The organism is Amycolatopsis bullii (assembly GCF_014654205.1).
Taxonomy (GTDB): Bacteria; Actinomycetota; Actinomycetes; order Mycobacteriales; family Pseudonocardiaceae; genus Amycolatopsis; species Amycolatopsis plumensis.
Genome location: NZ_BNAW01000010.1, coordinates 1 through 55,106 on the forward strand (window position 1 = coordinate 1; position 55,106 = coordinate 55,106).

A 55,106-nucleotide genomic window follows, 5' to 3' on the forward strand; every position below is an offset into this window, starting at 1 on the left:
GTTGCTCAACTGCCCCGCGAGAGCAGCAGCACCGGTGGCGGGCGCCAAAGCGGGGATCGGGCTGCCATCGAGGTTACGGCCCGGGTTGAGCAAGCGGGCGCGCTTCACCAACCGTTCAGCAGCAGCCTTGGGAATATCGGCGAGATGTTCCAACAACCGAGCGACAGAGCGATACCCGAACAGCTCCATCACCCCGCGCTGCTCGATCTCCACCAGCAACGCCCCAAGCCCCGCCTCAGCAGACCGCATGCACGCGACGAACTCCCCGACGCGGTCGGCAAAAGCCACCGCCTCGGAGGAACACACAGTCGCGTCGCTGGTCATACCTCCAAGCTACCGACCATCGAACACGAGTTCATCACTCGACCGGGTATGTCCACATGCGACTGTCCGCACCCCGGAACAGCGCCTCACTCCCCCAGCCGCCCCCGCAAATGGGCCCGCTCGGGCTCGGTTCCGGCCAGCGACAACGCCTCCCGGTACGCCGCAGCCGCCTCCTCGTGCCGCCCGAGCCGGCTGAGCAAGTCACCCCGAGCCGCCGCGAACGGGCTGTACCCGCGCAACTTCGGCTCCCCCGCCAAGCCGTCCAGCAACGCCAGCCCTGCCGCCGGTCCGTCGCGCATCGCCACCGCCACCGCGCGGTTCAGCTCCACCACCGGTGACGGCGCCAGCCCCAGCAGCACGTCGTAGAGCGCCACGATCTGCGGCCAGTCCGTGCCCGCCACGTCCGCCGCCTCGTCGTGCAGGGCCGCGATCGCCGCCTGGACTCCGTACCAGCCCGGGGGTCCGCCGGTCAGGGCCACCGTCACCAGCTTCGTCCCCTCGGAGATCAGCGCCTGGTCCCAGCGGCCGCGGTCCTGGTCGTCCAGCAGCACCAGGTCGCCGGCCGGGCCGGTGCGGGCGTCGCGGCGGGCGTGCACCAGCAGCAGCAAGGCCAGCAGGCCCGCGACCTCCCGCTCCCCCGGCAGCAACCGCCGGAGGATGCGAGCCAGGCGGATGGCCTCCTCCGCCAGGTCGAGCCGCTGCAGGTCCGGGCCCGAACTGGCCGCGTACCCCTCGGTGAAGATCGAGTAGACGACCTGCAGCACACCCGGCAGCCGCCCGGGCAGCTCGTCCGCGTCCGGCACGCGGAAGGGGATCCGGAGCGTGCGGATCCGGTTCTTCGCCCGCACGATCCGCTTGCCCATTGTCGCGCTCGGGACCAGGAACGCCCGCGCCACCTCCGGCGTCGTCAGCCCGGCGAGGCAGCGCAACGTCAGCGCCGTGCGGTCCTCGGCCGGCAGCGCCGGGTGGGCGCACGTGAAGAACAGCTGCAACCGCTCGTCCGGCAGGTCGCCGTCCGACAGGGGCGGGGCGGGCGCCGCGCGGTCGGCCTCGACCTGCAGCACCGCGAGCCGGGCCGCGTAGGCCTGGTCGCGGCGGAGCCGGTCGACGGCCTTGCGCCGGGCCGTCGTCATCAGCCAGGCGCCCGGCTTCGGCGGCACGCCCTCGGCCGGCCAGTGCACCAGCGCCGCCTCGATCGCCTCCGACGTCACCTCCTCGGCGAGGTCGAGGTCGCCGAACCGGCGGACGAGCGCGGCGAGCAGCAGCCCGCGCTCCTCCCGGAACACCGCCTCGACCGAGGCGTCCACCCGCCCCGCCACCCCGTCAGCCTTCGTAGCCGGCGAGCGGCCGCACCACGATCGATCCGCCGTCGCGGGCCCCCGGGCAGCGGGCCGCCCAGTCGAGCGCGACGTCGAGGTCCGGCACGTCGACGACGAAGTAGCCGCCGAGCACCTCCCGGGATTCGGCGAACGGGCCGTCGGTGACGAGCCGCTCGCCGCGCTCGTCGACCCGGACCGAGGCGGCCGTGGTGAAGTCGGCGACCGAGTCGCCGCCGACGTACACCCCGGCTTCCTTGAGGGACTTGTCGAACAGCATCCAGTCCTCGGGCGTGCTGCAGCCGGTGGGCGCGCCGTCGGCGTCGAGAGCGGCGTTGATCAGCATCAGGTACTTCATGGTTCCTCCTGGCTCGGTTGCCGTACGCCAGCACTACGAACGACGGCCGGCCCGTTGGACAGGCTCGGGGCGGAAATCAGCGGAAGGCGCCCGCGTGCGCCTCGGCCCACTCGCCGAACGTCCGCGCCGGGCGCCCGGTCACCTCCGGCACCGTCGGGTGCACGGTCGCCTCGTCCAGGGTCCCGTCGACGTAGAAGTTCCAGAACGCGTCGACGTACTCACGCGGCATGCCCGCCTCGAGCTCCGCCCGCGTCTCGTCGTTCGACAGTCCCACGAACCGCAGATCGCGCCCCAGCACCGAACCCAGCACCGAAACCTGCTCCACCGGCCGCATCGCCACCGGCCCGGTCAGCTCGTGCACCAGCCCTTCGTGCCCACCGGCCAGCGCGAGCGCCCCCACCGCCGCGATGTCGGCCGGGTCGATGCAGGCCACCGGGACGTCCGGGAACTGGACGCGGACCGTGTCGCCCGCGCGCAGCTGCGGCAGCCAGCGCAGGGCGTTCGACATGAACGCGCGCGGCCTCAGGAACGTCCAGTCCAGGCCCGATTCCCGCAGCGCGCGCTCGGACAGCGTCATGTACCGGGAGACGGCGTTGTCCAGGTCCTCCAGCGCCGCCGAGCCCCCGGACAACAGCACGACCCGCCGTACCCCGGCCTCCCGCAGCAGGCCGGACACGTCCTCGTAGCCGGACAGCAGGAAAACGCCCTCGACACCCTTCAAGGCGTCGGTGAGGCTTTCGGGCGAGTTGAGATCGCCCACCGCGGCCTCGACCCCGTCCGGCAGCCGGACGTCCGGACGGCGCACCAGCGCCCGGACCGGGGCGCCCGCCGCCGCGAGTGCCGAAACCACTTCCGCGCCGACATTGCCGGTGGCGCCGGTGACCAGGAACATCGTTCGAACCCCCAGGAGAACAGTCCCGGTCAGCCTAGCGCCACCGGACGACGTCAGTCCTGCGTCGGCAGCTCGTCGAACTCCACGACCTGGCGGATCTCCACCTCGATCTCCTGGTCGAACAGCTCGACGTACCGCTTGGCGAACTCGACGGCCTCCGCCCGGTCCGCCGCGTTGATCAGCGCGAACCCGCCGATGACCTCCTTGGCCTCGGCGAACGGCCCGTCGGTCACGCGGATCGCGGCGCCGCGCGCCTTGCGGACCAGCGAGCCCTTCTCCGTCGGGTGGACGCCCTCCGCGGTGATCAGGATGCCCTTCTCCGCCGCCTCCTGGATGAACCCGCCCATCTTCGCGATGAACTCCTGGCTCGGGTTCCACGACCGGGGGTCGTGCTCGTCGACCCGGTGCATCATGAGAAACCGCATGGTCTGCTCCCTCTGTTCGTCGGCCGGGGTCCGGTGCGTTCTCCCGGACGCGGTGACCGGCCTTCACCCCCGCGTCGAACGCACCGGTCCGGTGTTCGACATTTCCCCGGGGCGATTTTCGGGCAGAGTACCTGTGACCTGCATCACCACGGAGAGGGTGTTCGATGTCCGTCCTGCTCGCGATCGGAACGCGCAAGGGTCTGTGGCTGGCCACCAGCACGGATGACCGGGTCACCTGGGAAGTGACCGGCCCGCACCACCCGATGACCGAGGTGTACGCGGTCGGCATCGACACGCGCCGAGCCACCCCGCGGCTGCTGGCCGGGGTCACCAGCGAGCACTACGGGCCGAGCGTGGCCACCAGCGACGACCTGGGCGCGACCTGGGCCGAACCCGACCACGCCCCGATCGCGTTCCCGGCCGACACCGGCGAGTCACTGGCGAGGGCCTGGCAGCTCGTGCCGGGCCCGGCGAGCGAGCCGGACGTCGTCTACGCCGGCACCGAGCCGTCCGCCCTGTTCCGCTCCACCGACGGCGGCCGCACCTACGAGTTCGTCCGCGGCCTGTGGGACCACCCGCACCGCGAACACTGGACGCCCGGGGGCGGTGGCAAGGCCATCCACACCGTGCTCCCGCACCCCACCGACCCCCGGCGCGTCACCGTGGCCATGTCCACCGGCGGCGTCTACCGCACCGAGGACGGCGGCGAGTCCTGGGAGGCCAGCAACACCGGCATCAAGGCGGTCCACGTGCCCGACCCGTACCCCGAATACGGCCACTGCGTGCACAAGGTCGCCCGGCACCCCGCGGAGCCGGACAGGCTGTTCGCGCAGGTGCACCACGGCGTCTACCGCAGCGACGACGCGGGCGCGACCTGGCAGTCGATCGCCGACGGCCTGCCCAGCGACTTCGGCTTCCCGATGGTCGTCCACCCGAACCGGCCCGAGGTGATCTACACCTTCCCGCTGGCCGCCGACGCGATGCGGTTCCCGCCGGAGGGCCACTGCCGCGTGTACCGCAGCGAGGACGCCGGGAAGTCGTGGGAGGCGCTGGGCCCCGGCCTGCCGGACGGGTACTGGGCCGGCGTCATGCGGGACGCGATGTGCACCGACGACGCCGACCCGGCCGGGGTGTACTTCGGCTCGCGGACCGGCGACGTCTACGCCAGCCGCGACGACGGCGACAGCTGGCAGCTCGTCGCGGCGCACCTGCCCGACGTGCTGAGCGTCCGCGCCGCGAGGGTGTGACCGTGCGGATCACCGTGCTGCTGCCCGGGACGCTGCGGGAGAAAGCCGGCGGCGAAGCCCGGCTGGACGTCGAGGTCGCCGAGCCGGCCACGCTGGGTGCCCTGCTCGACGCGCTCGCCGAGCGGTACCCGGCGCTGGAACGGCGGTTGCGCGACGAGCAGGCGGGGCTGCGCCGGTACGTCAACTTCTACGTCGACGGCGAGGAGTGCCGCCGCCGCGACGGCCCCGCGACGGTGCTGCGCGAGGACGCCGAGGTGCAGATCATCCCGTCGGTCGCGGGAGGCTGAGCTCGTCGAACAGCGCCGCCGCCCGGTCGGCCGTCGCGGCCGCCCGGCGTCCGGTGCTGAGCAGCGCCAGGACCAGGACGCCGGCCCCGAGCCCGGCGACCAGCCACCACACGCCGTGGCCCAGGCTCGAGAGCGCGACCCCCAGGGTGGTGCCGGTCTGCCGTCCGGCGGAGGCCAGCGACGCGGCCACCCCGGCCATCGACGCCGGCATCCCCGAGACGGCGGTGTTGGTGATCGGCGGGTTCACCGTGCCGAGGAACACGCCGAACAGCAGGAAGGTGGCGAGCACGACGGGCAGCGGCGTCGCCGGGCCGAGGAACGCCGAGGCGGCGCCGCCCGCGGCGAGCGCGGCACCGGCGACGACCAGCGGCCCGCGCGGCCCGCGCGTGCCGACGAACCGCCCGGTCCGCGGCGACAGCAGCAGCACGAGCACGCCGACCGGGAGCAGGCACAGGCCCGCCGTCAGCGGGGTCATGCCCCGGACGTCCTGGAGGTACTGCGTCGTCACGAAGAGGAAGGCGCCGAACCCGCAGAGCGCGAACAGCGCCATGACGATCGCCGCGCTGAAGGACACGCTGCGGAACAGGCGCAGTTCGAGCAACGGGTCGGCGCGGCGCGGCTCGTAGGCCACGATGCCCAGCACGCCGAGCCCGGCGAGGGCGAGCAGGCCGAGGATCCACGGTGACGTCCAGCCCAGCCGGTGCGACTCGATGAGGGCGGCGACGACGCTGCCGAGCACCAGCAGCACGAGCACCTGCCCCACCGGGTCGAAGCGGCGGGCCCGCGGCGCCCGCGACTCGGGCACGAACAGCGTCGTGGCGACGAGCGCGGCGACGATGACCGGGACGTTCACCCAGAAGACGGCCCGCCAGCCGAAGCCGTCGACGAGCACGCCGCCGAGGATCGGCCCGAGCGCCAGGGCCAGGCCGGACATCGAGCCGAACACGCCGATGGCGCGGGCGCGCTCGGCCGGCGCGGGGAAGGTGGTGGCGACGATGGCCATCGCGACCGGGTTCAGCATGGTGCCGCCGACGGCCTGCAGCGCCCGGGCGGCGATCAGCCAGCCGATGCCCGGCGCCAGGCTGCACAGCAGCGAGCCGAGGCCGAACAGCGCGAGCCCGCACCGGAAGACCCGCTTGCGGCCGAACCGGTCGGCGGCGGACCCGGCGAGCACCAGGAAGGCGGCCAGCACCAGCGTGTAGGCGTCGACGGTCCACTGCAGGCCGGAGACGGAAGCGCCCAGGTCACGGCGGATCGCGGGCAGGGCGACGGTGACGATCGAGATGTCCATCACCACGACGACGATGCTGGCGCAGCAGATCGCGAGCACGAGGCCGGGACGGTTGGTTGTCATGCTTTCGACGCTAGGATTTAGAGCGTGCTCGAAGTCAACCCGATCCCCGCGGAGGGGCTGACCATCGCGGACGCGGCCCGCCGCACCGGGGTCAGCGCGCACACGCTGCGCTACTACGAACGCGCGGGCCTGGTGGTGACCCGCGTCGACCGCACCAGCGGCGGACGGCGGCGCTACCGGCAGCTGGACCTCGACTGGATCAAGATCTGCACCAAGCTCCGCGCGACGGGCATGCCGATCAAGACGATCCGTCGCTACGCGGACCTGGTCGCCGCCGGCCGCGGCAACGAGGCGGAACGCCTGGCGCTGCTGGAAGAGCACCGCGCCGACGTGCTGGCGAGGCTGGCGGAGCTGGAGGAGAACCTGAAGCTGATCGACCGGAAGATCGGGGTCTACCGGGGCCGGCTCGAGGCCGGCGACGCGGACGGGCTGTGGGCGCCGGCCGAGCCGCACTGACCCCGGCCGCGGCTACCATTCGGCGGCCCCCACCGCTCCCGGCAGGAGATCCATGACGCAGCCAGCGCTCGCCGACGCACCCGGACCGGACGTCACCGCGCCGATCCCGCGGGTCGCCTCCCCGGCCGGGCGCGCGACCCGGCGGCTGCCGGACCTCGCGTGGTGGCTCTTCGCCGCCCTGCCCGCCGGGCTGGCGCTGCTGGCCGCCGTGCGGGCGCCGCGGATGGCCGTGCTGCTCGACTACTGGCACGTCTTCGCCAAGATCACCGACGACGGCGGCCACCTCCTGCTCGGGCAGGTCTTCACCTACCACCTCGACCAGCCGTTCGTCGTGCCGTCGCTGCTCTTCTACGCCGACGCGGCGTGGTTCGGCGGCGACAACCGCGTCCTGACCGTCCTGACGGTCGTCCTGCTCGGGGTCGCCGTGCTGGCACTGCGCACGATGCTGCCCGAACACCCCGCCCGCGGCCCGCTGACGGCCGCCGTCTCGTGGCTGCTGTTCTCCTCCCACGCCACCGAACTCTGGGAGCAGGGCACCAACGGCATCAGCTGGGTCCCCGCGGTGACGGCGTGCACGATCGCCGTCGCCTGCGCTCACCGCGGCCGCCTGGCCGGCGCGTCCGCGGCCGCCGTCGTGGGGTGCCTCTGCTTCGGCGCCGCCCTGCCGATCTGGTTCGTGCTCGCCTGCGTGGCCTGGCTGCGCCGGGAATCCCGGCTGCGGGTCGCGCTGCCGGCCGCGGCCGGTGTGGTGGTCCTCGGCGCGTGGTGGCTCACCAAGCCCGCCGGGTCGCAGTCGGGCGCTTCGGCGGCCTTCGACCCAGACGGACGCCTCTCCGTCGTCGCCGCCGCCGTCGGCGGGCTGTGGTCGGTCGACGTCGCCGTCGTCGCGGTGATCGGCGGCGGGCTCACGATCGCCGGGCTCGGCCTGCTGCTGCGCCGGACGGTCACCACCCGGCCGTCGGCCGACGCGGGCTGGGCCGGGCTGGCGCTCTACGCCTTCGCGCTGGCGTCGATGCTCGCACTCGGCCGCACGACGGCGAACGTGCCCGGTGGCAACGTCGGGCTCATCAGCCGGTACGTCCTGGTCGCGGCGCTGGCGACGAGCGCGCTGACGGTGCTGGCCGTCCTGCACCGTCCACAGTGGCCACACCGGTACGTCGTCGCGGCCGTCGTCACCCTGGCGCTGGTGACGCACGCGATCGGCGGTGGCAAGGCCGACCAGGTCCGCCGCAGCTACGCCCCGCTCAGCCTGTCCGCGATCGCGCTGCGCGTCGACGCGCCCGCGGCGCTGGAGGCCCTGCACATCCAGCGCGCCGCCGGTCCCGCCGCCCGCGCGCTGCAGGCGTACCCGTTCAGCAGCGCGTTCACCTTGGGCTGCCACGGTCCCGAGCTCGGCAGCCACGTCGACCTCGGCACGGCCCGGCCGGTGCGCGGAGCACTCGACGCCCCGGCCACCGACCCCGGCGCGATCGTCACCGGCTGGGTGACCCTCGACGGCGGCCGGCCGGACTGCATCCTCGTCACCGACCCGGCCGGCACGGTGACCGGCGGCGGCATTGCGGGCCTGCCGCTCACCGCCGGCCAGGCCGCGGCACCGGGCGCGACGGCCTGGCAGGCGACGGCGGGCCCGACGACCGGGCCGCTGACCGTGCTGGCCGTCCGCGACGGGCACCTGTACCGGATCGGCTGACGCCTACCCCAGGCCGCTGTAGGCCGCGGCGACCATGGTCATGCCGCGGCCGTCGCCGACGACGGCGTCGAGCATCTGATTCATCGCGTAGGCGACGGTGAGGCCGGCGTCGAGGTCGTTGAACACGAGGGAACCGCCCATGCCGCCCCAGAAGCACGTGCGGCCGCTGATGCCGTAGCCCAGGCCGTACCGCATCGGGACGCCCAGGCCGTGGTCGAGGCCGTGGTACTGCTCCTCCAGGGCCCGCTCGCACCCGGCCCGCGACAGCAACCCCGCGCCGCCGGACGTGAGGACCGACTGGACGGCCGCCACCGACCGGGCGTTGCCGTAGCCGGCGCCCGACGGGATCTCCGCGCGCCGCCACGCCGCGGTGTTCGTGTCCTCGGGCACGAACACCGGGTTCGGGGCGGCGTCGAAGAGCTCGGTGGGCGGCGGCACGGTCAGCCCGCCGGGCGGCGCGAGGGACGGCGCGACGCGGTCGTGAAGGCGGTCGGGCAGTCCGATGTGGAAATCGGCGCCCAGCGGCCCGGCGACTTCCGCCGCGAAGAACGCCCCGATGGTCCGGCCGGTGATCCGGCGGACGACCTCACCGAGCAGAAACCCTTGCGTGAGCGCGTGGTAGCAGCCGATTTCCCCGGGCGTCCACCGCGGTTCCTGCGCGGCGAGCAGCGCGGTGACCTTGGGCGAGTCGGCCAGATCGTCGAAGGTGATCGGCGTGTCCCAGACCGGAAGTCCCGCGGTGTGCGACAGGACGTGCCGCACTCGCACGTCCGCGGCGCCGAACTCGGGCCAGTACCGGACGAGCGGCGCGTCGAGGTCGAGGTCGCCCCGATCGGCGAGGACCAAAGCGCACAGGGCGAGCATCGTCTTGGTGCTGGAAAAGACGTTGGTGATCGTGTTTTCTTCCCAGGCCACGGTTTTCGCCGCGTCGGCGTACCCGCCCCACAGATCGGCCACGCACTCGCCGTCGACGACGACCGCGACCGAAGCGCCGACGTCATCCTTGGCCAACGACGCCGCGAGCGCGTCGCGCACTTCTCCGAACCGCTTGTCGCACCTTCCGTGCACCATGGGAGCCGACTGAACTCCGTCCACCCCCGTTTGCGCCACCAAATTACCGGGACGGGAATTTCCCACGGAATTTCCTTTATCAACTTGTAGTGCGCCGCCGGAGCGCGCCGGTGCCACGATGAATGCTCCGGATGGAGGCGCCGATGGCGACCGAAGTGGCGACGTTCTGCCCGCTGTGCGTGTCCCGGTGCGGGGCCACCGCGACCGTCGAGGACGGGCGCCTGCTGGCCCTGCGCCCGCTGCCCGGCCACCCCACCGGGCAGGCCCTCTGCGTCAAGGGCAAGGCCGCGCCGGAGATTGTCGCGCACCCCGGCCGGCTGCTGCACCCGCTGCGGCGGACCGCTCCGAAGGGCGCGGCCGACCCCGGCTGGGAGCGCATCGGCTGGGACGAGGCGCTGGCCACCGTCGCGGCCCGGCTGACGGCGATCGCCGCCGAGTCCGGGCCGGAGGCGGTCGTGTTCGGCAGCGCCTCGCCGTCGACGTCGGCCATGTCCGACTCGGTCGACTGGCTGACGCGGCTGCGGCGGGCCTTCGGCAGCCCGAACCTCGTCAGCTACATGGAGCTGTGCGGCTGGGGCCGCTACCTGGCCACCACCTACACCTGGGGCGAGCCGGTGCCCGGCGCCTACCTGCCCGACCTCGAGCACGCCGGCTGCATCCTCTACTGGGGCTACAACCCGTCGGTGTCCCGGCTCGCGCACGCCACCGCGACCACGGCCGCGCTGCGGCGGGGCGCGAAGCTCGTCGTGGTGGATCCGCGCCGGGCCGGTCTGGCGAGCAAGGCCGACCACTGGCTGCGGGTCCGGCCCGGCACGGACGCCGCGCTGGCGCTGGCGATCACGCACGAAATGATCGAAAACGGCTGGTACGACCGAGATTTCGTGGACCGGTGGACCAATGCGTCGTGGGCGGTCCGCACCGACACCGGCGAGCTGCTGTCGCCCGGCGCACCGGTGCCCGACGGGGTGGCGACGCGCCGGGTCTGGGACCTCATCGCCGAAGAGTGCGCCCGGTTCGCCCCGGGCGTCGCCGAGCGGATCACCGGCGTGCCCGCGGACCGGATCACCGCCGTGGCCCGGCTGCTGTGGGAGGCGCGGCCGGTGGCGTTCTACACCTGGAGCGGGCTCGAGCAGCACAGCAACGCGACGCAGACCGTGCGGGCCATCAGCCAGCTGTACGCGCTCACCGGCTGCCTCGACGTGCCGGGCGGGAACGTCCTGTTCACCCCCGTCCGGGCGAACCCGGTCGACGGGGCGGCGCTGCTGCCGCCCGGGCAGCGGGCCAAGGCCATCGGCGCCGCCGAGCGGCCGCTCGGCCCGGCGCGGTTCGAGTTCGTCACCGGAGAGGACTTCTACCGGGCGGCACTCGACGGCGTCCCGTACCGGGCCAGGGCGCTGGTCAACTTCGGCGCCAACCTGGTGCTGGCGCACGGCGACAGCGCGCGCGGCCGGGACGCGCTCGGCGCGCTGGACTTCTTCGTGCACACGGACCTGTTCCTGAACCCGACCGCCGAGCAGGCCGACATCGTGCTGCCCGCGACGAGCCCGTGGGAGGCCGAGGCGTTGCGGATCGGCTTCGAGACCGGCCAGGACGCGCAAGCCACCGTCCAGCTGCGGCGTCCCCTGGTCGCCCCGCGCGGCGAAGCCCGCCCGGACCTGCGGATCATCTTCGACCTCGCGCTCGCGCTCGGGCTGGGTGCGCACTTCTTCGACGGCGACATCGAGGCGGCCTGGCGCCACCAGCTCGCGCCCGCCGGGCTCACCCTCGAGCAGCTGCGGGCCGCGCCGGAGGGCATCCGCCTGCCGCTGCGGACGGTCCACCGCAAGTACGAACGGCACGGCTTCCGGACGCCGTCCGGCGTGGTCGAGCTGTACTCCGAGGCACTGCTCAGGGCGGGATACCCTCCGCTGCCCAGCTACGACGAGCCGTCGCTCAGCCCGCTTTCCCGGCCGGACCTCGCGGCCCGCTACCCGCTGATCCTCACCTGCGCCAAGTCGCTGTTCTTCTGCGAGACCCAGCACCGCGCGATCACGAGCCTGCGCAAGTCCGCCCCCGATCCGCAGGTCGAGCTGCACCCCGACGCAGCGGCGGCGCGCGGCATCACCGCCGGCGACTGGGTGCGGCTGGAGACACCCCGGGGCAGCGTCCGCGCACGGGCGAAGTTCAACGTCAACCTCGACCCGGGCGTGGTGTGCGGCCAGCACGGCTGGTGGCAACCGGCGGCCGGGCTCGGCGAGCCGGGCTACCCGGTCGCGGGCGAGGGCAGCGCCAACCTCAACCTCGTGCTGGGCCAGGGTCCGAGCGACCCGGTCAGCGGCAGTTCACCCCTGCGCGCGTCGCTGTGTGAAATCACACGGGAAGCTCCGAGTCTCCGGGCGGCCGATGATCGTCCGGGACGGCGTCGTCTACCGTAAGGGCGGAACGGGGCCGGGTCGCTACCGGCCGTGGTCGTCCGACGGACATCGATGGCAAGGCGGCTGGTGAAGGAACGCGAGTTGCGGCGCCGCTGCAGGCGGCTGCTGAACGAACTGGGTATCCGGCCACCCCTCGACGTCCTCGAGCTGTGCCGCAGCGTCGGCGACCAGCGCGGCCGCCCGATCCGGCTGATCCCGCACCGGATCCCGGTGCCGGGGCCGTTCGGCGCCTGGATCGCCACCGCGCAGGCCGACTACATCGTCTACCAGCAGGACACGAGCAAGGCCCACCAGCGCCACATCATCCTGCACGAACTGGGACACATGCTGGCCGGGCACGGCGCCACCGCGGAGAACCCCGACCTGGTGGACCGGCTGGCGCCCGGCCTGGAACCGGAGGCGGTCCCGCGCGCCCTGCTGCGCACCTCCTACGACACCGACCACGAACGGGAGGCCGAGACGGTGGCGACGATCATCCTGGAGTGGGCGTCGGTCCTCGACCGGGTCGCCCCGCCGTCGTCCGACGAAGGTGCCGCGCGGCGGATCGACGCCGCACTGGACGAACGGCTGGGCTGGCTGTGAACAGCAAGATCACGCTCATCGTGGTCCAGGGGGTGATCCTGTTCCCCGCGCTGCTGTGGAAGAGCTACCAGCTCTCCCGCGCCCCGCGCGACGTGGCGCGCTGGATGGTCACCGCCTGCCTGGCCTGCTTCGCGGCCGCCTACCCGCTGGGCCTGCTGGCGGGCGACGTCAACCAGCCGTACCCCGGGCGGATCGTTCCGCTGCTGTTCCAGCACATCTTCCTCTGCGGGCTGGTCTTCTCCCTGGCGTGCTTCTTCCTGTTCTCGGCCCTGCCTGCCGACCGGGCCCGACGGCGGGCCCGGCTCGAAGCGGTCCCGCTGGGCGCGGCGATCCTGGTGATGGCGGCCGTCACGGTGCTCATGCCCGACGTCCCGCCGGCGCAGTACCCCCGCGCCGGGGTCTCGGTGTTCTACCTCGCGGCCGACCTGTACCTCACCTACGGCATCGCGAGTGCCTGCTTCTTCGCGCGCCGCTACGCACGCGGGGCGGCGCCCCGGCTGGCCCGCGGGCTGACGGTGGCGTCGCTGGGGTTCGCGTTCGGAGCGGTGGGCGGGGCGACCCTGATCGCGGTGGTGCTGGTGCACTGGGCGGGCGCGGCGATCCCCTCGCTGCTGGTGCAGGCGACGGTGTTCCTGGTGTTCCCGAGCGCGATCCTGCTCGTGGTCGGCCTGTCCTACCCCGGCGTCGCCACCCGCCTGGCGGCGGCCCGCGTGTGGTGGCAGCACCTGCGCACGTACCACCGTCTCCGTCCACTGTGGACGACGCTGCACGAGGCCTTCCCGGAGGACGCGCTGAGCCGCACCCCGCCGGGCCGGTGGGACGCGCTGAGCTTGCTGGGCGTCCACCGCCGGTACTACCGGCGGGTGATCGAATGCCGCGACGGGCTGGTCCGGATCAGCCCGTACGTCGCCCGCCTCGAAGGTCCCCTGCCGGATCGGCTGACGGAGGCGCTGCGCGTGCACGCCCGCCGCGAGCCGGTCCCCGAGGAACCGACGCCGATCGCGGTCCCGGAGAGCGGCAGCCTCGACGACGACGCCCGCGAGCTGGTCGCGTTGTCCGAATCCCTGGCGGGCTGACCGGTCAGCCGCAGGGCACGGAGAGCTGGACGCCGTTGGCGGTGTAGGTGTTGATCGCCGTACCGTTGCACGGGTACTGCACCACGCCCTTGCCGCTCGCCACCACCTGCGCGGTCCCGTCGACCACCCGTGAAATCGAGACGGGCAACGGGATGATGGGTCCGAGCGGGAAGTAGGAGTACTGGTTGACCGCGGTCAGCGTGGTCCCGTTGAAGGTGAAGCTCTGGATCGGGCCACTGACGGCCTGCGCGGGAGCAGCTCCGGCACTGGTCAGCGCAAGGACTCCGACGGCGATCACGGCGTACCGAGACATCCGATGCGTCATGGCTACCGTTCTAACACCGCGAACGGGCACTGTCTGCCACCATTTACGCACGCTCGGCGGCCGTTCGGCGGCGTCCGGGTGGCGCAGCGCTCCTTATTCCAGCGGGACGAAATCACCGCCCTTCCGCGCCTTCGCCAGGTCGGCGTGCGTGGAAGCGCTGGTCGTGGCGCGGCCCTGTACCACGCGGACATGGGAACCGTTCAGCGGAAAGACGAGTACGAATTTCGTCCCGTCGTTCCCGCGCAGCACGACGCCTTTCCTCAGGTCGTCGAGGAATTCGATGATGTCCCGTTCGATTTCCTCGGCGAACTCGCGCTGGTCGTCCCGCGACAGGTCGTACAGGTCGGTGTCGATGTCGTAGGTGGCGCACTTGCCGGTCACCGGGTCGCGCGCCTCGAACTCCAGGCCGAGCCAGCGCTGCGGCTCCACCGTCACGACGGCCTGCCAGGTCGATCCGTTCAGCCGCCACCTCGACAAGGCGTCGACCTCGTCGGTGACCACCACCGTCCAGGCGGTGGTCGCCCGCAATTCGCCGAGGAATTCGAGGAGCCGGTGCCCAGCTCCGGAAGTCACGGGCTAACTCAGCGGTCGAGCCAAGGAGCGAGCAGCTTCTCCAGATCAGCGTCCGAAAGAGCCCGCGGCCCACCATGAAACTCATGCCACCGCGCAGCATCACAAGCCGCCGTGTACTCGACCTCGAACGCCCGCATCAGGACGTACATGAACGTCACCGAGCTGAACCGCTCACCCAGCAGCGTCCGCGCCTCGCGGGCGACCTCGGTCGCGCCGGTGAAGTCGGACAGCTTCAACGATTCCGCAGCCGGGTCCAGCAGGCTGGGCGCATACATCACGACGATTTCTCCATAACCGAAACGAAAACTCAGCCTTCGGCAGCCAGCTGCCCACAGGCGGCGGCGATCTCCTGGCCGCGGGTGTCCCGCACCGTGCACGCTACTCCGCCGGCGTTCACCAGCCGCACGAACTCCCGCTCCACCGGCTTCGGCGACGCATCCCACTTCGAACCCGGCGTCGGGTTCAGCGGAATCACGTTCACGTGCACCAGCTGACCCAAGTGCTTACGCAGCCGCTTGGCCAGCAGCTCCGCCCGCCACGGCTGGTCGTTGATGTCCCGGATCAACGCGTACTCGATCGACACCCGCCGACCCGACGTGTCCGCGTAGTACCGGGCCGCTGACAGCACCTCGTCCACCGACCACCGGTTGTTCACCGGCACCAGCGTGTCGCGCAGCTCGTCGTCCGGCGTGTGCAGCGACACCGCCAACCGCACCTGCATCTTCTCGTCCGCCAGCTTCCGGATCGCCGGCGCCAAACCCACCGTCGACACCGTCACCGACCGCTGGCCGATCCCCAGACCACCCGGCGCGGGATCGGTGATCCGGCGCACCGCGGCCACCACGCGCTTGTAGTTGGCCAGCGGCTCGCCCATCCCCATGAAGACGATGTTCGACAGCCGGCCCGGGCCGCCCGGCATCGTGCCGTCGCGCATGACCGCCGCCGCCGAACGGACCTGGTCGACGATCTCCGCCGTCGACAGGTTGCGGTCGAGGCCGCCCTGGCCGGTCGCGCAGAACGGGCACGCCATGCCGCAGCCCGCCTGGCTCGAGATGCACAGGGTCGCGCGGTCCGGGTAACGCATCAGAACGCTCTCCAGGAGCGTGCCGTCGTGGGCGCGCCACAGCGTCTTGCGCGTCGCGCCGTCGTCCGCCGCCAGGGCGCGGACCTCGGTCAGCAGCGTCGGCATCAACGACTCGACCAGCCTGTCCCGCGAAGCCGCCGGGATGTCGGTCATCTCCGATGGGTCCACCGTCAGGCGGGAGAAGTAGTGGTTCGACAGCTGCTTCGCGCGGAACGGCTTCTCCCCCAGCTCGGCGACGGCGGCCGCGCGCTCGGACACCGAAAGATCGGCGAGGTGGCGCGGCGGCAGGCCGCGCTTGGGTGCGTCGAAGACGAGGGGAAGGGCAGTCATAACCGGACCAGTGTCCCACGCGCCCACCCGGGCCGCCCGTGGCGCCCCCACCAGGTGTACGCCAGGTCACCAGCCCCGGTCGGTGGGACCGTGTCACCCACAGGGATGATCCACCGTGAAGCGCGGCGTCCGACGAAAGAGGTGAGCGCGTGTCCTTCCGGCACCTTGTCCTGGTGGTCGCGATCGCCCTGGGCGTCGCCGGCTGCAGCACCCCGGCCCCGGCCCCGCCGCCCGCGCCGAGCGGGCCGCACGCCACCGTCGGGTCCCTGCGCCTGCCCCTGCCGCCGGGGGCGGCCTACACCGAGCACAGCCCGGACGGCCTGCTGGACGGCTGCATCTCCGAAGGCACCGCGGTCTGCGAAGCGCGGGTCCTCGACCTGCGCAAGGCGGACCCGGAGGCGCCGATCAACCTGCCGAGCACGAAACGGCCCTTCGGCTGGTACACCGGCACGGACCTGCCAACGTGCATCACGCCCGCATCGCCGCCCGGGAAGGCCGCTCCGGCCACCGGCAGCACCCTCGTCGACTCCGGCTTCGCGCCGATCGGGCCCAAGAAGGCCGAGTACGGCCGCTGGAAGGTCACCTGCGAGAACTCGGCGCAGAACAACCAGGTCCGGATGTGGTGGCTGCCGACGAGCCGGATCCTGGTCGTCCAGTACGGGTCCTTCCCCGGCTGGGACGCCAAGATGGACAACCTGCTCGCCGGCGCCACCTTCAGCTGACGGCGTCGAGCGCGGCCCGGATGATCGCGTCCGTGTCGATGCCGTGGTAGCGGTAGACGTCCTCCAGCGACCCCGACTGCCCGAAGCCGGTGACGCCGAGCGCGACCGACGGCACCCGGTTGATCCCGGCCAGGAACGCCAGCGTGTGCGGGTGGCCGTCGAGCACCGTGACCAGCGGCTTCGCCCGCGAGGCCGGGAAGACCTGGTCCAGGATCCACGTCTCACCGCGACCCCGGCCGGACCGGGCCTGGAGCGCCTCGAACAGCAGGCCCGGGCTGGTCACGCACACGACGTCGGCCTCGACGCCGACCTGGGCGAGCCGCTCGGCCGCGGCCAGGGTGTCCGGCACCAGCGCGCCCATCGCCGCCAGCGTCACGGCGGGGGAAGCAGCGCGCCGCAGCAGGTACGCGCCCGCCACGACCTGGCGGCGACGGCGTTCGCGGGCGGCCGGGTCCGTCGGCACCGCGGCCAGGGTCTGGTCGACCGGACGGGTCGAGAGCCGGAAGTACGACGACGTCCCGCCCGGCTTGCCGAGCCGGCCAAGCGCGGCCAGCAGCGTCCACTCGGTGTCGATCGCGAACGCCGGTTCGTAGCTGACGCAGCCGGGCTGCTCGATCCCGATGGACGGCGTGGTGATCGACTGGTGCGCGCCACCCTCGGGAGCGAGCGTGACACCCGAAGGCGTCCCGATCAGGATCGACTGCCCGCCCGCGTAGATGCCGAACGACCACGGCTCCAGCGCGCGCTCGACGAACGGGTCGTACATGACGCCGATGGGCAGCAGCGGCTCGCCCCACCGGCTCCAGGTCGCCCCCAGCTCGCCCAGCAGGCCGACCAGGTTCGTCTCGGCGATGCCCAGCTCGACGTGCTGGCCCGTCGGCTTCTCCCGCCAGTGCATGATCGTCTCGGGGTCGTCCTCGAACCAGTCGCGGCGCTCGGTGGCCGACCAGACGCCGACCTTGTTGACCCAGCCGCCGAGGTTGGTCGTCGAACTGACGTCGGGGCTGACGGTTACCACGCGCTTCGCCGCTTCGGGCGCTTCGCGGGTCAGGTCGAGCAGCACGCGGCCGAGCGCCGCCTGCGTCGTCGCGGTCCCGGACGGCGTACGCCCGATGTCGACGGGCAGGTGCAGCGAAGGCGCCGAAGGAACGTCCGGACGGCGAAGGCGCGAAGCAACTTCGGCGCACAACGCAGCTTCAGGCGACCCGGGAGCGAAGCCTTCCCACGGCGAAGCGAGATCCGTGCCCAGCGAAGCGGCCAGCTCTTCCATCTGCGCCACGGTCAGCAGCGAAGAGTGGTTCTGCGGATGCCCCTGCGTCGGCAGGCCGCGGCCCTTGACCGTGTAGCAGAAGATCACCGTCGGCCGATCATCGGCAATCGACGCGAAGACCTCGTCCAGCGAACCGAGGTCGTGGCCGCCGAGGTTGCGGATCGCGGCCAGCAGCGTCTCGTCGTCCAGCGACGCCACCAGCTCCGAGAGGGCGGCGTTTCCCGCGGGCAGCCGGTGGCGCACCTGGGCGGCGTCGCAACGCAGCAGGCGCTGGTACTCCGGGTTGGGCATCCCGTCGATGCGGGCGCGCAGCTCGGCCCCGCCGGGCCGGGTGAACAGCTCCTCGAGCAGCCGCCCGTACTTCAGCGTCAGGACCTGCCAGCCGGCCGCGTCGAACATGCCCTGCAGCCGCCCGGCCGCGATGTTCGGGACGACCCGGTCGAGGGACTGGCGGTTGAGGTCGACGATCCAGACGATCTCGCCCAGTTCGGCGACGGCCGGGTCGAGGATGGCCTCCCAGATCGCGCCCTCGTCCAGCTCGGCGTCGCCGACCAGCGAATACTGGCGGCCGGTGCCCGCCTCCGAGCCGCGGGTCGTCAGGTAACGGCGAGCCAGCGCGCCCCAGATCGGCGCGGTCGCGCCGATGCCGACGGAACCGGTCGAGTAGTCGACGGGGTCGGGGTCCTTGGCGCGGCTCGGGTAGCTCTGCAGGCCGCCGAACTCGCGCAGGGTCGGCAGGTAGGCCTCGTCCAGCTCGCCGAGCAGGTAGTTGATCGCGTGGAGCACCGGGGACGCGTGCGGCTTCACCGAGACGCGGTCCTCGGGGCGCAGGTGCCGGAACCACAGCGACGTCATGATCGACACCAGCGACGCGCACGACGCCTGGTGCCCACCGACCTTGAGCCCGGCGGGATTCGGCCGGACCCGGTTGGCCTGGTGCACGATCGCGGTGGCGAGCCACAGGACCCGCTGCTCGATCGCGGTGAGCGCCGGGGCGGTCGCGGGGGCCTGGGTCATCGTCGACACCTTTCGTGCAGGAAGCGCACACCAGGACAGCACTGGTGGACGCATCGCACAACCGATGCCGCAGGAGGTGCGCAGAATGCGCATCGAACGCCGAGGGCTCAGGCCTCCGGCTGCGCAGAATGCACGCGTTCCAGCAGGGGCGCCAGCCGGTACGGGACGAGCTCACGCATGACGAGCGAGATGTTCGTCCGCTCCACCCCGGGCGAGGCGAGGATGTGCCCGGCGATCCGGTACAGGTCGTCGGCGTCGACGGCGACCACCTGCACCATCAGGTCGCTCGCCCCGGTCAGCCCGCACACCTCGGTCACCTCGGGGATCGCGGCGAGGGCGGTGCCGACCTCGGCGAGGCGCCGCTGGTCGACCTGCGCGTTGACGAAGGCCCGCATCGGATAGCCCAGCCGCGCCGGATCTATGCGGCGTTCGAACGACCGCAGGACGCCGCGCTGCTCGAGCCGCGCGAGCCGGGCCTGCACCGTGTTGCGGGACAGGCCCAGCCGCTCGGCCAGCGCGACCGCCGTGGCCCGGGGGTCCTCCCCCAGCGCTTCCAGCAGGCGCGCGTCGATCTCGTCGATGGTTTCCGGCACCCGCCGATCTTCCCAGGTGACGGGCGTCACCGGAGACCGGTTGCCAGCCGACCGTTTCCGATATATCGTGAACGTGTCGCAACAGTTCGAGAAAGGAACATGACATGCGTAGGCAACGACACCCCTTCGCTCACGAACGTGGGCGCGCACCTTTCGGGCCCTTCGGCGGTTTCGGCGAGTTCCCCCCGGGTTTCGGCCCCGGTGGACGCGGCCGCGGCCACGGCCCGCACCGGCGGGGTCACGGCGGACGGCGCAGCCGCCGCGGTGACGTCCGCGCCGCGATCCTGGCGCTGCTCGCCGAGCAGCCCCGGCACGGCTACGAGATCATCCGCGAGATCGGCGAGCGCTCCGGCGGCTTCTGGCGGCCCAGCCCCGGCTCGGTCTACCCGACGCTGCAGCTGCTGGCCGACGAAGGCCTGGTGATCAGCAAGGACGAGCACAGCAAGAAGCTGTTCGAGCTCACCGACGCCGGCCGCGCCGCGGCGGAGCAGCAGGACAGCACCCCGCCGTGGGAGCAGATCGCGCAGGACGTCGACCCGGTCGAGGTCGGGCTCGCGAAGGCGGGCAAGAACCTCGCCGCCGCCGTCGTGCAGATCATGCGCGCGGGCACCGAGAGCCAGCAGGCCCGCGCGGCCGAGGTTCTCAACGACGCCCGGCGTTCGCTCTACGGCATCCTCGGCGAGGACGAAGACGAGTCCTCTTCGCCGGAGACGGCGGAGTGACCAGGCAGGACGAGGCCGGTGGGCTTGACCCGCGTGTGGACGCGGTAGCTCACCGGCAGCGTCAGGTCCTGGCCGCGATTCCCGTTACGCTGCAAGGACTCCGCGATCGCCTGTTCGGCGACCGGCCGGCTGAACTCGATCTTCAGCACGGCTTCCAGGTCCGCGGCGGTCGCAAACCGCCATTCGGTGGCGACGCGGCGGCAGCCGAACCCGGCCCGGGCGAAGAACCGTTCCACCGCGCCCGGGTCGTAGTGCGGTAGGTCGGCGCGCATCCAGCGTCCGTAGGGCTCGCTGGTCACGTCGAGGTCGACGATCAGGATCGCGCCGCCCGGCCGCAGCACCCGTTCCGCCTCCGCCAGCCCGGGCTCACACCCGGGCCCGAAGAAGTAGGCCGTGCGCGCGTGCACGACGTCGACGCTCGCGCTGCGGACCGGCAGCCGCTGGGCCCGGCCCATCCGGACGTCCACGTTCGACAGTCCTTCGACACGCTTCAGCGCGCTTCGCACCAACGGCTCGTGCGGCTCGACCCCGAGCACCGATCGCGCGTCACGGGCGAAGCGCGGCAAGTGAAACCCGTCACCGCAGCCGACGTCCAGCACGTCCAGGCCGGTCCAGTCGTGCTCCTCGCGCAGCACACGCCAGATCTCGCCGCCGCTGTCCTGCGCGCGGTTCTCCAGCTCGTAATCGGCCTGGTAGTACCAGATGTTGGGGCTCGGCACGACCTCCGCGCGCCGGGACGACCACCGCACCCCAACTGCTCCTTCCGGGTCCTCGTCGCCGGGCCGTGCTCGCACGGTGGCGAATTCTTGGCGGAAAACTCACGGATGACGCCTAGAATCCGGTGGGTATCGGGAGGAGCACCCATGGCCATCGACCCGTCCAGTACCCCGTCCCCGGTCCCGGCCGGAATTCCGTGCTGGATCGAGCTGGCCTGTCGCGAGCAGGCCGTGGCGGAGCGATTCTACGGTGCCCTCTTCGGCTGGGAGTACACCACTCAACGGGATCCGGCGACGTCCGACGGCCGCTACGCCATCGGCGCGCTCAACGGCCTCCCGGTCGGCGGGCTCTACCGCGCGGCCCAGGGCGCGCCGCTGGGGTGGATGCCGCACATCTCCGTGCCGCACACCGCGAGCGCGGCCGAGTGGGTGGAGCACCTCGGCGGGCGGATCACCCTCGGGCCCGTGGCGATCCCGGACCGCGGCACGATCATGCACGCCATCGACGCCTGCGGTGCACCGGTGGTGTTCTGGGAGGTGCCGCCCAACTGGGAGTTCGTCACCGGGATCCCGAACACCTTCAGCGGCGCCGACCTCAACACCCACGACGGCGTCGCGGCGGATCACTTCTACACCAAGCTGTTCACCTACGGGAGCCATCAGATCGGCGACGGCGAGATGCTCGACTACGTCGAATGGCTCATCGAGCACGAGCCGGTGCTGTACCGGTACGTGATGGGCTCGGAGTACAGCCTGGACACCCCGCCGCACTGGCTCGTGTACTTCGACATCGACCCGGCCCGCGGGGTCGACGCGGTCGCGGGCGAGGCGCTCATGCACGGCGGCACGGTCGTGATCCAGCCCTACGACACCCCGTTCGGCCGGATGGCGATCCTCGCCGACCCCGAGGGGGCGGTGTTCGCGGTGATCGACCACTCGCGCGTCACCGAAGGCTGGGGCCGCGCCGAGGTCGACGACCCCTACGACGACTAGACCGGCACGAACGCCGAAAGCAGCAGCCAGGACACGACGGCGGAGGGCAGCAGCGAGTCGAGCCGGTCCATGATCCCGCCGTGCCCGGGCAGCAGCGTTCCCATGTCCTTGACGCCGAGGTCGCGCTTGATCAGCGATTCGACGAGGTCGCCCAGGGTCGCGGTCAGCACGATGGCGACACCGAAGATCACGCCCTGCCAGACGTGGCCGTCGAGCAGCAGGCTGAGGGTCAGCGCCCCGGCCACGACGCCGCCGATCACCGAGCCCGCGAAGCCTTCCCAGGTCTTCTTCGGGCTGATGGTGGGCGCCATCGGGTGCTTGCCGCCGAGCACGCCGGCGATGTAGCCCCCGGTGTCCGAGGCGACGACGCCGATCAGGAAGGTGAGGACCCGGCCGACGCCGTCCTCCGGCGGCACGAGCATCGCGGCGAAGGCACCGAAGAGCGGCAGGTAGGCAGCGGCGAAGGTGGACGCACTGATGTCGCGCAGGTAGCCCTTCGCGCCGCCGGGCAGCCGCCACAGCAGGCAGGCGAGCACGGTGAGGACGAACGCGGTGAGCGCGCCTTCTCGCCCGAACGGCCAGGCGAGCCAGATCATCGCCTGCCCGCCGACGAGCACCGGGATCATCGCGACCCGGATGTCGGCGACCCGGCGCAGCACCCCGGCGAATTCGAAGGTGCCGACCGCGATCGCGATCGCGATGATCCCGATGAACAGGTAGCGAACGGTGAGCAGGGAAACGATGATCGCGGCACCGAGCAGCAGAGCGACGCCGATGGCCGCGGGCAGGTTCCGCCCGGCCTTGGAGGCCTTCTTGACGGCCTCCGGCGGCGCGGGCGTGTCCGACGCACCCGATTCGGCGTCGCCGGCTCCGGCGGCCGCCGCGGGCGTTTCCGCCGCGGCGGTCCCGGCGGCCGACAGCCGGGCTGCTTCGCCCGTCCCGGAGGTCTCCGGCACGACCGGCGTCCCCGCGACCCGGCCGGTTCCCGAGGTCGCCGAAGTTCCCGGCGTCCCGGCCGGTTCTTCTCCGGTGGCGTCCACCCGGTCCTCGCGTTCCTCGCTCACCTGTGCCATCAGACCTCGAGCAGCTCGGCTTCCTTGTGCTTGACCAGCTCGTCGACCTTGTGCACGTAGGTGTCGGTCAGGTTCTGCAGTTCCTTCTCCGCGCGCGCCACGTCGTCCTCACCGGCTTCGCCGTCCTTGGCGATGCGGTCGAGCTCGTCCTTGGCCTTGCGGCGGATGCTGCGGATCGAGACCCGGGCGTCCTCGCCCTTGCCCTTGGCGACCTTCACCATCTCCTTGCGCCGCTCCTCGGTGAGCTGCGGGATGACGATGCGGATGACCTGGCCGTCGTTGCTCGGGTTGACCCCCAGGTCCGACTCCCGGATCGCCTTCTCGATCGCGCCGAGCTGCGACTGGTCGTACGGCTTGATGAGCGCCATGCGGGCTTCCGGCACGTTCACGCTGGCCAGCTGGTTCAGCGGGGTCGGCGAGCCGTAGTACTCGACGACGATCCGCGAGAACATCGCCGACGAAGCCCGGCCGGTGCGAACCGACTGCAGCTCGTCCTTGGCGACGGACACCGCTTTTTCCATCTTCTCCTCGGCATCGAGGAGGGTCTCGTCGATCACGGTCACTCCCGTAGTTGTGATGGGTGGCGCTTGCTGATCCCAGCAGGTCTAGGCCGGCACCCCGGCAGTGGGGGTGCTGACCAACGTGCCGATTCTTTCACCACTCACCGCGCGGGCGATGTTCCCCTCGGTGAGCAGGTTGAACACGATGATCGGCATGTTGTTGTCCATGCAGAGGCTGAACGCCGTCGCGTCGGCGACCTTGAGGTCCCGCTCCAGCACCTCGCGGTGGGTGATCTCGCGGAACATCTCGGCGGTGGGGTCAGCCTTCGGGTCCGCGGTGTAGACGCCGTCGACGGCCTTCGCCATCAGCACGGCTTCGCAGCCCAGCTCGAGCGCCCGCTGCGCGGCCGCGGTGTCGGTGGAGAAGTACGGCATGCCGACCCCGGCGCCGAAGATCACGACGCGGCCCTTCTCCAGGTGCCGCTCGGCGCGGCGCGGGATGTAAGGCTCGGCGACCTGGCCCATCGTGATGGCGGTCTGCACGCGGGTGGGCAGGCCCTCCTTCTCGAGGAAGTCCTGCAGCGCCAGGCAGTTCATCACGGTGCCCAGCATCGCCATGTAGTCGGCGCGGTCGCGGTCCATGCCGCGCTGCGACAGTTCCGCGCCCCGGAAGTAGTTGCCGCCGCCGATCACGACCGCGACCTGGACACCGGTGCGGGCGACGTCGGCGATCTGCTGCGCGACCGAGTGGACGACGTCCGGATCGACACCGATCGAACCACCGCCGAACATCTCGCCGCCCAGTTTCAGCAGCACCCGCCGGTAGCCACCTTCGACCCGGTCACCCATCTATGTCGCCTCCTAGGCCTCTCGACCTGTTTTTGTCATATCCAGACCTGACAGTGCCCCGTCCCCGATTGGACGGAGACGGGGCACTGGGTGAAACCTACGCCCGGACCTGGCCTCAGGCCTGGCCGACCTCGAAGCGCGCGAACTTGGTCAGCGTCACGCCGGCCTCGTCGAGCAGGGCCTTGACGGTCTTCTTGTTGTCCTTGACCGACGGCTGCTCGAGCAGGACGTTGTCCTTGTAGTAGGCGTTGACCTTGCCCTCGATGATCTTCGGCATGGCCTGCTCCGGCTTGCCTTCTTCGCGGGCGGTCTGCTCGGCGATGCGGCGCTCGTTCTCGACGATCTCGGCCGGCACCTCGTCGCGGGTCAGGTACTTGGCGCGCAGCGCGGCGACCTGCATGGCCGCACCGCGGGCGGCCTCGGCGTCGTCACCGGTGAACTCGACGAGCACACCGACGGCCGGCGGCAGGTCGGAGCCGCGGCGGTGCAGGTAGGTCGCGGTCTGGCCCTCGAAGGCCACGACGCGGCGCAGCTCGAGCTTCTCGCCGATGCGGGCCGACAGCTCCTGGACGACCTCGTTGACGGTCTTGCCGTCGAGCTCGGCACCCTTGAGCGCCTCGACGTCGGAGGTCTTCAGGGTCTTCGCGACCTCGACGATCTTCGCGGCGAGCGCCTGGAAGTCGGCGTTCTTCGCGACGAAGTCGGTCTCGGAGTCGAGCTCGATGAGGACGCCGCCGTCGCCGGTGACCAGGCCCTCGGCGGTGGCGCGCTCGGCGCGCTTGCCGACGTCCTTGGCGCCCTTGATGCGGAGGAACTCGACGGCCTTGTCGAAGTCGCCGCCGTTCTCCTCGAGGGCCTTCTTGCAGTCCATCATGCCGGCGCCGGTCATCTCGCGCAGGCGCTTCACGTCAGCGGCGGTGTAGTTCGCCATTCTGGTAAATCCGTCCTTTGCAGGAAATCTGTGGGTTGCTACACCCGTGCGGCCGGGCCCCGGGGGCGCGGCCCCACGGGCGGTGGAGCATCAGGAGGAGGCGGTCGCCTGCTCGGGAGCGGCCTCGGCCGGGGCAGCCTCGACGGCAGCGGCGGCTTCGGTCGCGTCGGCGGCGGCGGTCTCGGAGCCGGCGAGCAGCTCCTTCTCCCACTCGGCCAGCGGCTCGTCGGAGGCGACGCCCGGCTCCGGCTTCGCGTCGGCGGACGCACCGTTGCGGCTGGAGCGCGCCATCAGACCGGCGGCCGCGGCCTCGGCGACGACCTTGGTCAGCAGCGCGGCCGAGCGGATCGCGTCGTCGTTGCCCGGGATCGGGTAGTCGACCTCGTCCGGGTCGCAGTTGGTGTCCAGGATCGCGACGACCGGGATGTTCAGCTTCCGAGCCTCGCCGACGGCGATGTGCTCCTTCTTCGTGTCGACGATCCACACCGCGCTCGGGACCTTCGACATGTCGCGGATGCCGCCGAGGGTCTTCTCGAGCTTGTCCTTCTCGCGGGTCAGCGTCAGGATCTCGCGCTTGGTGAGGCCGGCGAAGCCGCCGGTCTGCTCCTGCGACTCGAGCTCCTTCAGGCGGAGGAGGCGCTTGTGCACGGTCTGGAAGTTGGTCAGCATGCCGCCGAGCCAGCGCTGGTTGACGTAGGGCATGCCCACGCGCGCGGCCTCGTTGGCGATGGCTTCCTGAGCCTGCTTCTTGGTGCCGACGAACATGATGGTGCCGCCGTGCGCGACGGTTTCCTTGATGAACTCGTACGCACGGTCGATGTAGGTCAGCGTCTGCTGCAGGTCGATGATGTAGATGCCGTTGCGCTCGGTGAAGATGTAGCGCTTCATCTTCGGGTTCCACCGGCGGGTCTGGTGCCCGAAGTGCACGCCGCTGTCGAGCAGCTGCTTCATGGTGACGACGGCCATTGCCGGAATCACACCTCTTCTGTGTAGTGCGCGCTTCGCTTCCGCGGGCGCGCTGCTCGGTTTGTCGCTCCCGGCCGGGTGGCCGTTCGCCCTGGTGCCCGTGCCGGTGTCCGGACCCCGGAGTTGGTCGAAAACCTCCGAGGACCGCCGGACCCCGTGCGCTCCCCCGGCTGTGTCCAGAAGGGGAACGCGCACGTGCACGCGAAGTCAGCCCGCTGAAACGGACTGCGCAGAAGATTCTACCCCCTCCCACCACCCCCTCCCCCACCGGCGGCCGCTGGGCGACGCAGTTGTCCACATCGGGTCCGGTTATCCACAGATTCGGCGCGAGCTCCCCACGACGGCCTGCGGTACCGCACGCTGGAGTCATGGAGTCGATCATGCGGGTCCGCCGGTGGGTGCCGGTGTGGGTGTTGGGCGCGTTGGCGCTGGTCATGGCGGTTTTCGGAGGGGAGTTCATGGGTGGAGACGCAGGAGTGCGAGCGCCCGGCGCGGCGGGTTGGCGGGGTGAAGCGCAGGCATCGGCGGGGCTGGGGACAGGTGCGGCCCGGACGGGCGAATTCCCGCGACCACGGGCATCGCCCGGCTTGCGAACGGGCGGCCTGGCACCACCGCCACCGGGCTCCTTGCTCGCCGGATCAGCGGCAACCGGCGAGCCGCGGGCAGACCCGCTGGCTCCACCTGCAGCAGCCCCCGCCTGGTGGCCGACCGAGGTGATGGCATCCGAGCCCCGGGCAGGTCGGCTCGCGGTCACCGCGCGTCCACCCTCGGCTGAGGGCGCAGCTTCCCTCGCGGCCGCCCAGGCACCGGCCGTGTCGTGGGCGATGGCACTCATGGCCGCCCCAGCGTGGCCACCCTCGGTCGCGGCCGAAGCCGAGACCAGCCGTCTTCTCGCGCGGCAATCGCGGCTTGCCTGGCCGTTATCACCCGTTCCGGTGATCACCAAGTACTTCGACGCCCCCGAAACGCCCTTCGGCCCCGGCCACCGCGGAGTCGACCTGGCCGCCGTACCCGGGCAGGACGTGCTGGCCGCCGATGCTGGTGTCGTCGTCTTCGCCGGTTCGGTCGGCGGGCGGCCCGTACTTTCCGTCGACCACGACGGTGGGCTGCGGACCACCTACGAGCCTGTGGTCCCGAAAGTGGCCGTGGGCGAGCAGGTCTTCCGAGGCCAGGTGCTCGGCACCGTCGTCGCCGGGCATCCCGGCTGCTCGGTGGCGGCCTGCCTGCACTGGGGCGTGCGGCGGGGTGAGGAGTACGTCGATCCCCTCGCACTGACCGGCGAGGTGGGCGAATACCGGCTCAAGCCGTGGGGAGGTGGTCGGTGATCAGGCGCCGGTCTGCTCGACCAGCTTGGCGCGCAGCCGCATGACCGCACGCGTGTGCAGCTGGCTCACCCGCGACTCCGTGACGCCCAGGACCTTGCCGATCTCGGCGAGGGTCAGGCTTTCGAAGTAGTAGAGGCTGACCACGATCTTGTCCCGCTCGGTGAGCTGCGCGATCGCCTGGGCGAGCTGGCGGCGGTTGTCCTGGTCGACGAGCACCGCCACCGGGTCGACGGCGTCGTCGTCGGGCAGCGTGTCGACCAGCGAGCCGCTGTCCTTGCCCGCGGCCACCAGGTCCTCCAGCGCGACGACGCTGGTCAGCTGCAGCTGGCCGTAGAAGTCGCGCAGGTCGTCGAGGCCGATGCCGAGTTCGGCGGCGAGTTCCGCGTCGGTCGGGGTGCGGTGCAGGCGGGCGCCGAGGCGCTCCATCGCGCGCTCGGCCTCCTTGGCCTTGCTGCGGACCGCGCGCGGCACCCAGTCCTGCGAACGGAGGTCGTCGAGGATCGCGCCGCGGATGCGCTGCATCGCGTACGTCTCGAAGCGCAGGCCGCGCTCGGGGTCGAACTTCTCGATCGCGTCGACGAGCCCGAAAATGCCCGACTGCACGAGGTCGCCGACGTCGATGTGGGTGGGCAGCCCGGTGCCGACCCGACCGGCGACGTACTTGACGAGCGGGGCGTAGTGCAGCACGAGCCGATCGCGCGACGCCTGGTCCGGGCTGTCGGCGAACTGCTGCCACAGAGCGGCGATCCCGGCGTCGACGTCGTAGCCGGCCCGGGCTTCCGCGGGCGCGGCAGCCTCACCGTGAGTGGTCACTCCGGCGGCTTCGGTCACGTGCGGGCCTGCGGTCATCGCACAGTCGTTCTCGGCATGCGGCTCAGTGTTGTCTCCGTGCTCGTGCGGATGCGCGTGCGCCGCCGGTCCTGCTGGTGACGACCCCGGCGAGCCTCCCCGGACCGCCTCAGGCCCTGGGGTGCGCTCGGTCATGGATCGCTTTCAACCGATCGACGGTCACATGAGTGTAGAGCTGCGTCGTGGCAAGCGTAGCGTGACCAAGCAGTTCCTGAACGCTCCTGAGATCGGCACCCCCTTCGAGCAGATGCGTCGCGGCGGAATGCCGCAGGCCGTGAGGCCCCATGTCGAGTGCTCCGGGCACGGCCGTGACGGCGTCGTGCACGACGCGCCGCACCGCGCGCGGATCGACGCGTTTGCCCCGGACACCCACGAAAAGCGCGCGCTCGGCGCTCTCACCACCGCTTTCGGCGATGATCTTCGGCCGCCCCTCGTCGATCCAGTCCGCGAGCGCCTCCGCCGCCGGAACGCCGAACGGGACGACGCGTTCCTTGCCGCCCTTCCCCAGCACCGTCACGACACGACGGGAGAAGTCGGCCCCGCTGACGTCCAGCCCGCACAACTCGGACACGCGGATGCCGGTGGCGTAGAGCAGCTCGACGATCGCGCGATCACGCAGGGCGACCGGATCGCGTTGCGCCGCGCCGGCGGCCGACGCCTGCATGACCTCTCCCGCCTGCCCGGCGCGCAGCACCCCGGGCAGGGTCCGGTGCGCCCGCGGCGCCGCGAGCCGGCCACCCGGGTCCGTGGCCAGGACACCGGTGCGGTGAGCCCACGCGGTGAACGTCCGGGCCGACGCGGCCCGCCGGGCGAGCGTCGTCCGGCTCGCCCCGCCGGACTGCTGGGCGGCGAGCCACGCCCGCAGCCGGGCGAGGTCCAGCTCCGCGACCTCGCTGCCACCGTCCACCACGAAGCCCAGCAGCGACACCGCATCACCGACGTACGCCCGGACGGTGTGCGCGGACAGCCCGCGTTCGAGCCCGAGGTGCCGTTCGTAGGCGGTGACGACGGCCCGCACGGGCTCGGGCAACGCGGCCCGGAGCGCGCGCAGGTCGGGACGGCGGGCCCGGCCGGAGCGTGGTGGCGGCATGGATGTCACGCTGCGCGAACAACCGCCTTCGGTCAAGGATCGCCACGCGGACCCACCGGACCGGCCGAACGCCGACGACGGTTTCGCCCGGATTTCGTCGTGGTCACGCGCTTTCCTTCCGTCGTCGCCAGCCGGACTCCCCGCGGACGGCGAATCCGTCGATTTCCAGTGCGGGCAGCAGCGCCCGCACCCGCCGCAACGGGAGGCCGGATTCGGCCGCGACCTCGACGTCGGACCGGTCGGCGCGCACGGCCAGTGCTTCGAAGGCGCGCAACGCGTCGGGCCCCAGCCGGTCGGTACGCCGTTTCGGCCGGTCCGAGACGGTGTCCTCGGCGACGCCGAACCGACCGACGGTCTCGAGGACTTCGTCGACGGTCGAGACCAGCGTCGCTTTGGCGTCGCGGATCAGGTCGTGACAACCGATCGACATCCCCGACGACACCGGCCCGGGCAGGGCCATCACCACCTTGCCGAAGGCACCGGCGGTGCCGGCGGTGTTGCGGGCACCGCTGCGCCGTCCCGCCTCGACCACCAGGGTGCCCTCGGTGAGGGCGGCGATGAGCCGGTTGCGGACGAGGAAGCGGTGCCGCGCCGGCGTGGTACCCGGCGGGTATTCGCTGACGACGGCGCCGCCGGAGCGGACGATCCGGTTCAGCAATCCGACGTGCCCCGCCGGATAGCCGCCATCGACAGCGCACCCCAGCACCGCAACGGTGACGCCCTCCGCGGCGAGCGCGCCTCGGTGCGCCGCCCCGTCGATGCCGTAGGCGGCACCCGAGAAAACGGGCACACCCCGGCTCGCCAGCCCGTAGGCGAGCTCGGCGGCGTGGTGTTCGCCGTATTCAGTCGCGGCACGGGCGCCGACGATGGCCACAGCCCGATCGGCAGCGGTGCCGAGCGCAACATCTCCGGCAACCCACAACGCCAAAGGCTGCACGGCTTCGGCGACGCCATGCTGCGCCGCGAGGTCGATTGCGTGCAGCGGCCAGCCCGGCCACTCGTCGTCCTCGGGCACGACCAGACGAGCGCCGGCCGCGGCGGCCCGGCTGAAGTCCTGGCTGACGAGGTCGTAGTCCCGTCGCGCCTCGGTCGCCTTGAGCACCTCGTCCGGGCAGTCGCCCCGCCGAACCCGCGCGGCCGCCTCGATCGGCTCATGCTCGGCAACGAACGCGACGAGGGCCGGCGCCGGTGGTTCGGCCACCCGCAGCAGGTACGCGCGAGCCCGCCGCAATTCATCCGAACTCATGCCGCCACCCGCTCTCCGACGGCCAACTGCGGCGCCGACCTGCAGCCGCCCACGGACACGACGCCAGCCCGCGGTGGGGGCTTAGTCGCCCGCTCCTGAAGACTCACCGCCCCGCGCTCGGAGACGAGGACGACCGCAGCAGTTGCAGGTGAGTGAGCCACCCGCAACGGGAAACTCCGCGGCCGCTCCAACTCCCCCACGGCCCTGCGCTCGGCAACGACTACCGCGACGGGCGCCGCTGGCCCAGCCACTCGCAACGGGAAGGCCCGCATCAGCTCCGACCCAACCGCGGCCACGCGATCGGAGAAGGCGGCAGGCGTCGGCGGCTCGGCGACCCGAAACAAGCAGGCTCGCACCCGCTCCACCCCAACCGCCGCTACGCGCTCAGCCACGACGATCGCGGCGGGCATCGGTGGCTCGGCGACGCGCAGCGGGAAGGCGTGCGCCCGTTCCCATTCCTCCGCGGCCACGCGCTCGATCAGGAAGGCGACCGCGGCCTGCGCCGGTGCCTCAGCCACCCGCAACGGGAAGGCTCGCGCCCGCTCGAACTCGACCGCAGCCAGCCGTTCGGCGACGGCGGCAGGCGTCGGTGGCTCGGCGACGTGCAGGAGGGAGACTCTGGGCCGCCGCGAGGTGAGGGGGCTCATGCCGCCACTCGCTCTCGGAAGGCCAAGGCCGAGCTGACTTGGTCGGCGCCCGGGCGGGCCTCGCCGTCCAGGTCGGCCAAGGTCCAGGCGATGCGCAAGCAGCGGTCGGCGCCGCGGCCGCTCAGGGCGCCTCGGTCCATTGCGCGGTCCAGCAGGATCGTTGCGTCGGCGGGCAAGGCGAACTGGCGGCGGAGGGCCGGCCCGGGCACCTCCGAGTTGGACAGCCAGCCGTGTTCGCGCCAGCGGTGGGCCGCTCGTTCGCGGGCTGTGAAAACTCGCTGACGGACCGTCTCCGATGACTCCGCCGCGCCGGTGTCGTGCGCCGTGATTGCGCTCAGCGGCCGCAACCGGACCCTCAGGTCGACGCGATCGAGCAGCGGTCCCGAGAGCTTGGCGAGGTAGCGGCGGCGGGCGCTCGGCGAACACACGCAGTCCGCATCCTTCGGCGGCGCGCACGCGCACGGGTTGGTCGCGAGGACCAGCTGGAACCGCGCGGGGTAGGTGATCGATCCCTTGACCCGGGAAATGCGCACTTCGCCCTCTTCGAGGACCGTCCGGAGCGACTCGAGGCACTGGCTGCCGAACTCGCAGACCTCGTCGAGGAACAACACGCCGCGGTGGGCCCGGCTGATCGCGCCCGGCGCGGCGAGTCCGCTGCCGCCGCCGATCAGCGCCGGTACGGAGATCGAATAGTGCGGGGCGACGAACGGCGGGATGGTGACCAGCGGCGAGGACTTCGACAGCGAACCGTCGACCGAGTGGACCGCGGTGACCTCCAGGGACTCCTCCGGCGTCAGCTGCGGGAGGAGTCCGGGCAGCCGCTTCGCCAGCATCGTCTTGCCCACCCCGGGCGGACCGGTGAGGAGGAGGTGGTGCCCGCCCGCCGCGGCGACCTCCAGAGCCCAGCGCGCCTCCGGCTGGCCGACGACGTCCGCGAGGTCCGGCACGTCCGGCGGGGTCACCGGGCCGGGTGGCTCCGGGTGGGCCAGCTCGGCTTCGCGATTCAGCCACGCCACGAAGTCCCGCAGGTGCGGCGCGCCCGCGACTTCGATGCCGTCCACGAGGGCGGCCTCGACGAGGGAGTCCGTCGGCACGACGGCTCGTCCGTACCCCGCCGCCCGGGCCGCCAGCAGGCCCGGGAGGATGCCGCGGACCGCGCGGATCCGGCCGTCCAGGGCGAGTTCGCCGAGCAACACGGTGCCGAGCAGCCGGGTGGCGGGGACCGCCCCCGATGCCGCGAGCACCGCCGCCGCGATGCCGAGGTCGAAGGCGGAGCCCATCTTGGGCAGGTTCGCCGGGGACAGGCCGAGCGTGACCTTGCCGTCGGGCCACGGCTGCCCGGAATTGCGGACGGCGGACCGGACGCGGTCCTTGGCCTCGCGCAACCCGGCGTCGGGCAGGCCCACCAGGGTGATCCGGCTCAGGCCGCCACCGAGGTCGGCCTCGATCTCGATCACCCGGCCGTTGATGCCGAGGAGACCGGCCGACCAAGCTTTGGCGATGGGCATCAGAACGCCGCCTCGATGTGCTGGAGCTGCGGCCGGGTGCCCGGCTCGGCGAGGATCGTGACGACGTCGTAGCGGACCGGGCACCAGCCGAGGCGGAACTCGCGGAGCCAGCGCTGGGCGGCTCGGCGGATGCGACCGGCTTTCTCCTCGGTGACCGTCTCCGTCGGGAGGCCGAATTCGGTGCCGGAGCGGGTCTTCACCTCGCACACGATGATGCGGGTGCGGTCGGTGAAGACGAGGTCCAGCTCGCCTTCGCGGCAGCGCCAGTTGCGGGCCAGCAGGACGAGGCCGCGCTCGCGGAGGTAGCCGAGGGCGATGTCCTCGCCCCAGGCGCCCAGATCTCGGCGGTGTCTTGCGAGCTCGTCGGTGCCCGTCATCGTGTTCGCCCCTCGTCGGTTCCGCATCCGTTCGGTCACGGTGCGTGTGCCTTCGACGATGCCAGCGGGCGGACGGGGCTCACCAGACCCGGATCGTGGAGCTGTGGACAACCGGGGCGTTGTGGACAACCGGTCCACGGAAGACCGCCGCACCGCCCGAACTGTCGGCGGGACGTGCTACCGGACCGGACAACTTGCGTACTTGGAGGGTCGGCTTGCGTACCTGGAGGGTCGGATGCGGACAGCACCGCGCCGGCCCATCCCAGTGGGACGAGCCGGCGCGGTGGGAAACGGAGGCTAGCCCGAGAACGGGCCGTCTTCGGGGAGGCGGAGGTCCGGCTTGTCCAGTTCCTCCACGTTGACGTCCTTGAACGTGATGACCCGGACGTGCTTGACGAACCGGGCCGGGCGGTACATGTCCCAGACCCACGCGTCGGACATGCGGACCTCGAAGTACACCTCGCCGCCGCCGTCGCGGACCTGGACGTCGACCGCGTTCGCCAGGTAGAACCGCCGCTCGGTCTCCACCACGTACGAGAACTGACCCACTATGTCGCGGTACTCGCGGTACAGCGAGAGCTCCATCTCGGTCTCGTACTTCTCGAGATCCTCTGCGCTCATGAAATCCGCGCCCCTCCTCGGGATCGTTCTGCTACTCCGCCGGCGGAGCGTTCATTGTGACCCACACCCGCGGCCGGGGCATGCAGCGGCAGGCTGAGTTGCGGTTCCAATGCCTCGTCGAGGACCGTGGCCAGGCCGGCCGCGCCCGGCGCGCCCATGGCCTTTTCCAGCGCCGCGTACGTCAGCAGGACCGGCCGCGCCGGGCGCAGGCCGTGCTTGACGGCCACCGTGGCCACGTTCGTGTAGGACCAGCGGTGGACGTCGCTGGGGCCGTGCACGCGCAGCGCCGCCAGGTGGTCGGACGTGCTGTACCCCTTGTGCACGTCGAATCCGTAGTGCGGGAAGTCGTCGTGGTAGCCCGCCATGATGCGGTCTCGTGTCACCTTCGCCAGTACCGACGCGGCCGCGATGCAGGCCACCGAACGGTCGCCCTTGATGACCGCCGCGTTCGGGGCCGTCAGGCCCGGGACGCGGAAGCCGTCGGTGAGGATGTAGCCCGGCTGGACGCGCAGGGCCGCCGCGGCGCGGCGCATGCCCTCCAGGTTCATCACCCGGATGCCGTAGAGGTCGACCTCTTCGGTCGGGATGACGATCACCGAGTAGTCGACGGCACAGGCGAGGACCAGGTCGTAGACCCGGTCCCGCGCCTTGGCGGTCATCATCTTCGAGTCCGTCAGCTCGGTCAGCTTCGCCGCGTCGCCCTGCTTGAGCACGCAGGCCGCGACCACGAGTGGCCCCGCGCACGCGCCGGCGCCGGCTTCGTCCACGCCGGCGACCGGGCCGAGGCCACGGCGGTCGAGCGCGCCCTGCAGACCCCAGAAGAGGTCGCCGCGCACCACGGCTCGCGGTGGCCGGATCGGCTCGGCCGCCGTCAGGGGAACGGGAAGTATCAAAGCTGGATCACCCGTCTGCCGGAAAGGCTAGGGTTTCCGCCCGGCCGCCCGGCGCAGTCCGGACTTGAGCTTGCGCCCGACGAACAACGCCGGCCACGCCGCCGCGATCCCGGCGCCGAGCGGGAGCCCGCTCTGCCAGGCCGGCGCACCCAGGGCCACCGGCTGCGCCGATTCCTGCGGGTTGTGGTCGGTGATCCCGCCCCACCGGCTCGGCGGCAGGACGATGATCCGCGCCTTGCCGATGACGTTCTCCACCGGGACCACGCCGTTCACGCCGCCGCCGCCCTGGAACCGGGAGTCGTCGGAGTTGTTGCGGTTGTCGCCCATCACCCAGAGCATCCCGGCCGGAACCTTCACCGGCTCGAAGGCCTTCTGCTCCTGGATGGACGTGTCCCAGTAGATGTACGGCTCGTCGAGCGCCTTGCCGTCCACGATCACGCGGCCCTGCGGGTCGCAGCACTGGACGGTCTGCCCGCCGACCGCGATCACCCGCTTGACGAAGTCCCGCTCGTCCGGCGGGGCGAACCCGACCAGCGAGCCGAGACCGCGCAGGGCCTGGACGACGACGTTGCTCGACTCCTGCGGGGCGATCTCGTTGTTGATCCACGCCTGCGGGCCCTTGAAGACGATCACGTCACCCGGGGAGGGCTCGGTGAAGTCGTAGGTGACCCGGTCGACCAGGATCCGGTCCCCGGTGCACCCGGGGCACCCGTGCAGGGTGGCCTCCATGGAACCCGAAGGGATCATGAAGACCTTCGCGAGGAATGTCTGGATCAGGATCGTGAGCACCAGGGCGATCACGAGCAGGATCGGCAGTTCCTTCCAGAACGACCGTTTCTTGGCGGGCTTGGCTCGCCGCCGACGGGATCCCCCGCGCTCCTCGGAACGGGACAGCCTTGGCTTGTCCTCTTCGGAGCGATCGGGGTCATCCTCGGGAGCGTTCTGGGACACGGGTTCGGCCACGTCGTCAGGCTACCGGTAACCGGGTGGTGACTCAGTTAGCCGAGGCCGTCTCGCGGTTTTCGCGCCGCTCCTTGATCTTGGCCTTCTTGCCGCGGAGGTCGCGCAGGTAGTACAGCTTCGCGCGCCGCACGTCACCGCGCTTGTGGACCTCGATCTCGGCGAGGTTCGGCGAGTGCACCGGGAAGGTGCGCTCGACGCCGACGCCGAACGAAACCTTGCGCACGGTGAAGGTCTCCCGGATGCCGCCGCCCTGACGGCGGATCACGACGCCCTGGAAGACCTGGTTGCGCTCGCGGTTGCCCTCGATGACGCGGACGTGCACCTTGAGCGTGTCGCCCGGGCGGAAGTCCGGGATGTCGGAACGCAGCGACTGCTTGTCCAGCGCGTCCAGGGTGTTCATCGGTGGTCCGTCCTCGTCTTCGGTATGGCTTGCGTACAGATCCCGGGCGCGCAACGGTGCCGCTGCGGGCGACCCGGGGGGCTGATGGCGGGCTCGTGGACGAGGAGGTCCACTCACGCCAACCTGTCAAGTATTACAGACCGGGATCGGGCGGGGAGCACCGGCCCTCGGCCTGCTCGGGGTCCAGGCCCTCCAGGACCCCGCGATCGTGCTTGTCGAGACTACCTTCCGGCAGCCGCGCCAGGAGATCGGGGCGGCGGCGGGCCGTGCGCTCCAGGGCCTGGTCACGCCGCCAGCGGTCGATCAGCGCGTGGTTGCCCGACCGCAGCACGTCCGGCACCGCCAGGTCCCGCCACACCTCCGGGCGCGTGTAGCTGGGGCCTTCGAGCAGGCCGTCGGAGAACGAGTCCTCGGCGGCCGAACGCGCGTTGCCGAGCACCCCCGGCAGCAGCCGGACGACGGCTTCGACGATGACCAGCACCGCCGCCTCGCCGCCGACCAGGACGTAGTCGCCGATCGACACCTCGTCGACGGGCATCCGGCGGGCGGCGTCGTCGACGACCCGCTGGTCGATGCCCTCGTAGCGGCCGCAGGCGAAGACCAGGTGCTTCTCCGCCGCGTAGGCGTGCGCCAGCTCCTGGGTGAACGGCTTCCCCGCCGGCGTCGGCACGACGAGCCGCGTCTCGGACGTGCAGACGTCGTCCAGGGCCGGGCCCCAGATCTGCGGCTTCATGACCATGCCCGGCCCGCCGCCGTACGGCGCGTCGTCGACCGCGCGGTGCACGTCGTGGGTCCAGTCGCGCAGGTCGTGCACGCCGACCTCGATGAGGCCGCGGTCGATCGCCCGGCCCAGCAACGCGGCGCGCAGCGGGTCGAGGTACTCGGGGAAGATCGTGACGACGTCGATCCGCATGTCAGGCGTCCAACAGCCCTTCCGGCGGGTCGAGCACGACACGGCCGCCCGCGACGTCCACCGTGGGGACGATCGCGCGGACGAAGGGCACCAGCGCCGACCGGCCGTCGACGTCCAGTTCCAGCAGCTCGCCCGCGGGTGAGTGGACGACCTCGACGACCTTGCCCACGACCGTGCCGTCGGCCAGCTCGGCCCGCAGGCCGGCCAGCTCGTGGTCGTAGAACTCGTCGGGGTCCGAAGTCGGCGGCAGCGTGTCGGTGTCGGCGAGCAGGAGGGCACCGCGCAGCGTCTCGGCGACGTCGCGGGTCAAGACCTCCTCGAAACGCACCAGCAGCCGCCCGCTGTGTTCGCGGGCGGCTGCGATGGTGAGTTCCCTCTTGCTGCCGTCACGCAGCTTCGTCGTGACGGCCGCACCGACCTTGAACCGCTCTTCCGGCGAGTCCGTGCGCACGTCCACCGCGAGTTCCCCGCGGATGCCGTGCGCCTTCGCGATGCGGCCGACTACGACGTCCATCCTGACCGTGCTTCCGAGAGGCTCAGCGGTCGGTGTCGACGACGTCCACACGGACGCCGCGGCCACCGATGCCACCCATGACGGTGCGCAGGGCGGTCGCCGTGCGACCACCCCGGCCGATCACCTTGCCGAGGTCGTCGGGGTGGACGTGCACCTCGAGCGTGCGGCCACGGCGCGTGGTCAGCAGCTCGACCCGGACCTCGTCCGGGTTGTCGACGATCCCGCGCACCAGGTGCTCGAGGGAGTCCGCGAGGAAACTCACTCGGACTTCTCGCCCTCAGCAGCCTCCGCCTTCTCGGCCTCGGCCTTCTTCGGGGCGGACTTCTTCTTCGGCGTGGTGGCCTCGGTGGTGGGCTCCTCGCCGGCCGCGGCCAGCGCCGCGTTGAACAGGTCCTGCTTGGACGGCTTCGGCTCGGCCACCTTCAGGGTGCCCTCGGCGCCCGGCAGGCCCTTGAACTTCTGCCAGTCACCGGTGATCTCCAGCAGGCGCTGGACCGGCTCGGTCGGCTGTGCGCCGACACCCAGCCAGTACTGGGCGCGCTCGGAGACGACCTCGATCAGGCTCGGCTCTTCCTTCGGGTGGTACTTGCCGATCGTCTCGATGGCCTTGCCGTCCCGGCGGGTGCGCGCGTCGGCGACGATGATGCGGTAGTACGGCGCACGGATCTTGCCGAGGCGCTGCAGCTTGATCTTGACGGCCACGGGTGTGGGTTCTCCTCGAGTCTCTCTGGTGCTGGGCTGGGCGCACGCGGGCCGAGTGGGGACACGGACGCGGGCACCCGAAGGTCAGGAGCTTTCGCACGGTGAGAGGGTCCGGCGGAAGCAGGCAGTGACCCATTCTGCCAGACGGCACCCGCGCACCTAGAAAGAGGCCACCCCGAGCGCCCCGAGCAGGATGGTCAGCGCCGGCAGGAAGTTGTTCACCTGGTGTGCGACGATACTGCCCGGCAGGCGGCCGGTGACCAGCCGCACCAGGCCGATCGGCACCGCGATGACCAGCAGCAACGTCGTCCGCAGCGGCTCGAGGTGGCTGGCCGCGAACACCGCCGTGGACAGCAGGAACGCCGCGACGCGGCCCCAGCGCTCGCTGCGCCACTGCAGCTGCTCCGCGGCACCCCAGAGCAGGCCGCGGTAGATGATCTCCTCGCAGATCGGGCCGAGCAGCCAGAGGTAGACGAACATCACCAGCGCCGCCGAAATCGACATCCGGCGGTCCTCGACCAGCGCGCTGATCGCCGACGTCGCGTTCGCGTCGCCGACCAGCCGCGTCCACAGGTAGGCGGCGAGGGTGGTGAAGACGAGCCCGACGCAGCCGTACCGCAACCCGGTCTTCACGTCGGCCCAGCGCCACTCGAGCCGCAGGTCGGACACGGGACCGTTGCCGCGGACGAAGGTGATCAGCACCGCGACAGCGGCCGCGATCATCGTCGGCAGCATGGTGCCGAGCAGCACGACGCGCATCGGCAACGGGCCGGGCCCGGTGTCGCCGACCAGGACCGACACGAAGGCCGCGGACGCCAGCAGCACGGCTTCGACGAGCAGGAAGGCCCCGAAACCCCACCGGTGCCGCGGCGCGGGCGGCAGGAAGGCGGTCGCGGCGGGCTCCTCGGGCTCGGGGAACGGCGTGGCGTCGGTGGCCGGGTCCCGGGGCTGGGAAGTGGTCACGCCTTGCCCTCCGCGTCGCTCGGCTCCTGCCTCGAGCCTAGCCGCCGGGATGTGATCGCACAGTATCCGTCCAGCTACTGTCCATCGATCTTCGCAATGTCTAATGCGCGACGAACAGGAGCACCGCGGGCGGGAGGTTGTTCGCCGCGTGGGCGATCACCCCGGCGCTGACGCGGCCGGACAGGTACCGGGCCAGTCCCATCGCGATGCCCTGCCCGAACAGCGCGATGGTGCGGGTCGGCTCGCCGTGCAGCTGGGCGAACACGAGCGAAGTCAGCACGAGCACCGCCCAGGGCGGGACCCGGTGGAACGACAGCGCGTTCCACAGCGTGCCGCGGACCAGCAGTTCCTCGGTGATCGGGGCGCCGGCGATGACGATCACCGCCGCGAGCACCAGCCACACCGTGTCGCCGTCGAAGGTGTCGGCGAGGTCGGTCAGCGGGCTGTCGGAGACGTCGTCGGCGCCGTAGACCGCGATCAGCATCAGGTTCAGCAGGTAGCCGACGACCAGCGCGAGCACGCCGCAGGCGAGGCCGATCCGGACGTCGCGCCAGGTGGGCTTGAGGCCGAAGTCCGCGCGCAGGCCCTCACCCCAGAGCCACGAGCCGGCCGCCGGGCCGAGGCCGAGCAGCAGGTTGGGCACGAACGCCAGCAGCAGGAGCGGGCCGATGTCGTGCAGCTCGAGGGGGTCGAACTCGCCGACGTTGCGGTTGACCGCCGCGGCGATGATCAGGTTGGTCAGGTAGTAGCCCGCGATGCCCGCGAAGAACGCCACGAAACACCAATGCGCCCCGAGCACGCGCCGTGCGCCGTCGTCGTCCGTCACGCGTCCCACGCTAAAGTGCCGCCGCCGCAAGGAAATCAGCGGGGTCTAGGTGTGGACGACGCCGCCGAGCACGATGTGCGAAGGATGCCGGAGGACGCCCAGGTCCTCCCGCGGATCGCCCGGGTAGACCAGCAGGTCGGCGGGTGCGCCGTCGGCGATGCCGGGGTGGCCGAGCCAGTCGCGGGCGGCCCAGGACGCGCTCGCGAGGGCCTGCTCCCGCGTCATGCCGGCGCGGTGGAGCGCCTCGATCTCGTCGACGAGCCTGCCGTGCTCGACCATGCCCCCGGCGTCGCTGCCCGCGAAGACGCGTACGCCGGCTTCGATGGCCGTCGCGACCATCTCGCCGACGCCGGCGTGCAACGCCCGCATGTGCGCGGCGTACGCCGGGTACTTGCCCGCCTTGTCCGCGATGCCCGGGAAGTTCTCGATGTTGATCAGCGTCGGGACCAGCGCGACGTCGTGGCGCGCCAGTTCGGCCAGCTGATCGGCACTCAGGCCGGTGCCGTGCTCCAGGCAGTCGATGCCGGAGGCGATCAGCCCCGGCAACGCCGCTTCGCCGAACACGTGCGCGGTGACGCGGGCGCCGTGGTCGTGCGCCACCTTGACGGCTTCGGCCAGGACGTCGTCCGGCCACAGCGGCGCCAGGTCGCCCACGCCGCGGTCGATCCAGTCGCCGACGAGCTTGACCCACCCGTCGCCGTCACGGGCCTGCTCGGCGACGGCCTCCGGCAACTGGGCGGGGTCGTCGAGCTCGAGGCCCAGACCGGGGATGTACCGCTTGGTCAGCGCGAGGTGCCGCCCGGCGCGGATGATCGTCGGCAGGTCGGCCCGCTGCTGCAGCGGACGGACGTCGATGGGGAGGCCGCAGTCGCGGATGAGCAGCGTGCCGGCGTTGCGGTCGGTGATCGCCTGCTCGGCGGCCTCGTCCAGCGAAACGGGGCCGCCGACGCCGATGCCGGGGTGGCAGTGCGCGTCGACCAGCCCGGGCACGAGGAAGACGTCCCGGCCCAGGCTCTCGGCGTCCGGCACCGGCTCGAACGAGATCCGGCCGCCGGTGATCCACAGCTCCCCCGGCTCGCCGCCGGGCAGGATCACCCCGGCGGCGTGGAGCGCGGTGCTCAATTGTCCTTGGGGTTCTTCGGCAGCTTGAACTTCGTCGGGTCGAAGCCCGGGACGTCGTTCATGCCGCCGAGCTGCGACAGGTCGGGCATCCCGCCTGGCATCTGCCCGCCGGGGGGCAGCATCGGCATGCCGCCGGGGAAGCCGCCGCGGACCTTGGGGGGCGTGGGACCGCGGCCCTTCTTGCCCTTCTTGCCCTTGCGCTTGGAGCTGCCGCCGCCACCGCCGAAGCCGAACCGGCCGGCCATCTGGGCCATCATCTTGCGGGCCTCGAAGAACCGGTTGACCAGGTCGTTGACCTCGCGGACGGTGACGCCCGAGCCGTTCGCGATGCGCAGGCGCCGCGACCCGTTGATCAGCTTCGGGTCTTCGCGCTCGGCCGGGGTCATGCCGCGGATGATCGCCTGCAGCTTGTCGAGGTGCTTGTCGTCGACCTGGGCGAGCTGGTCCTTCATCTGGCCGGCACCCGGGAGCATGCCGAGCAGGTTGCCGATCGGGCCCATCTTGCGGACCGCGAGCATCTGCTCGAGGAAGTCCTCCAGCGTGAGCTGGCCGCTGGAGAGCTTCTCGGCGGCCTTCTCGGCCTGCTTCTGGTCGAAGGCCTGCTCGGCCTGCTCGATCAGGGTGAGGACGTCACCCATGCCGAGGATCCGCGACGCCATCCGGTCCGGGTGGAAGGTGTCGAAGTCCTCGAGCTTCTCGCCGTTGGAGGCGAAGAGGATCGGCTGGCCGGTGATCTCGCGGACGCTCAGCGCGGCACCACCGCGGGCGTCGCCGTCGAGCTTGGTGAGCACGACGCCGCTGAAGCCGACGCCGTCCTGGAACGCCTGCGCCGTGGTCACGGCGTCCTGGCCGATCATCGCGTCGACGACGAACAGGACTTCGTCGGGCTCGACCGCGTCGCGGATGTCGGCGGCCTGCTTCATCAGCTCTTCGTCGACGCCCAGGCGGCCCGCGGTGTCGACCACGACGACGTCGTGCTGCGCGTGCTTGGCCTCGGCGATGGCGCGGCGGGCGACGTCGACCGGGTCGCCGACGCCGTTGCCCGGCTCGGGCGCGAAGGTGACGACGCCGGCGCGCTCGCCGACGACCTGCAGCTGCGTGACGGCGTTCGGGCGCTGGAGGTCGCAGGCGACCAGCATCGGCGCGTGGCCCTGCTTCTTCAGCCACAGGGCGAGCTTGCCGGCCAGCGTCGTCTTGCCCGCACCTTGCAGACCGGCGAGCATGATCACGGTCGGCGGGGTCTTGGCCAGGTTCAGCCGGCGCGTCTCGCCGCCGAGGATCCCGACGAGCTCCTCGTTGACGATCTTGACGACCTGCTGCGCGGGGTTGAGCGCCTGGGAGACCTCGGCGCCCTTCGCCCGCTCCTTGATCCTCGCGATGAAGGTCTTGACCACGCCGAGGGCGACGTCCGCCTCCAGCAGCGCGATGCGGATCTCGCGCGCGGTGGCGTCGATGTCGGCGTCGGACAGCCTGCCCTTGCGCGTGAGCGTCTGCAGGGCGGCGGTGAGCCGATCGGAGAGGGTGTCGAACACGGGTGTGCACGCTCCAGCTGGGTCGATGGTGGCGCGCCGGACTCGGCCGGCTTTGTCGAGGGTAGTCGCTCCGGCTCCTTCCCTTCGCGGGTGTGCGCGCAGTAGTACGCGTACGTTAACCACTGTTCGACGCACTTCCGAGTGGATGTCGCCAAATCAGTGGCACATTGCCCGGATTTTGGTAAACATAGGTGCATGACCTCAGTCCCCGTCCTGCACGAACCGGCCGGCGACACCGACGAACCGGTGCCGCTGCGGCGGATCGCCGGCCTGTTCCGCCCGCACCGCGGGCCGCTCGCCGCGCTGTTCGCGCTGATCGTCGTGCAGGCCGGCCTCGGCGTCGTCTCGCCGTTCCTGCTGCGCGAAATCCTCGACGACGCCCTGCCGCACCGGGACACCCTGCTGATCAGCCTGCTGGCGGCCGGGATGATCGGCTGCGCGGTCGGCAGCGGCTCGCTCGGCGTCGCCACCACCGGGCTGTCCAACACCATCGGGCAACGGGTCATGAACGAGCTGCGCGTCTCGGTCTACGGCCACCTGCAGCGGATGTCGCTCGGCTTCTTCACCCGGACGAAGAGCGGCGAAGTGCTCTCGCGGGTGTTCAACGACATCGGCGGAGTCGACAACGTGATCACCACGACGGCCGGGTCGATGGTGCAGAACGCGACCACGACGATCGCCATCGCGGTGGCCCTGGTCGCGCTCGACTGGCAACTCGCGGCGCTGTCACTCGTCGTCGTCCCGCTTTTCCTGCTGTTCACGCTGCGGCTGGGCAAGAAGCGGCGGACCCTGGCCCGCGGCCGGACCCGCCGGATGGCCCGGCTGACGACGATGGTCGAGGAGTCGCTGTCGGTCACCGGGGTGCTGCTCGCCAAGACGATGGGCAACGAACGGGCCATGCGCGAGCGGTTCGGTGCCGAATCGCGGGAGATCGCCTCGCTGGAACGGGCGGCCGCGCTGGCCGGCCGCTGGCAGACGGCGTCGCGGGCGATGAGCCTGACGGTGATCCCGGCGCTGGTCTACTGGATCGCCGGGCTGGCGCTGGCGGGCGGTGCGTCGCCGATCTCGCTCGGCACCGTCGTGGCGTTCACCAGCATGCTCAACCGGCTGGTGGCGCCGGCGAGCGCGATGCAGAGCATCGGGCAGAACGTGGCGACGTCGAAGGCGTTGTTCGGCCGCATCTTCGAGGTCCTGGACCTCCCGGTGGAGATCGCGGACAAGCCGGGTGCTCGGGTGCTGGAGGTGCGCCGCGGCGACATTGCGATGCGCGGCGTGTCGTTCCGCTACGACGCCGACGGCCCGCCGACGCTGCAGGAGATCGACCTCGACGTGCCGGCCGGGACGACGACGGCACTGGTCGGCTCGACCGGCTCGGGCAAGACGACGCTCGCCTACCTGGTCGCCCGGCTGTACGAGGTGAGCAGTGGTTCGGTGACGATCGACGGCACCGACGTCCGGGACGTCACGCTGGCTTCGCTCGCGGCCGGTGTCGGGCTGGTGTCGCAGGAGACCTACCTCTTCCACGACACCGTGCGGGAGAACCTGCGCTTCGCCAAGCCGGACGCGACCGACGACGAGATCGAGCGGGCGGCGAAGGCCGCGCACATCCACGACACCCTCGCCGGGCTGCCGGAGGGGTACGACACGGTCGTCGGCCAGCGGGGGTACCGGTTCTCCGGCGGCGAGAAGCAGCGGATGGCGATCGCCCGGATCCTGCTGCGCAACCCACCCGTGCTCATCCTCGACGAGGCGACCAGCGCGCTCGACACCCGCACCGAGCGCTCGGTGCAGGCCGAGCTCGACCGGCTCGCCGCGGGCCGCACGACGCTGACGATCGCCCACCGGCTGTCCACTGTGGAGCACGCCGACCAGATCGTGGTGCTGCACGAGGGCCGGATCGCCGAAAGGGGGACACACGACGAACTGCTGGCGCGCGACGGGCGTTATGCCCGGCTGGTCCGCGGAACCGCCTAATCTGGGGCCATGCACACCGAACCGGCCCGGACCCTGGACGAGACCGCCGCGCGGGTCACCGCGGACGCCGAACTCGCCGACCTGTCCCGGCGGGTGCGCGAAGGCGTCGGGCGGCTGAACTGGCGGATGCGCGCGGAAGCCGACCGGCACATCCCCGGGCCGGCGGTGCTCGCGGTGCTGAGCCGGCTCTACCGCGCGGGCACGCAGACGCCGACCGAGCTGGCCGAAGCGGAACGGCTGCAGCCGCAGTCGCTCACCCGCATCCTGGCCTCGCTCGACGTCCGCGGCCACATCGAGCGGACGCCGGATCCCGACGACGGGCGCCGGTCACGGGTCAGCATCACCGACGAGGGCCTGGCCGTCCTGCGCCGGTACAGCACCCAACGCGAACGGTGGCTGGCCGGGGCACTCGAATCGACGCTCTCGCCGACCGAGCAGCAACTGCTCCGGCTGGCCGCCGACCTGCTGATCCGGGTCGCGGACGCCTGAAGGCTGCCGTGGAGACCCCTCGATCCCTCCACGGCAGCCTTCGGACACCCCCTCGGGGGTTCCGCGCCGCCTCCCCGCGGTGCGGAACGGGTTCCGGAAACGGGCCGCTCCTCCTTCGGCCCGCCCCGGAACCCTGGCGTCTGGACGGCTCACCTCCCCAGGGGCCGTCCGGACTTCCCCCCTCGTCAGCGATCCGGTATCCGCTGACAGGAAGAAGTCTGCCGCGCCGCGGGGTGGCGGGTTGAGTGTGAGAACCCTCAATTACCCGTGGGTAGTAATACTCAAGGCGTCTTGGTGCGACTGCGGGCCGCGGCTCGCTTCGCCGTCGTCCGCGCCTTCGCGGCCCTCGACGCGGCCGCCTTGGCCTTCGTGACGGCCGCGTTGCGCGCATCCTCCGCTTCGGCGGCGTTCTCCTGCAACGCCGCCAGCAGGCGGGTTACTCCCTCGGCCTGTTCGGCGGCCGTCGGCTGGACGACCTCGGCGCCGTCGATCTTCGCCTGGACCAACGCCTCGAAGGCCTCGCGGTAACGGTCGGGGTACCGGCCGGGGTCGAACTCGCCGGTCAGCTCCTCGACCAGGTTCACCGCGCGCCGCAGCTCGCCGGGCCGGATGTCGACGTCGGCGTGCCGGAACGGGAAGTCGGGGCTGCGCACCTCGTCCGGCCACCGCATCGTCTCCAGCACGATCACCTGGTCGCGCACGCGCAGCGCGCCCAGCGTTTCGCGGCGGCGCAGCGCGACGGTGACCAGCGCGAGCCGGCCCGACTGCTGGAGAGCCTCGCTGAACAGCACGTACGGCTTCGTCCCCGCCGGTTCGGGTTCGAGGTAGTAGCTCTTGGCGAACCAGAGCGGATCGACGTCGGGCGCCGGGGCGAACCCGCGGATGGCGATCGTGCGGCCCGGCATCGGGAGCGACGCCAGCTCGTGGTCGGACAGCAGGACGACGTCGCCGCCGGGGACGGGGTAGCCGCGGACCATCTCCTCGGGCGGCACCTCGTCGCCGTCGATCTCGCACACGCGCTTGACCCGGATGCGGCCGCCGTCGGTCTCGTGCACCTGGTGCAGCGGGATCTCCCGCTCCTCGGTGGCGCTGTACGCCTTCACCGGGATGGCGTAACTACCGAACCCGATCGTGCCCGTCCACACTGCGCGCATCCGTGCCACCTCCGCAGCTCCCAGGCTAGACAGCGGCTACGGCGGATCGACAGCTACAAACGGGTGTCAGGCGAGACAGATTCGCTCACACATTCGAAGGACGGCGTGACCTCGTCGAGCGCCTCCGCCGAGCACCGGGAGGCGATCGCGGCCGCGCGGAGCACCTCGGTGACCACCTCGACGTCGAGCGGCGGGGCCGCGGCGAGGGCGGCCGAACCGCCTTCGACCCGGGCGGCGAGGCCGGCGAGGGCGTGGGAAATCGCTTCCTGGCCGGCGACCAGCTGGGCGACGACGTCGGTGAGCTCGGCCGTCGTGGCGCCCGGACCACCGCAGCGCAGGCCGGCGGCGAGTTCCTCGGCGCAGGAGCGCAGGTGGGTGGCGACGACGGTCGGCGGCAGCGTCAGCCAATCCTGCATCGCTCACCCCCTCGGGCCGGTCGAAGCAGCCATAGTGCCACCGCACGCGCCGTGACCGGACGCGACACACCGCCGCCCGCATATTTGACCGAGCGTTCTCGATACGACTAAGGTTTCGATCATGTCCCGGGTCAAGGAGTTCGACGTCGGCGAAGCCTGCGACGGCGCCCTCACGCTCTTCCGGCGCCAGGGGTACGAGGCGACGTCGGTCAGCGACCTCGTCGCGCACCTCGGCGTCGCGAAGGCCAGCCTGTACGCCACCTTCGGCACGAAGCACGACCTGTACGTCACGGCGTTGAAGCGGTACGCCGAACGGACCGACGCGCGGGTGATGGCCCAGCTGTCGGAGCCGGGTTCCGGGGTGGCCGCGGTGCGCCGGCTCTTCGACGGCTACACCGCGGAAATTCTCGGTGACGACACGAAAATGGGCTGCTTCGTGGTCAACGCGGCGGTCGAACTGCTCCCCCACGACCCGGACGTCGCCCGGGTGGTGGAGCGCAGCTGGGACACCCTCGAGGTCGCCCTCACCATGGCGCTGGAGCGCGCCAGGGTCCAGGACGAACTCCCCGCGGGAAGCGACCCGGCGACGCTGGCGCGTTTCCTGCTCACCGTGCTGCAGGGACTGCGCGTCCTCGGCAAGGGCAGCGATGCGGCGAGCCGGGTGGGCGCGGCCGTCTCCCAGGCCATGCGCCTGCTTATTCAAGACTGATCGGACCAGAAAGAAGGTACACGATGGGGGCACGTTTCGCGGGCAAGGTCGTCCTGGTGACGGGCGGCGGCTCGGGCATCGGACGGGCGACGGCGCGGGCGTTCGCGGGCGAAGGCGCGACGGTGGTCGTCGCCGGGCGCGACGAGCGGCGGCTGGCGTCCGCGGTGGCGGAGATCGGCGGCGACGCGAGCGCGGTGACCGTCGACGTGACCGAGTCCGCGGACGTGGCGCGGATGGTGGAGACGGTCGTCGCGCGGCACGGCGGGCTGGACGTCGCGTTCAACAACGCGGGCATCCTCGGGTCGCCGGCGCCGGTCGCGGACCTCGACGAGGACGGCTTCGGCGCGGTGCTGGACACGAACGTCACCGGGACGTGGCTGTGCCTCAAGCACGAGGTCGCGCACATGCGGGCGCACGGCGGCGGCGCAATCGTCAACATGGCGTCGAACATCGGCGCGCACGGCAGGCTGCCGAACATGGCGGCCTACGCGGCGTCGAAGGCCGCGGTGAGCGCGCTGACCAGGACGGCGGCGCGCGACCACATCGCCGATGGCGTGCGCATCAACGCCGTCAGCCCGGGCGCGACCGACACGGACATGTCGCGGCGCCCCGGCGAGACGGACGCCGACCGGGCCGCGCGGCTGAAGGACGCGATCCCGCTGGGCCGGGTGGGTGCCACCGCCGAAGTGGCGGCCGCGGTGCTGTGGCTGGCTTCGGACGAAGCCGCGTTCACCGTGGGGCACGACCTGGTGGTCGACGGCGGCGCGACCGCCTGAGCGGCCCCACCCGGGCCGGCGGATGAGGGTGGGCCGGATCCTCCTCCGGCGCGGGTTCACGACTCACGGTTGCGCATGGTGACGATTCCTCTCTCGGGCAGGACGGACGGGGTCCACGACGGGGGTCACGACTCGCGGTTGCGCACGGCGGCTCTCCTCTCGGGCACGTCGGGATGGACTCGGTGGGGTCAGGACTCGCGGTTGCGCATGGCGGCTCTCCTTCCGGGCGCGGAAGAACGGGAATTCAGCAGGTCAGGACTCGCGATTACGAACGACGGCTCTCCTTTCGACGTGGGATGAACAGGGCGCCTCGACTCAGGACTCGCGGTTGCGCACAGCAGCACTCCTTCCGGGCCCGGACGAACGGAGATCACGACAGCTCAGGACTCGCGGTTGCGCACGGCAGCTCTCCTCTCGACCACAAGGCGGACAAAGGGCCCACCGGCTCACGACTCGCGGTTGCGCACGACAGCCTCCCTCCGGCGGTTCGCGCGGACTTCGGGGGCACAGCGGCTCAGCGGGCTCAGCGGGCTCAGCGGGCTCAGGATTCGCGGTTGCGCATGGCGGCGGCCTCCCTTCACTGCTCCGAACGTGTGGCAATCATCGATCGCGGCCGCCCGGTGTGGTGGGGTGGATGTGGATCGTCGGATCACCCAGGGGAGTTGCACCGCCTTGAGTATGGACGGCGCCCGTCCGGCCCAACCCCGCGCGGGACGGATCCGTGGGGCGCTGAATCCTGCTCACTGGACCCTCTGGCGGCAGCGCGGGTCGCTGATCTTCTACTGCTTCCTCGTCGAGCCGGTCGCGCTCGCCGCCACCGTCTGGGCCGCCGTGGCCGTCCCCGCGCGCGGGTGGGACTTCGCCGTCTTCGCCGTCCTGGCGAGCCTCGGCGTGCTGCAGGCCGAACTGGGCCGCAAGATCGAACGGGTCCGGCGGCTGGTGTCCGACACCCCGCACATCAACCTGACGTCGGTCTGGACGTTCGCCGGCGTGCTGCTCCTGCCGCCCGCGCTCGTCACCGCGCTGGTCGCCGTCCTCTACCTGCACCTCGCCACGCGCAGCCTCGCGCGGATCAAGCGCGTTCCGCCGTTCCGGACCACCCTGAACGCGACGCTGGTCGTCATCACCTGCTTCTCGGCCGAGTTCGTCCTGGGCCGCCTCGGTGTCCCGGACATGTACGCCGCGCTGACGGCGGGCTGGCGCGGCGTCACGGCCATCACGCTGGCCGCGGTGACGTACTTCCTGGTCGCGGCGATCACCATCGTGCCGGCGCTGACGATCACCAAGCGCACGGTCAAGGCGTTCTTCGGCGGCCTCGGCGACAACCTCCTCGAGGTGGCGACGCTCTGCCTGGGCCTGCTCACGGCGTTGACGCTGGCGACGCTGCCCGCGCTCGCCGTGGCGATCGTGCCGCCGTTGCTGGTGCTGCACCGGGCGGTGCTGATCAAGCAGCTGGAGATCGCCGCGACCACCGACGAGAAGACCGGGCTGTTCAACACGACCGGGTGGCACCTGCTCGCTTCGCGCGAACTCGCGCGCGCCCAGCGCAGCAGGCACAGCACGTTCGGCGTGCTGATGATCGACCTGGACTACTTCAAGCTGATCAACGACGAACACGGCCACCTCGCGGGCGACACCGTGCTGCGCGCGGTCGCGGCGACGATCAAGAGCGCCGTCCGCGACTACGACTCGGTGGGCCGCTTCGGCGGCGAGGAGTTCGTCGTCCTGCTGCCGGACATCGGACCGGCGGCCGTGCTCGCGGTGGCCGAACGCATCCGGTCGGCCATCGAATCGCTGCGGGTCGAGTACGAGGACGGCACCGGCGTCCGCGCGATCGACGGCCTCTCCGCCTCCATCGGCGTCGCGACCTACCCGGACGGCGGCACGGCCGTCGACCGGCTGCTGCAGGCCGCCGACAAGGCCCTGTACCGGGCCAAGGACGCGGGCCGCAATCAGGTCGTCGAAGGCACCGCGTCCGCTTGACCCACCCCAAAATCGGCCGCTGACCTGGCGACTTGTCACATTTGCTCGGCTGAGCTAAATTTTGCTCATGCGAGCAAGAACGTTCACCGAGTCCGGCAGGCGGGCCCAGATCGTGCGGGCCGCGATCGCCGTGATCGCCGAAGCCGGTTACCTCAAGGCGTCGTTCAGCCGGATCGCGAAGCACGCGGGCCTGTCGAGCACCGGGATGATCAGCTACCACTTCGCCGGCAAGGACGACCTGCTCGCCGCCTGCGTCACCGAGATCGAAAAGATCACCGGGGCGTTCATGCAGCCGCGCATCGATGCCGCCGTCGGGCACGTCGCCCAGCTGCGCGCCTACGTCGAGGCGAACGTCGAGCTCGTCGGCGAGCACGCCACCGAGGTCCGGGCGCTGATCGACCTGGTCAGGAACGCCGGTTCGCGGAGCGACGCCGTCAGCGGGCGGCTCGCCCTGTTCGAAGAGCACTTCCGCACCGGGCAGGCGGCCGGCGCCTTCGGCTCCTTCGACGCCCGGACCGCGGCGCTCTCCTTCACCGCCGGCCTCGACGCCGTCGTCGCCACCGCGGCGGCCGACGTGCCCGAGCCCGCCGAACTCACGCGCATCGGCCGCGAGCTCGCCGACCTGTACGTGCGGGCGACCGCACCCGAAGCCACTGGGGAACCCGGATGATGATCGAGCAGAAGACCCAACCCGATGCCGGCCTGCGCCGGCTCGTGCGCGCCAACGTGCGGAACGTCGTGTTCGAAGTGATCGTGCCGATGGCGCTGTTCTACGGCCTGCGCGCCGCCGGGGTGAGCCAGTGGTGGGCGCTGATGGCGGGCGTCCTGGTGGCCGCGCCGTACGTGCTCTGGACCATCGCCCGCACCCGCAAGGTCGACCTCGTCGCCCTGGTCACGCTGAGCGTCCTGGTGCTGTCGGTCGTGCTCGGCCTGCTGTCGGACGACCCGCGCACGCTGGTGATCCGCGAAGGCTGGACGGCGGCGCTGGGTGGCCTGTTCGGCGCGTGGATGCTGGTGACCGTCTTCCTCGGCCGTCCGGCGCAGCTGACGCTCGGCCGCACCATCGCCGAGGTCAAGCGCGGCGCCGAAGGGGCGGACGCGTGGGCGGGCCGCTGGGACACCGACGCCCGGTTCCGGCGCGGCCTGCGGATCAACACGGCCGCGTGGGGTGCGGTGCTGCTGGGCAGCGCGATCGTCCACGTCGTGCTCGTCTACACGCTGCCGATCGACCTCATCGCGCTGGTCACCAACGTGGCCTGGTTCGGCGCGCTGGCCCTGCTGATCACCTGGCACGTCTGGTACCTGCGCAAGGAAAACCTCGATGCCTGACGTCCTGGTCGCGGGCGCGGGCCCGACCGGCCTGCTGACCGCGTTCGAGCTGGAACGCGCCGGCGTCGACGTCCTGGTTCTCGAGCGCGACGCCGAGCCCACCACGCAGTCGAAGGCGCTCGGCCTGCAGCCCCGCTCGGTCGAGGTGCTCGCCGACCGCGGCCTGCTCGCCGCGATCGAGCCGCACGTGCGGGCGAAGCTGCCCGCCGGGCACTTCTCCGGCGTCCCGATCGACTACACCGACCTGCCGACGTCCTTCCCGTACCAGCTCGGCGTGGAACAGGCCCACGTCGCCGCGGCGATCGAAGCGCGGCTGCGCACGCCGGTGCTGCGCGACGCGGCCGTCACCGCGGTGGCGCAGGACGACGAAGGCGTCACGGTCACCGCGGGCGGCCGCGAACACCGGGCCGGCTGGCTGGTCGCCGCCGACGGCGGGCACAGCACGGTCCGGACGCTGCTGGGCGCGGCGTTCCCCGGCCGCCCGGCGCGGATCTCGCTGGTCGTCGCGGACCTCACCCTGGCCGCCAAGCCGGCCGGACTGGCGGAGGACTGGCAGCTGCCGTCGTCGGGGTCGGGGTACCTGCTGCCGCTGTCCGGCGGCCGCTACCGCACGATCGTCTTCGGCGAGGAACAGCAGCAGCTCGACCGCGACGCCCCGGTCACCGCCGGCGAAGTGCAGCGCGCGCTGACCGCCGCGCACGGACCCGGGATCGTCGTGGGCGAAGTGCTGTGGGCGTCCCGTTTCGGCGACGCGTCCCGGATGCTGGAGCAGTACCGCCACGGCCGGGTGCTGTTCGCCGGCGACGCCGCGCACGTCCACCTCCCGGTCGGCGGCCAGGGGCTCAACCTGGGCCTGCAGGACGCGGTGAACCTGGGCTGGAAGCTGGCCGCGACGGTCCGCCGCACCGCGCCGGCCGGGCTGCTCGACACCTACCACGACGAGCGCCACCCGGTCGCGGCCCGCGTGCTGGTCAGCACTCGGGCCCAGGCGGTCCTCGGCGTCCCCGACCCGGACGCGGCGGCCGTCCGGGCGGTGTTCACGGAGCTGCTGGCCGTCCCCGAGGCGCGCCGGGCGGTGGCCGCGGAGCTGTCGGGCCTCGGGGTGACGTACCCGGGGATCACCGGCCGCGCGACCGACGTCCCGGCCAGCCCGGACGGCCGCGCGGTCCTGGTCGGCGCGACCGTGCCGGCGGGGTGGACCGGACGGGTCGAGGGCCGCGAGGGGGCGGCACCTCGGCTCGTCCGGCCCGACGGGTACGTCGCGTGGGACGGCGGACCGGGCCTGGACGAGGCGCTCCACCGCTGGTTCGGAGCGCCCGCCTAGAACCCGCGGGCCGGTCAGGAAGCCGCGGCGAGGACGGCCTGTTCCACCTCGCGGCGCCACCCCGGTTCGATGCGGCCGCTGCGGGGGGTCACCGCGAAGGAGTCCACCACCGCGCCGCCCAGGGTCGACGCCTTGGCCCAGCGGACCTCCGCGTCGCACCGGCGCAGCGCGCCCGCCACCCGGAACAGCAGGCCGATCCGGTCGGCCGCGCGCAGTTCCAGGACCACCGTGTCCGGGCCCGTCGTCTCGTCGTCGAACCACAGCACCTTCGGCGCGACCGGGGCCTCGGCCGGTGAGCCGTAGTCGCGCTCCTTCGCCGCCAAGCGCTGCGTGAGCGGCAACGTGCCCGCCACCGCGCGGGCGAACTGCTCGCGCAGCAGCGTCGCGTCCGGCAGGGAACCGAACTTCGGCGACGCCGTGAACACCCCCGCGCGGCCACCGTCGTGGCCGCGCAGGACCGCCGAGTGGACCTCCAGGGAGTTCAGCGCCAGCACGCCCGCCGCCGGGGCCAGCAGCTCCGCCCGGGCCGGGACCGCCAGCAGGACCGTGACCACCTTGCCGTGCGAGCTGATCCGGATCTCGCCCGTGCCCGAGGCCACCGCCGAAGCGACGAGCTCGCGTTGTTCGTCGTCCATCGGCGAAGGGGCGGTGAACCCCTTGCCGTGCAGCACTTCCTCGCAGCCCGACACGAGCTCCGCCAGCAGGCGGGCCTTCCAGTCCGTCCACACGCCCGGGCCGGTGGCCAGGGAGTCGGCCCGGGTCAGCGCGTGCAGCAGCTCGACCAGGACGATGTCGCTGTCCAGGGTCTTCACCACCCGGGCCACCGTGGCCGGTTCGCCGATGTCGCGCCGCGTGGCCGTGTGCGGCAGCAGGAGGTGGTGGCGGACCATCGCCGACACCGTGGCCGCGTCGGCGGCCGAAAGCCCGAGCCGGGTCGCGACCTGGGCGGAGATCTTGGCGCCCAGCTCCGAGTGGTCGGCGTCGCGGCCCTTGCCGATGTCGTGCAGCAGCGCGCCGATCAGCAGCAGGTCCGGCCGCGACACCGTCGTGGTCAGCTTCGCCGCTTCGACGCAGGTGCGGATCAGGTGCCGGTCGACCGTCCACTGGTGCACCGGCGAGCGCGGCGGCAGGTCGCGGACCGCGCCCCACTCCGGGAACAGCCGGGACCACAGGCCGGTCCGGTCCAGGGACTCGACCGCGTCGACCAGGCCCTCCCCCGCGCCCAGCAGCTCGACCAGCGCGTTCAACGCCTCGGCCGGCCAGGGCGCGCGCAGCTCCGGCGCCGATTCGGCGAGTGCCTTGAGCGTGCCGAGCGCGATCGGCTTGCCCGTGCGCGCCGACGCCGCCGCGACCCGCAGCAGCAGCGCCGGGTCCTTGGCCGGGACGGCGTCCCGGGCCAGGGCGACCTCGTTGCCGTGCAGCACCACGTTTTCCGCGAGCGGTGTCCGCGAAGGACGCCGCCCGAACCGTGACCGAGGCGGCTCCACAGTGGACCGCAGGGCCACGTCCAGCGTGTACGCGATCGTGCGGCCCGCCCCGGAAAGCTTGCGGGCCAACGTGAACCGGTCGCCGAAGCCGAGCTCGGCGGCGACCAGCTCCGCTTCCGGCGCGGACAGGACGTCCCGTTCGCGCCGGATCTCGCGACGCAGCTCCGTGCGGACGTCGAGGAGGAGTCCCTTCGCTTCCAGGAGTTCCTCGCCCGGACGCGCGGTGAGCTGCGCCGCGGCGAGGGCTTCCAGGACGGCGAAGTCCCGCAGCCCGCCACGGCCGTGCTTGAGGTCCGGTTCGGCGGACTGCGCGATTTCGCCGCTGCGGGCCCAGCGCTGCCGGACCGACGCCGTCATGTCCGGGATCTGCTTGCGCGCGGTGCGCCGCCACTGATCCCGCGCCGCGGAAACCAGGCGGCCACTCAGTTCGGCGTCCCCGGCGAGGTGCCGGGCGTCGAGCAGGCCCATCGCCACACGCAGGTCCTCCGAAGCGACCTTCAGCGCTTCACCCGGCGTGCGGACCGAGTGGTCGAGCCCGATCTTCGCGTCCCACAAGGGATACCAGAGCGCGTCCGCGATCTCGCCGACGCCGCTGTTGCCGTTGTGCACCAGCAGCAGGTCGAGATCGGAGAACGGCACCAGTTCCCGCCGGCCGAGCCCGCCCACGGCGACCAGCGCGACACCCGGTTCCGCGGTGTCGACGCCGGCTGCCGAGGCTCCCCTGCCCAGCCAGAACTCGTAGAGGTCGACCAGGGCCGCCCGCAGTGCGGACGCCCCCAGCCTCCCGTGCCTGCCCTCGAGCAGTCGCTCGGTGGCCT

General features: G+C 71.9%; 58 protein-coding genes and 1 pseudogene (1 of these 59 running past the window's edge). 19 read left to right on the forward strand and 40 right to left on the reverse strand.

Features of this window, described 5'->3' with window-relative positions:
• From IE317_RS14505 to IE317_RS14525, 5 genes and pseudogenes are all read right to left on the reverse strand, one after another.
• Window positions 1-324, reverse strand: a pseudogene (locus IE317_RS14505) (HNH endonuclease); the annotation flags it as partial.
• 86 nt (window positions 325-410) lie between these two features.
• Window positions 411-1,643 carry an RNA polymerase sigma factor gene (locus IE317_RS14510; protein ID WP_191310198.1) on the reverse strand — a complete coding sequence of 411 codons (1,233 nt, stop codon included), beginning with the start codon at window positions 1,641-1,643 and terminating at the stop codon, window positions 411-413.
• 4 nt (window positions 1,644-1,647) lie between these two features.
• Window positions 1,648-1,998, reverse strand: a complete 351-nt coding sequence (locus IE317_RS14515; RefSeq protein WP_191310200.1) for a YciI family protein — start codon at window positions 1,996-1,998, stop codon at window positions 1,648-1,650.
• A 76-nt stretch (window positions 1,999-2,074) separates the two neighbouring features.
• On the reverse strand, window positions 2,075-2,890 hold the full coding sequence (locus tag IE317_RS14520) for an NAD(P)H-binding protein (RefSeq protein WP_191310202.1): 816 nt from the start codon (window positions 2,888-2,890) through the stop codon (window positions 2,075-2,077).
• 53 nt (window positions 2,891-2,943) lie between these two features.
• Window positions 2,944-3,315, reverse strand: coding sequence for a YciI family protein (locus tag IE317_RS14525; protein ID WP_191310204.1), 372 nt, complete (start codon window positions 3,313-3,315; stop codon window positions 2,944-2,946).
• A 164-nt stretch (window positions 3,316-3,479) separates the two neighbouring features.
• On the opposite strand from IE317_RS14525, the gene IE317_RS14530 reads away from it, so the two are divergent.
• Complete coding sequence (locus tag IE317_RS14530; RefSeq protein ID WP_191310206.1) at window positions 3,480-4,562, forward strand: WD40/YVTN/BNR-like repeat-containing protein; 1,083 nt, start codon at window positions 3,480-3,482, stop codon at window positions 4,560-4,562.
• A gap of 2 nt (window positions 4,563-4,564) precedes the next feature.
• A complete protein-coding gene (locus IE317_RS14535; protein WP_191310208.1) occupies window positions 4,565-4,849 on the forward strand; it encodes a ubiquitin-like small modifier protein 1 in 285 nt (94 codons plus the stop codon).
• Here IE317_RS14535 and IE317_RS14540 read toward each other — a convergent pair.
• A complete protein-coding gene (locus IE317_RS14540) occupies window positions 4,824-6,203 on the reverse strand; it encodes an MFS transporter (RefSeq protein WP_191310210.1) in 1,380 nt (459 codons plus the stop codon). The genes IE317_RS14535 and IE317_RS14540 overlap by 26 nt on opposite strands.
• Window positions 6,204-6,227: 24 nt before the next feature.
• On the opposite strand from IE317_RS14540, the gene IE317_RS14545 reads away from it, so the two are divergent.
• Window positions 6,228-6,659 carry a MerR family transcriptional regulator gene (locus IE317_RS14545; RefSeq protein ID WP_191310212.1) on the forward strand — a complete coding sequence of 144 codons (432 nt, stop codon included), beginning with the start codon at window positions 6,228-6,230 and terminating at the stop codon, window positions 6,657-6,659.
• A 52-nt stretch (window positions 6,660-6,711) separates the two neighbouring features.
• Window positions 6,712-8,349: a DUF2079 domain-containing protein gene (locus tag IE317_RS14550; protein ID WP_191310213.1), complete on the forward strand. Its 1,638-nt coding sequence runs from the start codon at window positions 6,712-6,714 to the stop codon at window positions 8,347-8,349.
• Window positions 8,350-8,352: 3 nt separating this feature from the next.
• Here IE317_RS14550 and IE317_RS14555 read toward each other — a convergent pair whose 3' ends face one another.
• On the reverse strand, window positions 8,353-9,420 hold the full coding sequence (locus IE317_RS14555) for a serine hydrolase domain-containing protein (RefSeq protein ID WP_191310215.1): 1,068 nt from the start codon (window positions 9,418-9,420) through the stop codon (window positions 8,353-8,355).
• A gap of 143 nt (window positions 9,421-9,563) precedes the next feature.
• On the opposite strand from IE317_RS14555, the gene IE317_RS14560 reads away from it, so the two are divergent.
• From IE317_RS14560 to IE317_RS14570, 3 genes are all read left to right on the forward strand, one after another.
• Complete coding sequence (locus IE317_RS14560) at window positions 9,564-11,834, forward strand: molybdopterin-containing oxidoreductase family protein (protein WP_191310217.1); 2,271 nt, start codon at window positions 9,564-9,566, stop codon at window positions 11,832-11,834.
• A 66-nt stretch (window positions 11,835-11,900) separates the two neighbouring features.
• Window positions 11,901-12,416: an ImmA/IrrE family metallo-endopeptidase gene (locus IE317_RS14565; RefSeq protein ID WP_191310513.1), complete on the forward strand. Its 516-nt coding sequence runs from the start codon at window positions 11,901-11,903 to the stop codon at window positions 12,414-12,416.
• Window positions 12,413-13,492, forward strand: coding sequence for an MAB_1171c family putative transporter (locus tag IE317_RS14570; RefSeq protein ID WP_191310218.1), 1,080 nt, complete (start codon window positions 12,413-12,415; stop codon window positions 13,490-13,492). The genes IE317_RS14565 and IE317_RS14570 overlap by 4 nt, the downstream gene beginning before the upstream one ends.
• A 4-nt stretch (window positions 13,493-13,496) precedes the next feature.
• On the opposite strand, the gene IE317_RS14575 is transcribed toward IE317_RS14570, so the two are convergent.
• The 4 genes from IE317_RS14575 to rlmN all read right to left on the reverse strand — a co-directional run bounded on the left by IE317_RS14575 (window position 13,497) and on the right by rlmN (window position 15,804).
• The gene (locus tag IE317_RS14575) at window positions 13,497-13,817 is read right to left on the reverse strand and encodes a hypothetical protein (protein WP_191310221.1); all 321 of its coding nucleotides are present in this window, start codon (window positions 13,815-13,817) and stop codon (window positions 13,497-13,499) included.
• Between the two features lie 93 nt (window positions 13,818-13,910).
• Window positions 13,911-14,390, reverse strand: coding sequence for a hypothetical protein (locus tag IE317_RS14580; protein ID WP_191310223.1), 480 nt, complete (start codon window positions 14,388-14,390; stop codon window positions 13,911-13,913).
• Window positions 14,391-14,398: 8 nt separating this feature from the next.
• Window positions 14,399-14,665, reverse strand: a complete 267-nt coding sequence (locus IE317_RS14585; RefSeq protein WP_191310225.1) for a hypothetical protein — start codon at window positions 14,663-14,665, stop codon at window positions 14,399-14,401.
• A 32-nt stretch (window positions 14,666-14,697) separates the two neighbouring features.
• A complete protein-coding gene (rlmN, locus tag IE317_RS14590; protein WP_191310227.1) occupies window positions 14,698-15,804 on the reverse strand; it encodes a 23S rRNA (adenine(2503)-C(2))-methyltransferase RlmN in 1,107 nt (368 codons plus the stop codon).
• A gap of 149 nt (window positions 15,805-15,953) precedes the next feature.
• On the opposite strand from rlmN, the gene IE317_RS14595 reads away from it, so the two are divergent.
• Complete coding sequence (locus IE317_RS14595) at window positions 15,954-16,526, forward strand: hypothetical protein (RefSeq protein WP_191310229.1); 573 nt, start codon at window positions 15,954-15,956, stop codon at window positions 16,524-16,526.
• On the opposite strand, the gene IE317_RS14600 is transcribed toward IE317_RS14595, so the two are convergent.
• Entirely contained in the window at window positions 16,519-18,813 is a 2,295-nt protein-coding gene (locus tag IE317_RS14600; protein ID WP_191310231.1) for a transketolase-like TK C-terminal-containing protein, read from the reverse strand. The two genes, IE317_RS14595 and IE317_RS14600, sit on opposite strands and share 8 nt — an antisense overlap.
• A gap of 107 nt (window positions 18,814-18,920) precedes the next feature.
• The gene (locus IE317_RS14605; RefSeq protein ID WP_191310233.1) at window positions 18,921-19,406 is read right to left on the reverse strand and encodes an Lrp/AsnC family transcriptional regulator; all 486 of its coding nucleotides are present in this window, start codon (window positions 19,404-19,406) and stop codon (window positions 18,921-18,923) included.
• 104 nt (window positions 19,407-19,510) lie between these two features.
• Here IE317_RS14605 and IE317_RS14610 point away from each other — a divergent pair, with 104 nt between their 5' ends.
• The gene (locus IE317_RS14610) at window positions 19,511-20,128 is read left to right on the forward strand and encodes a PadR family transcriptional regulator (RefSeq protein ID WP_191310235.1); all 618 of its coding nucleotides are present in this window, start codon (window positions 19,511-19,513) and stop codon (window positions 20,126-20,128) included.
• On the opposite strand, the gene IE317_RS14615 is transcribed toward IE317_RS14610, so the two are convergent.
• Window positions 20,071-20,877, reverse strand: a complete 807-nt coding sequence (locus IE317_RS14615) for a class I SAM-dependent methyltransferase (protein ID WP_191310237.1) — start codon at window positions 20,875-20,877, stop codon at window positions 20,071-20,073. The two genes, IE317_RS14610 and IE317_RS14615, sit on opposite strands and share 58 nt — an antisense overlap.
• A gap of 114 nt (window positions 20,878-20,991) precedes the next feature.
• On the opposite strand from IE317_RS14615, the gene IE317_RS14620 reads away from it, so the two are divergent.
• Window positions 20,992-21,837, forward strand: coding sequence for a VOC family protein (locus tag IE317_RS14620; RefSeq protein ID WP_191310239.1), 846 nt, complete (start codon window positions 20,992-20,994; stop codon window positions 21,835-21,837).
• Here the strand turns inward: IE317_RS14620 and IE317_RS14625 are convergent.
• From IE317_RS14625 to rpsB, 5 genes are all read right to left on the reverse strand, one after another.
• A complete protein-coding gene (locus IE317_RS14625) occupies window positions 21,834-22,910 on the reverse strand; it encodes a phosphatidate cytidylyltransferase (protein ID WP_191310241.1) in 1,077 nt (358 codons plus the stop codon). The genes IE317_RS14620 and IE317_RS14625 overlap by 4 nt on opposite strands.
• The gene (frr, locus tag IE317_RS14630) at window positions 22,910-23,467 is read right to left on the reverse strand and encodes a ribosome recycling factor (protein ID WP_191310243.1); all 558 of its coding nucleotides are present in this window, start codon (window positions 23,465-23,467) and stop codon (window positions 22,910-22,912) included. Before frr ends, IE317_RS14625 begins: the two co-directional genes overlap by 1 nt.
• 48 nt (window positions 23,468-23,515) lie before the next feature.
• On the reverse strand, window positions 23,516-24,259 hold the full coding sequence (pyrH, locus tag IE317_RS14635) for a UMP kinase (RefSeq protein ID WP_013223864.1): 744 nt from the start codon (window positions 24,257-24,259) through the stop codon (window positions 23,516-23,518).
• A 115-nt stretch (window positions 24,260-24,374) separates the two neighbouring features.
• Window positions 24,375-25,190: a translation elongation factor Ts gene (gene tsf / locus IE317_RS14640; RefSeq protein WP_191310245.1), complete on the reverse strand. Its 816-nt coding sequence runs from the start codon at window positions 25,188-25,190 to the stop codon at window positions 24,375-24,377.
• 90 nt (window positions 25,191-25,280) lie between these two features.
• Entirely contained in the window at window positions 25,281-26,156 is an 876-nt protein-coding gene (gene rpsB, locus IE317_RS14645; RefSeq protein WP_191310247.1) for a 30S ribosomal protein S2, read from the reverse strand.
• Between the two features lie 824 nt (window positions 26,157-26,980).
• Here rpsB and IE317_RS14650 point away from each other — a divergent pair.
• Entirely contained in the window at window positions 26,981-27,481 is a 501-nt protein-coding gene (locus IE317_RS14650) for a M23 family metallopeptidase (protein WP_229902710.1), read from the forward strand.
• Here the strand turns inward: IE317_RS14650 and IE317_RS14655 are convergent, their stop codons facing one another.
• The 18 genes from IE317_RS14655 to ffh form a co-directional block, all read right to left on the reverse strand.
• Window positions 27,482-28,330: a FliA/WhiG family RNA polymerase sigma factor gene (locus tag IE317_RS14655; protein WP_191310251.1), complete on the reverse strand. Its 849-nt coding sequence runs from the start codon at window positions 28,328-28,330 to the stop codon at window positions 27,482-27,484.
• 109 nt (window positions 28,331-28,439) lie between these two features.
• Window positions 28,440-29,420, reverse strand: a complete 981-nt coding sequence (locus tag IE317_RS14660) for a tyrosine recombinase XerC (RefSeq protein WP_191310253.1) — start codon at window positions 29,418-29,420, stop codon at window positions 28,440-28,442.
• A gap of 103 nt (window positions 29,421-29,523) precedes the next feature.
• Window positions 29,524-30,666, reverse strand: a complete 1,143-nt coding sequence (gene dprA / locus IE317_RS14665) for a DNA-processing protein DprA (RefSeq protein ID WP_191310255.1) — start codon at window positions 30,664-30,666, stop codon at window positions 29,524-29,526.
• Window positions 30,663-31,313, reverse strand: a complete 651-nt coding sequence (locus IE317_RS14670; RefSeq protein ID WP_191310257.1) for a hypothetical protein — start codon at window positions 31,311-31,313, stop codon at window positions 30,663-30,665. Before IE317_RS14670 ends, dprA begins: the two co-directional genes overlap by 4 nt.
• Window positions 31,310-32,821 carry a YifB family Mg chelatase-like AAA ATPase gene (locus IE317_RS14675; protein ID WP_191310259.1) on the reverse strand — a complete coding sequence of 504 codons (1,512 nt, stop codon included), beginning with the start codon at window positions 32,819-32,821 and terminating at the stop codon, window positions 31,310-31,312. The genes IE317_RS14670 and IE317_RS14675 overlap by 4 nt, the downstream gene beginning before the upstream one ends.
• Complete coding sequence (locus tag IE317_RS14680) at window positions 32,821-33,198, reverse strand: YraN family protein (protein WP_191310261.1); 378 nt, start codon at window positions 33,196-33,198, stop codon at window positions 32,821-32,823. The genes IE317_RS14675 and IE317_RS14680 overlap by 1 nt, the downstream gene beginning before the upstream one ends.
• 297 nt (window positions 33,199-33,495) lie before the next feature.
• The gene (locus IE317_RS14685; protein WP_003096226.1) at window positions 33,496-33,819 is read right to left on the reverse strand and encodes a DUF2469 domain-containing protein; all 324 of its coding nucleotides are present in this window, start codon (window positions 33,817-33,819) and stop codon (window positions 33,496-33,498) included.
• Entirely contained in the window at window positions 33,816-34,658 is an 843-nt protein-coding gene (locus IE317_RS14690; RefSeq protein WP_191310515.1) for a ribonuclease HII, read from the reverse strand. The genes IE317_RS14685 and IE317_RS14690 overlap by 4 nt, the downstream gene beginning before the upstream one ends.
• Window positions 34,659-34,739: 81 nt before the next feature.
• Window positions 34,740-35,675 carry a signal peptidase I gene (lepB, locus tag IE317_RS14695; protein ID WP_191310264.1) on the reverse strand — a complete coding sequence of 312 codons (936 nt, stop codon included), beginning with the start codon at window positions 35,673-35,675 and terminating at the stop codon, window positions 34,740-34,742.
• A gap of 31 nt (window positions 35,676-35,706) precedes the next feature.
• Window positions 35,707-36,075: a 50S ribosomal protein L19 gene (gene rplS, locus IE317_RS14700; protein WP_013223853.1), complete on the reverse strand. Its 369-nt coding sequence runs from the start codon at window positions 36,073-36,075 to the stop codon at window positions 35,707-35,709.
• Between the two features lie 133 nt (window positions 36,076-36,208).
• Window positions 36,209-36,988, reverse strand: coding sequence for a tRNA (guanosine(37)-N1)-methyltransferase TrmD (trmD, locus tag IE317_RS14705; RefSeq protein ID WP_191310266.1), 780 nt, complete (start codon window positions 36,986-36,988; stop codon window positions 36,209-36,211).
• A gap of 1 nt (window position 36,989) precedes the next feature.
• The gene (gene rimM / locus IE317_RS14710) at window positions 36,990-37,502 is read right to left on the reverse strand and encodes a ribosome maturation factor RimM (RefSeq protein ID WP_191310267.1); all 513 of its coding nucleotides are present in this window, start codon (window positions 37,500-37,502) and stop codon (window positions 36,990-36,992) included.
• 22 nt (window positions 37,503-37,524) lie between these two features.
• Window positions 37,525-37,764, reverse strand: coding sequence for an RNA-binding protein (locus tag IE317_RS14715; protein ID WP_003103110.1), 240 nt, complete (start codon window positions 37,762-37,764; stop codon window positions 37,525-37,527).
• Window positions 37,761-38,204, reverse strand: coding sequence for a 30S ribosomal protein S16 (rpsP, locus tag IE317_RS14720; protein ID WP_191310269.1), 444 nt, complete (start codon window positions 38,202-38,204; stop codon window positions 37,761-37,763). The genes IE317_RS14715 and rpsP overlap by 4 nt, the downstream gene beginning before the upstream one ends.
• Window positions 38,205-38,363: 159 nt before the next feature.
• Window positions 38,364-39,167, reverse strand: coding sequence for a CPBP family intramembrane glutamic endopeptidase (locus tag IE317_RS14725; RefSeq protein ID WP_191310271.1), 804 nt, complete (start codon window positions 39,165-39,167; stop codon window positions 38,364-38,366).
• Window positions 39,168-39,267: 100 nt separating this feature from the next.
• Window positions 39,268-39,993, reverse strand: a complete 726-nt coding sequence (locus IE317_RS14730; protein ID WP_191310273.1) for a CPBP family intramembrane glutamic endopeptidase — start codon at window positions 39,991-39,993, stop codon at window positions 39,268-39,270.
• Window positions 39,994-40,038: 45 nt separating this feature from the next.
• Complete coding sequence (locus tag IE317_RS14735; RefSeq protein ID WP_191310275.1) at window positions 40,039-41,115, reverse strand: amidohydrolase family protein; 1,077 nt, start codon at window positions 41,113-41,115, stop codon at window positions 40,039-40,041.
• Complete coding sequence (gene ffh, locus IE317_RS14740) at window positions 41,112-42,647, reverse strand: signal recognition particle protein (RefSeq protein WP_191310277.1); 1,536 nt, start codon at window positions 42,645-42,647, stop codon at window positions 41,112-41,114. The genes IE317_RS14735 and ffh overlap by 4 nt, the downstream gene beginning before the upstream one ends.
• 195 nt (window positions 42,648-42,842) lie before the next feature.
• On the opposite strand from ffh, the gene IE317_RS14745 reads away from it, so the two are divergent.
• Window positions 42,843-44,621: an ABC transporter ATP-binding protein gene (locus IE317_RS14745; RefSeq protein ID WP_191310278.1), complete on the forward strand. Its 1,779-nt coding sequence runs from the start codon at window positions 42,843-42,845 to the stop codon at window positions 44,619-44,621.
• A gap of 9 nt (window positions 44,622-44,630) precedes the next feature.
• Window positions 44,631-45,110: a MarR family winged helix-turn-helix transcriptional regulator gene (locus IE317_RS14750; protein ID WP_191310280.1), complete on the forward strand. Its 480-nt coding sequence runs from the start codon at window positions 44,631-44,633 to the stop codon at window positions 45,108-45,110.
• Between the two features lie 281 nt (window positions 45,111-45,391).
• Here IE317_RS14750 and ku read toward each other — a convergent pair whose 3' ends face one another.
• Together ku and IE317_RS14760 are read right to left on the reverse strand one after the other, a co-directional pair.
• A complete protein-coding gene (gene ku, locus IE317_RS14755) occupies window positions 45,392-46,264 on the reverse strand; it encodes a non-homologous end joining protein Ku (RefSeq protein WP_191310281.1) in 873 nt (290 codons plus the stop codon).
• A 53-nt stretch (window positions 46,265-46,317) separates the two neighbouring features.
• A complete protein-coding gene (locus IE317_RS14760; protein ID WP_191310283.1) occupies window positions 46,318-46,680 on the reverse strand; it encodes a hypothetical protein in 363 nt (120 codons plus the stop codon).
• 121 nt (window positions 46,681-46,801) lie between these two features.
• Between IE317_RS14760 and IE317_RS14765 the strand changes: the two genes are divergently transcribed.
• From IE317_RS14765 to IE317_RS14790, 6 genes are all read left to right on the forward strand, one after another.
• Window positions 46,802-47,389, forward strand: a complete 588-nt coding sequence (locus IE317_RS14765) for a TetR/AcrR family transcriptional regulator (protein ID WP_191310285.1) — start codon at window positions 46,802-46,804, stop codon at window positions 47,387-47,389.
• Between the two features lie 23 nt (window positions 47,390-47,412).
• Entirely contained in the window at window positions 47,413-48,165 is a 753-nt protein-coding gene (locus tag IE317_RS14770; protein ID WP_191310287.1) for a glucose 1-dehydrogenase, read from the forward strand.
• Window positions 48,166-48,843: 678 nt separating this feature from the next.
• Window positions 48,844-50,148, forward strand: a complete 1,305-nt coding sequence (locus tag IE317_RS14775; protein WP_191310289.1) for a GGDEF domain-containing protein — start codon at window positions 48,844-48,846, stop codon at window positions 50,146-50,148.
• A gap of 67 nt (window positions 50,149-50,215) precedes the next feature.
• Window positions 50,216-50,818 carry a TetR/AcrR family transcriptional regulator gene (locus tag IE317_RS14780; RefSeq protein WP_191310291.1) on the forward strand — a complete coding sequence of 201 codons (603 nt, stop codon included), beginning with the start codon at window positions 50,216-50,218 and terminating at the stop codon, window positions 50,816-50,818.
• Window positions 50,815-51,477 (forward strand): VC0807 family protein, encoded by a 663-nt coding sequence (locus tag IE317_RS14785; protein ID WP_191310293.1) that lies wholly within the window; start codon window positions 50,815-50,817, stop codon window positions 51,475-51,477. Before IE317_RS14780 ends, IE317_RS14785 begins: the two co-directional genes overlap by 4 nt.
• Complete coding sequence (locus IE317_RS14790; RefSeq protein ID WP_191310295.1) at window positions 51,470-52,801, forward strand: FAD-dependent oxidoreductase; 1,332 nt, start codon at window positions 51,470-51,472, stop codon at window positions 52,799-52,801. The genes IE317_RS14785 and IE317_RS14790 overlap by 8 nt, the downstream gene beginning before the upstream one ends.
• 14 nt (window positions 52,802-52,815) lie before the next feature.
• Here IE317_RS14790 and IE317_RS14795 read toward each other — a convergent pair whose 3' ends face one another.
• On the reverse strand, window positions 52,816-55,106 hold the 3' portion of the coding sequence (locus tag IE317_RS14795; RefSeq protein ID WP_191310297.1) for a [protein-PII] uridylyltransferase. The gene runs 25 nt beyond the window's last position; 2,291 of the gene's 2,316 nt are visible here — the last part of the coding sequence; its start codon lies beyond the right edge, outside the window — the gene reads right to left on this strand; it ends in the stop codon at window positions 52,816-52,818.

Excerpts from the sequence above, each read along its gene's own strand:
- IE317_RS14515 (WP_191310200.1), bottom strand. The coding sequence starts at position 1,998 with ATGAAGTACCTGATGCTGATCAACGCCGCTCTCGACGCCGACGGCGCG.
- IE317_RS14520 (WP_191310202.1), bottom strand. The coding sequence starts at position 2,890 with ATGTTCCTGGTCACCGGCGCCACCGGCAATGTCGGCGCGGAAGTGGTT.
- IE317_RS14525 (WP_191310204.1), bottom strand. The coding sequence starts at position 3,315 with ATGCGGTTTCTCATGATGCACCGGGTCGACGAGCACGACCCCCGGTCG.
- IE317_RS14530 (WP_191310206.1), top strand. The coding sequence starts at position 3,480 with ATGTCCGTCCTGCTCGCGATCGGAACGCGCAAGGGTCTGTGGCTGGCC.
- IE317_RS14540 (WP_191310210.1), bottom strand. The coding sequence starts at position 6,203 with ATGACAACCAACCGTCCCGGCCTCGTGCTCGCGATCTGCTGCGCCAGC.
- IE317_RS14550 (WP_191310213.1), top strand. The coding sequence starts at position 6,712 with ATGACGCAGCCAGCGCTCGCCGACGCACCCGGACCGGACGTCACCGCG.
- IE317_RS14555 (WP_191310215.1), bottom strand. The coding sequence starts at position 9,420 with ATGGTGCACGGAAGGTGCGACAAGCGGTTCGGAGAAGTGCGCGACGCG.
- IE317_RS14560 (WP_191310217.1), top strand. The coding sequence starts at position 9,564 with ATGGCGACCGAAGTGGCGACGTTCTGCCCGCTGTGCGTGTCCCGGTGC.
- IE317_RS14575 (WP_191310221.1), bottom strand. The coding sequence starts at position 13,817 with ATGACGCATCGGATGTCTCGGTACGCCGTGATCGCCGTCGGAGTCCTT.
- IE317_RS14585 (WP_191310225.1), bottom strand. The coding sequence starts at position 14,665 with ATGTATGCGCCCAGCCTGCTGGACCCGGCTGCGGAATCGTTGAAGCTG.
- rlmN (WP_191310227.1), bottom strand. The coding sequence starts at position 15,804 with ATGACTGCCCTTCCCCTCGTCTTCGACGCACCCAAGCGCGGCCTGCCG.
- IE317_RS14600 (WP_191310231.1), bottom strand. The coding sequence starts at position 18,813 with ATGACCCAGGCCCCCGCGACCGCCCCGGCGCTCACCGCGATCGAGCAG.
- IE317_RS14610 (WP_191310235.1), top strand. The coding sequence starts at position 19,511 with ATGCGTAGGCAACGACACCCCTTCGCTCACGAACGTGGGCGCGCACCT.
- IE317_RS14620 (WP_191310239.1), top strand. The coding sequence starts at position 20,992 with ATGGCCATCGACCCGTCCAGTACCCCGTCCCCGGTCCCGGCCGGAATT.
- IE317_RS14625 (WP_191310241.1), bottom strand. The coding sequence starts at position 22,910 with ATGGCACAGGTGAGCGAGGAACGCGAGGACCGGGTGGACGCCACCGGA.
- pyrH (WP_013223864.1), bottom strand. The coding sequence starts at position 24,259 with ATGGGTGACCGGGTCGAAGGTGGCTACCGGCGGGTGCTGCTGAAACTG.
- tsf (WP_191310245.1), bottom strand. The coding sequence starts at position 25,190 with ATGGCGAACTACACCGCCGCTGACGTGAAGCGCCTGCGCGAGATGACC.
- rpsB (WP_191310247.1), bottom strand. The coding sequence starts at position 26,156 with ATGGCCGTCGTCACCATGAAGCAGCTGCTCGACAGCGGCGTGCACTTC.
- IE317_RS14650 (WP_229902710.1), top strand. The coding sequence starts at position 26,981 with ATGGCACTCATGGCCGCCCCAGCGTGGCCACCCTCGGTCGCGGCCGAA.
- IE317_RS14655 (WP_191310251.1), bottom strand. The coding sequence starts at position 28,330 with ATGACCGCAGGCCCGCACGTGACCGAAGCCGCCGGAGTGACCACTCAC.
- IE317_RS14660 (WP_191310253.1), bottom strand. The coding sequence starts at position 29,420 with ATGCCGCCACCACGCTCCGGCCGGGCCCGCCGTCCCGACCTGCGCGCG.
- dprA (WP_191310255.1), bottom strand. The coding sequence starts at position 30,666 with ATGAGTTCGGATGAATTGCGGCGGGCTCGCGCGTACCTGCTGCGGGTG.
- IE317_RS14670 (WP_191310257.1), bottom strand. The coding sequence starts at position 31,313 with ATGAGCCCCCTCACCTCGCGGCGGCCCAGAGTCTCCCTCCTGCACGTC.
- IE317_RS14675 (WP_191310259.1), bottom strand. The coding sequence starts at position 32,821 with ATGCCCATCGCCAAAGCTTGGTCGGCCGGTCTCCTCGGCATCAACGGC.
- IE317_RS14680 (WP_191310261.1), bottom strand. The coding sequence starts at position 33,198 with ATGACGGGCACCGACGAGCTCGCAAGACACCGCCGAGATCTGGGCGCC.
- IE317_RS14685 (WP_003096226.1), bottom strand. The coding sequence starts at position 33,819 with ATGAGCGCAGAGGATCTCGAGAAGTACGAGACCGAGATGGAGCTCTCG.
- rplS (WP_013223853.1), bottom strand. The coding sequence starts at position 36,075 with ATGAACACCCTGGACGCGCTGGACAAGCAGTCGCTGCGTTCCGACATC.
- trmD (WP_191310266.1), bottom strand. The coding sequence starts at position 36,988 with ATGCGGATCGACGTCGTCACGATCTTCCCCGAGTACCTCGACCCGCTG.
- rimM (WP_191310267.1), bottom strand. The coding sequence starts at position 37,502 with ATGGACGTCGTAGTCGGCCGCATCGCGAAGGCGCACGGCATCCGCGGG.
- IE317_RS14745 (WP_191310278.1), top strand. The coding sequence starts at position 42,843 with ATGACCTCAGTCCCCGTCCTGCACGAACCGGCCGGCGACACCGACGAA.
- IE317_RS14750 (WP_191310280.1), top strand. The coding sequence starts at position 44,631 with ATGCACACCGAACCGGCCCGGACCCTGGACGAGACCGCCGCGCGGGTC.
- ku (WP_191310281.1), bottom strand. The coding sequence starts at position 46,264 with ATGCGCGCAGTGTGGACGGGCACGATCGGGTTCGGTAGTTACGCCATC.
- IE317_RS14760 (WP_191310283.1), bottom strand. The coding sequence starts at position 46,680 with ATGCAGGATTGGCTGACGCTGCCGCCGACCGTCGTCGCCACCCACCTG.
- IE317_RS14765 (WP_191310285.1), top strand. The coding sequence starts at position 46,802 with ATGTCCCGGGTCAAGGAGTTCGACGTCGGCGAAGCCTGCGACGGCGCC.
- IE317_RS14770 (WP_191310287.1), top strand. The coding sequence starts at position 47,413 with ATGGGGGCACGTTTCGCGGGCAAGGTCGTCCTGGTGACGGGCGGCGGC.
- IE317_RS14775 (WP_191310289.1), top strand. The coding sequence starts at position 48,844 with ATGGACGGCGCCCGTCCGGCCCAACCCCGCGCGGGACGGATCCGTGGG.
- IE317_RS14780 (WP_191310291.1), top strand. The coding sequence starts at position 50,216 with ATGCGAGCAAGAACGTTCACCGAGTCCGGCAGGCGGGCCCAGATCGTG.
- IE317_RS14785 (WP_191310293.1), top strand. The coding sequence starts at position 50,815 with ATGATGATCGAGCAGAAGACCCAACCCGATGCCGGCCTGCGCCGGCTC.
- IE317_RS14790 (WP_191310295.1), top strand. The coding sequence starts at position 51,470 with ATGCCTGACGTCCTGGTCGCGGGCGCGGGCCCGACCGGCCTGCTGACC.